Origin of the sequence: Nitrosopumilus sp. (assembly GCF_025699255.1) — an archaeon.
GTDB lineage: Archaea > Thermoproteota > Nitrososphaeria > Nitrososphaerales > Nitrosopumilaceae > Nitrosopumilus.
Window position 1 is genome coordinate 1 of record NZ_JAILWA010000011.1, and the last position, 47,172, is coordinate 47,172.

Genomic DNA, 47,172 nt, shown 5'->3' on the forward strand with positions numbered 1-47,172 from the left:
CTGGTTTTCTTTTCACTGCCTTTTTCTTTGCTACTGTCTTTTTAGCTGGTTTTCTTTTCACTGCCTTTTTCTTTGCTACTGTCTTTTTAGCTGGTTTTCTCTTTGATGGTGTTTTTGCAATATTTCTTTTCATTGCTTTTAATTCGTTTAATTCTGATTGTATTTTCTTGATTTCTGCAACCATTTCTATTCTAAATGAATCGTTACTTGTTTCTGACATGAATTGAACTGAAGGCTTTTCTATATAATTTAAGATTTATTGATGAATTATTCTACCTTGTTTTCCATTGTACTGGGAGTTGCATCTCCACTTTTTCTTTGCTCTTTCTTGTATTCTATTTTAAGCCAGATTGGTGTGATGATTGTAGTGACTGCTACCATAATTACAATTGTAGAATATACTTCTGATGTTAGAACTCCTGCTGTTACTCCTACTCCTGCAACAATCAATCCCACTTCTCCTCTTGAAATCATCCCAATGCCTACTCTCATTCCCTGAGCTTTATTTTTCAAAAAGAACATTGCAGGTAATCCACATCCGAACAACTTTGTTACAATTGCAACTACGATAATGACTCCACTTAACATCAAAATTTCTAAATTAACAGCTCTGAGATCTACTTGCGCTCCAATAATTGCAAAGAACAGTGGTGCAAAGATCAATCCTATTTTTCCAATATAATTTTCTACTTTTTCAAATACTTTGGTGGTTGACAATGCCATTCCTACTGCAAATGCCCCTACAATCGGTGATAATCCGATAGACCCAGCTAACGCCGCCGCCCCAAAAAACGACGCAGTTGCAATTCCTTCTACACTGCCTTTTGCCTTCCATAATCTTGGTGTAATTATTTTTGGAATGATGACCACTGCCACTACTAACATTATTGCAAAGAATCCTAATACTTGCAAAATTGTAATCATTACTTCTGTGATTTCAATATTATCTACGCCTCCATCTGAACCTGCGATGGATGTGACCACTGATAAGACTGCAATTGCCAAAATGTCGTCTACTACTGCCGCCCCAATGATGAGTCTAGCTTCCGGTGCTTTGATTTTACCAAATTCACTTAACACTTGAATTGAAATTGCAATACTTGTAGCTGTAAGTGCAGTAGCAATTAACATTGACTGCAATGCATCAAATCCAAACATTTGGAATACTGCGAGGCCTGCAAAGAACGGAACTACTACTCCTAAAGTCCCAACAGTAAATGATGCTTTGCCTCCTTTGAGAAATTCTTTTGGTGTCATTTCTAATCCTGCCATAAACAAAATTACAATTGCTCCCATTTCTCCTAAAATTTTAATTTCATCGCTAATGTGTAAAAGCTGTTTTCCATCAAGAATGAAAAATTGTCCTAATGCAAATGGACCTACAATCATACCTGCAAGTAATTCTCCTAACACAATTGGAAGTTTTAATCTAAGGAAAAGCTCTGCCATCAGCTTTGCTGCAAATAGAAGTATACCTACCCCTATGATTGTCTCAATAAAATGTGCCTCTGCTGCCATCTTCTCCTGATAAATACAGAAAATTCTGTCATATAAGGTGATATCGTGTGAAAAATGATTTTTTTGTTGTTAAATTAACCCCTGACTTTTTATCTTACAATTAAAACAGGAATTTTTGATCTTTGAACAACTCCGTTTGCTACACTTCCTAGAATTAATTTGTCTAATCCTGTTCTGCCGTGAGATCCCATTACAATCAAATCCATTTGGGTCTGTTTTGTAAATGAAAGAATTTTTTTCATTGGATGATCAGTAATTAATATTTTTGAAGTCATTGAAATCTTTTGTTTCTTTGCAATGGCTTCTAATTTTGATATGTCTCGTGATATTTTTTCCTTAAATTTCTGTACCTGTTTTTGATTGCTTAAAGATAGGTCTTTTCCAAAAAGACTACCGTTAATTTTTTCAATACATGTGACTAGAATTAATTTTGCTTTGTATTTTCCTGCTAAATCTAATGCTGTATTGAATGCATGTTTTGAATTAATGGAACCATCATAAGGTACTGCGATTTTCTTAATCTTCATTTTTTTCATAATGTGATCTTCTCTTTACACGAATATAGAAGTTTTTGAAAGTATGTTTTTTGTAAAATTAAATGTATTAAATCAATATTATCGTACATCTCCTGCAATATCTCCTACAATTTCTTCTAAAAGATCTTCGATGGTGATTATTCCTTCAAGCCTTTCATTATCGTCTAAAACAACTGCTAAGTGACTATCATTTTTTTTCAATTCTACAAACAAATCACTTATTTTTTCAGTAGAATAAACAAAAAATGGTTTTCTGGCAATTGTTCCAATTTTTGTTTTTGAATATTCTTTTTCAGGAATTTTTGTAATGTCCCAAATATGTAACACTCCTACAATATTATCGAGAGTTTTAGAATAAACTGGTATTCTAGAAAATTCTTTTGCTTTAATCAATGAAAACATATCTGACAGCATACTGTTGTCATCTAATGAAAAAATATCTTGTTTAGGAGTCATTACTTCTATTATTGGTTTATCGTCAAACTCTAGAGCTTTCTTTACTAATGTGTGCTCTTCTTTTTCAATAGCTTTTTCTGATAATCCTAAATCTACAACTTCCTTGATATCTTCTTCTGTGATTGGTTTTGGATAAGAATTTCCTCCAATAGATTTTAAAAATAATTTTGTCAATTTTTCTAAAAACCAAACAAATGGGTACATAACATAAGTAAACACAAGAAGAAATTTGCTAAATCGCAAAGCCATTTTTTCAGATTGTATGTGTGAATATGATTTTGGAAATATTTCTCCAAAAATCAAAATTATAAAAGTCATTATTCCTATGGCGATACCTACTCCTTGACTTCCTGCTAGTTTGATTGCGACATCTGCAGCAAGAACTGAAGAAGCTACGTTAACCAAGGTGTTTCCTAAATTAACGCTAGATGTCATGAGGCTGGGATTTGATTTGAGTTTGTAGAGTGAAGATGACCCTGGAATTTTTTTACGATAGCATCTCATGACTTTTGAGCGTCTTGTACCTACTATAGCAATCTCAAGACCACTAAAAATAGCATACATTCCTATCAGAATCACGATGGAAATTATCTCAATGATGATTAAATCCAATTAAAAATTAACATGTCCCTTAGAAGTTAAATGATTTTTAGAATTCCATTTTTGATAATAATGCATATCTGATCTTTTGAATATTTTTTTTATTGCTTGCTTATGCTACTCCTGGAGGAACAGATGCTGCAGATTCAGATGTATTTTCAAAATATTTTTTAGTTTGCTCAATTAATTTTTGATTTTCTTTGTTTATTTTCTCTAATCTCTCTTCAAATTTTTCAGTTTCCACTTTAACATTGATGATATCTGTAAGTGTTTTGATGGATTTTATTATGGCATCATCATCAGGCAACATCATTCTACAAGTGGTATATAGTATGATGCTTGGTATTTCAAAATTTTTTAATGCTGAAATAACACTTGCATCGGCACCAAGAATTGCTCCATTGGGAATTAGTGGTAGATTGTATTTGTCTAAAAGACTTTTTGAAATTTTATTAGCTGCTAAACCATATGATACTGGTTCTATTTTGTAATTTTGATCTACTTCTAATCCTCGTGGAATAATTATTTTTTTGATGTCATTGTTTTTTGCAAATTCTATTGATTTTGTTATTAGATCATATGTAGAAATAGGATTCAAAGGAATGGTGGACAAAATTGCATAAATGTTGTCTTTTTTGTATGTGCGAACTGGTCCATAGATCTCCCCTTTTTTGATTACATATGATGGTGATATTTTTGTAAACTCAAGTTCTCCTATATCCTCCATTTGTAATTGTGATACTAGATAAGAAATGGCAAAAGCTCCTACTAATTCTGCGCTCGGAAAAGCTATGATTAACACTTTTTCATCTGAATTCATGTCTGTTTATCAAATGAAAAATCAAAATAAATCACAATAACTTGATTTTCACTTATGATTTTCATTCATTAATAAAATATTTCAAAATAGAATGATATTTTTTCTATTTTGTTGGTTTGACTATTAATACTGGGCATTTTGCTTTTGTTACTACTTGAGATGCAACACTGCCAAGCACCATTTTTTTAAAACCTGATCTTCCATGAGATCCCATTATTATCAAATCCATGTTGTTGTTGTCTGCAAAAGAAAGGATGCCTTCTGAATTTGATGGATTATGAACTATTTCAACTGAAATTGGAATGTTTTCCACCATATGAGAGTTTTTAATTTCATTCAAATTTTCTTTTGCTTTGTTTTCTGATTCATCATGTACTTCTTGAGCTCGTGTCCAAGACATGTTTGATGTATCTATATCACTTCCAATCACAGTCAATAGTGTGAGTTTTGACTCAAATTTTTTTGCGATTTCTATTGCTTTTTCAAATGCAATATCTCCAAAATTTGTAAAATCATAAGGAACTAGAATATTTTTTGTCATAATGTTATGCTGTGAAGTTTATAATTAAACTAATTGAAAATTCTTATGCTTGGAGACATTTTATCTAGGCAATTTTTACAGAGTTTACAAAAACTCCTTTCTTTGAAACAATTTGTCCTATTTCTTGACTTTTGATCTTGTGTTTTTTAAAAATGGCATTTATTTTTGGTGTTTGATCTTTTGATGCAACAACACAAAAACCTACTCCCATGTTAAACGTCTTGTACATTTCTTCTGCTTTTACTCCTTGCTCTTCTATCAGTTTCATGATTGGTGGAATTTTAGGTAATGAATCAATTTCATATCCTATGTTTTTCAGGCGTAATAATTTAGTAAATGCCCCTCCTGTAATGTGTGCAAATCCATTGATTTTACATTTTTGATTAATCTCAAGAACTGGTTTTGTGTAAATTTCAGTTGGTTTTAGTAATGCCTCTCCAATAACTCCTACTCCTTTCACTTTGTCTTTTACTGAATATTTTGTTAATAGTGCCTTTCGCGCAAGTGAATATCCATTTGAATGAATCCCTGTACTGCTTGCCCCGATAATTACATCTCCTGCTTTGATTTTGTTTCCAAGAACCATTTCTTTTTTATCTAACAATCCTACGACCATTCCTGCTAAATCAAATGCAAAACCTTTTCCTTCTATCACATCTGGCATTATTGCAGTCTCTCCTCCGACAATTGGCATTGCTGATTTTTTTGCACCTGTGACCAAACCTTCTACGATTTTTTTAAAAATTGTCACATCATTTTTGTTTGCAGCAATATAATCTACAAATGAAACTGGGGTTGCTCCAATACAGATTATGTCATTAACATTCATTGCAACACAATCAATTCCTATTGTGTTGTATTTTTTCATCATGTTTGCAATTACTACTTTGGTCCCTACTCCATCAGTATGTGTAGCTAAAAGTTTTCCTCCTGGAATTTCTACAATTCCTGCATAATGACCAAAACCATGTGCCATCTTAGCTTTTTTCTGTAACTTGTGAGTCGATTCTATTAATTTTCCAATTGCCTTTTGACTCTGTTTAATTTTAGAAATATCTACACCTGCTTTTTTGTAGGTTAAAGCCATAGTTTGTTGCGTATCTGATATGAATAAAAGAATTTGCTTGCTATTTCGATCACATGTACATTCCAGCTATCTCTTCTCTATGCTCCACATATTTTTGAGATAATTCACTAAATTCTGAATGTATTCTGTCTTTCTCTTTTTGGAGATCTGATGTGTCGATTTTCATATCATAAAACCGATTTAATGCTTCAATTAAGGTAGATGCTGCTGCTGAATCCGGCGCTTCTTTGTTGGCTTTTGCTAGTAATGTTAACCCCTGAATCTCTCTTACTAGACATTCATTTAGTATCCCTCCTGGAATGCCTGTAATGAATCCTTGAGGAATCATGCTGATATTTTTGTCCGCCATAGTCCTTACCAAATCCTCTTCTGCGGCACAATATGCTTTATCATCATGCTCTGTGCTTGCTACTCCGTCAAGAATTACAATTTCTTTGGATCCTTTTTGTGCTGCCCAATCTAAAATTGATGAAACCAGAGAATACAACCCTTCCATTCTTAAAGTAATTTCACAAATTATTGCACAAACTGTCCCTTCTTTGTTTGCATAAAATCTGAACGGATGACGTAATCTTCCTCTCATGAATACTGTTGACGGTGGTAAATATTTTGATCTCATTACTGCTATTTCTTCCATGTTTAGTTCTGAAATAATATGATTAATTGACACTGGACCTACTAATCCTGCACCCACAAACCCTGCAAAAATTATCGGACTCTTCAACTCCGTCTTTTTTAATTCAAAGACTTCGGCTTCGGGAAATTCTTTTGCCACTGTTTACGTCGATTTACTCTATCTAATTATCTTTTAGTTGATCTAGTTCAACATACATAGTCGTTTTTTTGCATGAACAAATTTAGCATAACTCTTCCTTTGTCTGTAATTGTGTAAATTACATTTGCTCCTACTGCTTCCTTTTTGATAAAATTGTAATCTACACACAAGTGTAAATAATTTAAAAATGATTTTTTCATTCTGATCTTTGATTTTGAATACAAATCCGAAAATGTCATAGGATTCCCTCTTAATTGATATAATAATTTCAATAAAGACAACGTACTGTAATCCTTTGTTCTTGCTTTTACTGCATCAAGAATTTGTTCATCTCTATGTATGATAAAATCCTCAAATTGGTCTGCCACTTCTAGTGGCACATAGGTCAATCTTGCTCGCATCATACCGTATAGTACGGTACATTACCTTATTAGTCTTTAACTTGAGCTTTGTTGATCTTTTCAGCTGGTTTTTTTACACCTAATCGTGCCTAGATCGCTATTTTTAGAATTAGCTTGAATTGTTTGAATTGTGAAATTATAGTATATCATCTGATTTAAACAGCCAGCATCCAAAATTCCCTTGTGGAAATTGCAATAAGTGCCATACTGACTGTAGTTGGATTAATCATGTTGTGTTTTGGTGGAAATTGGTTAGTAAATGGTGGTGTTGCAATTGCAAAAAAATTTCGTATTAGTAATCTTGTAATTGGTATGACCATTGTTGCATATGGTACTTCCACTCCTGAACTTGCTGCAAGTGTTGCAGCTGCCGGAGAGCATAGTGCAATAATTCTTGGAAATATTATTGGAAGCAACATTGCAAATGTTGGAATGGTAATTGGTGCTGCAGCAATACTTGTCCCTCTTGCTGTAAGTAAATCTGTTTTAAAAAAAGAAATTCCTATAATGTTAGGCGTTTCAATATTTTTAATTTTACTTTCAGTTGATGGTGAGCTCTCACAATATGATGGTGTACTGTTACTATCTGGTTTGGGAATCTTTGGATATTTTACATACAAGGATGCAATAAAACAACGAGCAGAAAATAAGGATATTGTTCCTCCTAACACAAATAATGTTTATCTAAAATCTGTAGGATTAATTGGTATTGGTGTTGTTCTTTTGTATGTTGGTGCAATACTTACAGTTGATAATGCAGTAGTTTTGGCAAAAGAATTTGGCTTGTCCGAAAAAATAATTGGATTGACTGTTATTGCAATTGGAACCTCTCTTCCAGAATTAATAACATCGATTATTGCAATTAGAAAAGGTCATGCTGATATTGGTGTTGGAAATATTATTGGAAGCAACATCTACAATATCTTGATGATCATGGGTGTGGGTGCAGCTCTTGGTGGGGTGATGGTTGGAGTTGATGTTTATGTTGATTATGCTGTTATGATAATCTTTAGCTTATCACTATTGATTGCATTAAAAACTAAGATTATTGGTAAAACTATGGGGGTCTGTCTTGCAATTGGTTATGCTGCGTATCTTGTAATTACGTTTTTCAAGTAATTTGTGCCTAAATTACAAGTTAAATTGGATTTATTACAATATTTTCAGCCTTTATTGATGGGGTAATTGATGGAAGTGATGCCCATTGAATAACATTTTTCTGATTGTTTCCGATTGCTGAAATATTTTTTAACATTGTCGGTAAACTGTGAATTATTCGTACTGATTTGCCTGGTCCTGATATCTTTCCATTTTTAATAATTTTAATTCCACTTCGTGCAGTACATGAAAAATCTCCTTTGATTGGATTCACTGCATAAGTGTACCAAAGTCTCCCTACCAAAATCCCCCTTTTAGTTTCTTTAATCATTTCTTCTTGAGATTGTTCTCCTGAAATGATCTTGAGATTGTGTGGAGCTGCTATTGGAATCGGTTCTGTACTCCTTCCCATTGGTGAACCTGGACGAGATGCATTCCCTGTTGATTCTTTTTTTTCTTTGTAACTGTCAAAAAGATTTGAATATGTGTTCTTGAAAATTCCTTTCTCTATCAAATTCCTTTTAGTTGTTTTTACTCCTTCGTCATCTATTGATTTTGTTCCAATTCCTTCTGGAATGTGTGGGTCATCAACTAAACTAAATTCTTCTACTGAAATTTTTTTATTGTATTCTTTTGAAAAACAACTTTTTTTTTCAACAAATGTTTTAAAATTAAAATTATATGCTACTACAAATGCCAATAATTCCCCTACAGAATATGGCTCAAAAATTATGGAGTATTTATCTGAGTCAATTTTTTGGGGATTAATTGATTCTATACACATTATTTTAGCATCCTGTCCTATTTGCTCTGCAGAAAAATTTGATAATGTTCTTCCACTGGCATGTCCGATTCCTGATACTGGAATTTTTCCTTGTTCTGATTCGGCATTAATTATTCCTGAAATGTATGTGGCATTATTGCTGAAATCTAATCCGTTCGAATTTAATATCTCAAAGTTTTCAGATACAATGTTAAGTGATCCTGTAATCGTGTTTATTTTTTGATTATTTGCATAATCAATCATTGTTTGCGCTATATCTGTACTTTCAGAGCCTGATATGTGATCTAATTTCTTATCGAATGTTCCTTCTAATTTTGTATGTTCTGCTTTATGAGGTAATCCTTGCCAAAATTCTTTAGATTTGAGATTGGATAATGATTTAGATGCATTGTTAATTCCTTCTTCTATTTTTTCCTCATTTGTTGTTTCAAATGATGTTATTTTTTTATTGTGAATTAGTCTAATTCCAAAACTAGTGTCAAAGTTTTGTTTAACTTCTGTAATTTCAGAATCTGTGATTCTAATCGTTGTGATCTTTTTTTTCACTCTGACGATATCACATTCATCAATTCCTATTTTCTTTGAATGAGCAAGTGCCTTTTCTAAGGCTGACAAATTATTGTTTCCTTGGATTTTGATAATTAAATTTATTGATTTTTATCAATTCTACATATGAACCAAATTGTGAATCTGTAACATTATCTAATTTATCTTCGATCTCTTCTTCCCCGTCAAATTTTTTCAGAATTTTATAATGTGTATTTCTTTCGGCTGGAATTCTTCCAATTTCTTTTATCATTCTTCTAATTTCTCTTGGTTTTAATAATTGACCAAATTCAGAACCTGCAGATGTTGAAATACTTTCATTGATCAAAGTTCCACCAAAGTCATTTGCTCCCCACATCAATAACAGTTGAGACATTTTTTGTCCCTCTTTAACCCATGACATTTGTAAATTGTCAATGGAATTATTTAACATTATTCTGGAAACTGCATGTGTTAACAAAACATCATTTCCACTACCTCCTTGTCTGATCCCTTCATGTAATTCATGTTTATACATTGGAGCTTCAGTATGGATGAAATTCAGAGGAACAAATTCTGTAAATCCTCCTGTCTCTTTTTGTATTTCTCTTATTTTTGCAATATGTTTCACTCTGTCTTCAAGTGTTTCTACATGACCAAACATCATAGTTGATGTTGTGTTAATTCCAATTTTATGTGCCGTTTTGATGACTGTTTCCCAGTCTTCTACACTGATTCTTCCTGGGGAAATCTTATCTCTTAATTTTTGATCAAGAATTTCAGCTGATGTGCCAGGAAGTGTATTTACTCCCGCTTCTTTCATCTTCTTCAAAAATTCTTCAATTGAAACGTTTGAGCGCATTGCTCCGTATAAAATTTCTTCAGGTGAGAATCCATGAATGTGGATGTCTGGAATCTCTTTCTTGATGTCTCTACAAATATTTTCATACAAATTTCCTTCCATGTCTGGAGGTAATCCTGCCTGAATGCAAACTTCTGTTGCTCCTAGTTGATATGCTTCTTTTGCTCTTCGCACAATCTCTTCATTTGGAAGGAAATATCCTTCTTCTTCTCTAAAATCTCTACTAAATGCACAAAAACCACACTGTTTGATACAGACATTTGTAAAATTGATATTTCTATTTACCACATATGATACAATGTCTCCTACTCTTCTCTTCCTTAATTCATCTGCAACTAATCCTACTAAATGAAAATCAATCCCTTGTGCATTAAATAATTCTAATCCTTCATTTGCAGAAACCTCTTTTTCAGATAATGCTTTGTTTAAAATTTTGGCAACTATGGGATCTGCATTTTTGAAAAGTGAATCTATATTGATTGTCATCTCCAATATTCCTCTTTTACGAATCCTTCCTCATTTTCAATAACTGCTATCTTATCTCTTAACTCTTTACTAATAAATGAAAAGTACTCTGGATATATTGGAAATCTGCATTTTAAATCAAAACCTGCATTTTTTGAATACTTATCAACTTTATCAATTTTAGGCCAAGAAAATTCTGGATTGACAAAATCTGGAGTTAATGGAGAAATTCCTCCCCAATCATTAATTCCTACGGATAAAAAACTTTGATATGACTTTGGAGACAAATTTGGAGGAATCTGAATATTCATTTGTGGCATAATAATTCTGGAAAGTGCCACCACCAATTTGAAATATTTTTCATCTGCAGATGGGCTGTCTTTCATCTTTGTATCTTGTTTTGGTTGAAAATTTTGTAGAATTAATTCCTGAATGTTTCCATATCTATCATTAAGTTGCTTTATTGCAAATAGTGAATCAATAATTTCTTCTATTGTTTCCCCAATTCCTACAAGAATCCCTGTTGTCATTGGAATTCTTAACTTTCCAGAATTTTCCAGAATCTCTAGTCTTGCTTTTGGTCTTTTACTTGCTGCCAAATAATGTGGCATTCCTTTTTCTGTTAGTCTTTCACTTACATTTTCTAGCATTACGCCCATAGACACATTCGTTTTTTTCAATTCTTTCATTTCTTCATAGTTTAGATTTCCAGCATTTGTATGTGGGAATAATCCTGTTTCTAATGCTATTTCTGATGAATGAATAAGATATTCTGTAGTCGTTTTGAATCCGTTCTTTTTTAACCACTCTCTTGCTTCTTGATATTTTTTTTCAGGTTGTTCTCCTGTTACAAAAAGTGCTTCTACGCATCTGTATTTTTTTGCAAGTACAAGTAATTCTGAAATTTGCTGTTTTGACATTAAAGATAATTTTGTTTCTTCTGGCTCTGCTTTGTATGTGCAATAGGAACATGTATCTTTACATAAATTTACTATGTTGAAAAATGCTTTTTTGGAAAATGTCACCGAATCTTTTTTAAATTTTTTTCTTAATGTCTGTGAAACTGTAAATAATTCGTTTGGGTTTTTTACTGCTTTTTGATATATGGCATTTACATCTTGGCAAGAGATGGGTTTGTTTTCTAAAATATTATTTAAAATCTCTGAATCAAAGACAAGATTGTTCAACAGAAGAATTTCTAGTTAAGAAGTATTTATGCTTGTTCTGAATTAATTTTCATTTGGTCTCTCTTGAAGTACTAGTGTGACATCTGTTGTCCTTCCATCTCTTAAAATTTCTATAACCATTTCATCCCCAACTGATTTTGCTCTTTGGAGGTGAATTAGTATGTCGTCAATTTTTCTAACTTCTTTTCCATCTACTGCCAAAATAATATCTCCTCCTACTGGATAATTCCTGCCTTCTACTTCTATTGTTTTATCTGAACCAATTAATCCTGCATCAAATGCTGGACTATCTTCCACTACTGTGATTACTAAGAATCCTACTGCGTCTTGAAGATCTAATACTTTTGCCATGTCTGGATCAATGTCTCTTCCTGCAATTCCAATCCATGGGTGTTTGTATTCCCCCTCTTCAATCAATGTGGGAACAATTTTTGCAACTGTTTGTGACGGAATTGCAAATCCTACCCCTGTAAATTCTCCAGTAGCTGATTGAATTGCTGTGTTGATACCAACAATTTCTCCACGCATGTTAAGTAACGGTCCTCCAGAGTTTCCTGGGTTAATTGCAGCGTCTGTTTGAATAACATCTGGGATTTGATATGCTGAATCTGCAGATGGAAGCAATCTTCCTAATTGACTTACAATGCCTGAAGTCATGGAACCTGATAATCCAAATGGGTTGCCTATTGCGGCTATGCCTTCTCCTACTTTGAGATTTGAAGAATCTCCTATTGATAATGGATTCAACAAAGCTAAATCTGCACTTACTTTGATTACTGCAATGTCTGTATATTCATCTGCCCCAATTATTTCTGCATTATATGATCTACCGTCAAGAAAAGTAACTATTACTTTACTTGCATTTTTTACAACATGTGCATTTGTAATTATATGTCCTTTCTTATCAAACACAAAACCTGATCCTACTCCACCTGTAATGTCATCTGATTCCCCTCTTTGAACATTAACTCTGACTACTCCTGGTTCTGATTTTTCAAAAATTTCGATTAATGATAACTTGTTTGAAAATATTGGTGCTATTTCTTCTACTGCATTTGCTGAATTCCCATCAGTTACAGAAATTTCTGGTTTTAGTGATTCTGGTGGAGTGCTAAACAACACTGCAACAATCGCAATTACCATTATTGCCCCTATTGCCCCACCTACAAACATTCCAGATTTGTCCATGAGATTTTTTATTCTCTATTTTCTATCTAAAAGGCTTGCTATACACTGATCGAACTTTGAGAATGATCTTTCATTGAGTAACTTCTACCCCTCCAAGTTACTGCTGATGTTTTTTTGGCTTGTAGTAATCCGCTCAAAAATCCTAATACTACCACAAGACTTCCGAGTGGAGCAAAGACTGCATATGCTAATTTTAATTTTAATCCTATTTTGACTTCAATCACAGCTCCCAAGTAAATCAAAATACATGTGATTGCTGATGTAATGCATAGAATTTTTGTGGGTATTGTTTCTGTTGGTAGTATTGTTGAAATTGTAAATATTGGAAATGGGATAAATAACAAAAATACTATTGCAAAAAATATCCCTATGGCAATTTTTCCACTTTGAAGATATAGTGGAACCATTAATCGTTTTAATGCATTCCATAATGTATTCTTGTCACGAGCCCAAATGGCCTCAATAAGATGTTCTCCACGAACCATTTTCATTTTATATCCTGATTCTTTTACTTTTTTCCCTAGTGCACCATCTTCAATAATCTCGTGTTTTACCCCTTCATGCATTCCTATTTCTTGATAAATTGTTTTTTTCAAAATAAAGAAACTTCCAAAAAAATACCCTGTCTTTTTTGAAGGGTTGTTGACATTTAATGCAGAAAATCTTGTATGCAAAAATGTAGAAATCATTGGGAGTGTGATGTTTGTCCAAAAATCAAATGTTAACATTTTTGGAATTGCTGACAAAGCATCTAGACTGAATGAATTCAAGTGAGAGACAGCTAGTGTAATGACATTTTTTGCATGTTTTGTATCTGCATCTGTGAATAACAATAATTCTCCTGTTGCTTTGTTGTATCCTTCCATACATGCCCAATTTTTCCCCATCCATCCTTCTGGCTTTGGTCTTGCAGTGACTGCTATCACCTTATCATATTTCTCTGCATATTTTGAAATAATTTTTCCAGTGTTATCTTCTGATGAATCATCTATTACAATAATTTCATAATTTTTGTAATCTTGATTAACAAGAGAATCTAAACATTTTTCAATAAATTCTTCTTCATTTCTTGCTGGAAGGATTATTGAGACTTTGGGATTTATTTTTGATGTATTTTCAAATCTATCTAAGTATGGTGTTAATCTAAAAGAATCTATCATTGATTTTATTAGAAATATCCATGCTCCACAAATTCCAATTAAAATTGCAGTTAGACTATAATTAAAAATATCTGCTAGTAAATCCATGAAGTTTATCTCTCGATTTCTTCTTTGATACTTTGCATGGCCTGTTCAGTTCCGCTTTTGATATGTTTCTTAATCATTCCAGTAAACATGCTCATAATTCCAGTTAATTTGATATCCCAAAATGTAGTAAGTTTTGTCTTTTCTCCATTTTCTGATAAAGATATGATTTTTTCTCCGTCAATAATTCCTTTTGTGAATGTGGCGTGAATTTTTTCTTTTGGATAAATTTTAACTTCCTGCAAACATTTTTGATCTCTAAAAGCAATTGTTACCTCTCTATTGACTGTGTTTCCTTCTTTGGAAATATTCCTGACTTCTTTGGTTCCCTTCCAAAATTTTGGTTCATTGTCAATATCTGAAATTGTATTCCATACTTTGTCTAATGGCGCATTAATTTCTACTTGCACTTCAATAATTGCCATATTCTACGAATATCTAGTCCGCATTAAATATATTAGATTCCAACTGTATTTGAAATAGACTGTGATGGGTAACATGCCTAAAATCCGGAACACTAACTCCAGTTCCAATGGCGTTTGCCATTCTTCCGTCACAGTCACTTAAAATTTGAAAGAAAATGAAACCGACAAAATACATGCCAAAAATTGAAACATTAGATGGTGCGGGTTTTTGGAAAAATGCATATGCACACCAACGAGGAAAATTATTAAAAAAAGTTAATGTCCCTGATGATCAAATAATTGAACTAGTTAACAAAAAGTATATGGAGATTCCTGCTGCATTAAGATATGAAATTGAAACTAGTGGTATTAACAAAAAAGATTTACAATGACATTCGAAATTCATTTTAACGGGAAAAATTAAGATTCAACATGTCTACTGTATCTTATGATGATTTTGCAAAGTTAGACATTAGAGTTGCAAAAATAATTGAAACTGAACCAATAGAAGGAAAATCTAGAATCATTAAAGGTAAAATTGATTTAGGAAATAATGATCAACGTGAAGTAATCATTGGGGGTGCACAATATTTTCAACCAGAAGAAATTGTTGGTAAAACTGTAATTGTTCTTGCAAATCTCGAACCCAAGAAAATGGCAGGTGTTGAATCAAATGCAATGCTTTTAGCTGCTGATGTTGACGACAAACCCTTTTGGTTAACTGTAACTGGTGACGTCCCTTTGGGAAGCCCCATTAAATAACATCTATAAAATTAAAAATTAATGAAAATAGGTTGTTGATTTATGATTTAGTCATAAATCATTAATTTTTTCTCTTCTAGTAATGCATGTAAGTTATTCACAGAACGATATACGTCTGGTTCTTGTTTAGCTCCAGTACAGACAAGTTTTCCTGATGAGAACAACAAAATCACTGTCTTAGGATCAAGCATTCTATGAATGAGACCTGGAAATTGCTCTGGTTCGTACATGCTTCTTGGAAGGGTTCTTGCAGCTTGTTCCAAATGGATTTTTCCACCTAGATTAATTGATGCAACAATGTTCTGAATTGTTACTACTGCGTCTTTTTTTACTTTAATTCCTCCTTTTCGAAGTTTTTGTACAACCGTTTTTACTGCTTTTCTGGCCATTTCTTCAGATTTTGAACCAGTACATACCATTTTTCCTGATGTGAAAATCAAAGTTGCTGTCTTTGGAGTTTTTAATCTGAAAACTAGACCTGGAAATTGATCCGGATGATATTCTACATCTGGAAATGTTCTAGTAATTTCATTCAAATCCATCTTCTGCATTACGTCTGCTGAAGCTACAACATTTTCTACACTTACGATAGGTTTTGTTTGTGGCATATTCGGCTTTTTTTGTATTTGAACTATAATAAAAGCACTCGCCATTATTTACTCTCAAAAACACATTTTTTCTCGAGTGGACAGGTTTGATCTCTAAAATTAGGACGAATGCTTTAATTTGGTTCTGAGAGATCTTGATTCTAGTGAATTTTACTAATTTTGATTTTGATCAACTGTTCTCTATGGGTGATGATTCTAATCCATTAATGATGCTGGTTTGGATACTTCCTATAATCCTCTTTGTATTTTATGGACAACACATTCAACTCTTTGTTACTTCTAGAGAAATTAAAAAAGGATTAAAAAAATTAGATGGATTTAGAGATGAGTCAAGAAATGAGTTAATACATTATGTAAAAAATAATTTAAAACCAAAAGATGATCCAATTAACAAAATTGATACATTTCTAGAATATTTTACAATCATGCCTGTGGATATGGATCCTAATGGCATTGTTGAGAAAGTACGACACACTGTAAGATCTAGAGAAGATTATACTCGAAATCATGTAAAGTCTCTATCTCCTGAAATGAGTGATGTAGAATTAACCAAAGTTCAAACGCTGCTTGAAATTGCATCTTCATTACAAATGATTTACAAAATTATTAATCACATGTTTTTAACTGCCAAAAAACAAAACAACTATCCTTTGATTTTACCTTTACAAATGATTCTTCCTTTTATAATGGAACAAGCAGAAGCAATGAAAGAAGCAATTCCTGCATTTAAAATGAGTCAACCTGTGGGAGATGGAATTGGTCCAATGATTGTTGGGAAAATGATGTTGGATTCTAAAAAAGAAACAGTTGCATTAGAAACAACTCTTTCAAAAACTGATTTTGAAAATAGAACTTTGTATCTTTTAAAAGCTGAAGGTCCTGGTTCTACTGTTGGAAGACCTGCAGACGGATTGGAAAAAATTGTTACAGAAAATAAAATTGATGTAATAATAATGATTGATGCTGCATTAAAAATGGAGGGTGAAGATTCTGCATCTATTGCTCAAGGATTTGGTGCTGCTATTGGTGGTATCGGAACAGAAAGATTTCAAATTGAAGAAATTGCTACAGAGAGAAAAATCCCAATTTTTTCTATAGTTATCAAACAATCTGTCAAAGAAGCTATTACTTTGATGACTAAAGAAATCGCTGATACTGCTGAAGATGTGCGACTACAAGTCTATGAAATGATTCGTGAAAATACTACTGATGGACAATCTATAGTAATTATTGGAGTAGGTAATACCTCGGGAGTTCCACAATGATCTTCTCAAAGAAAAAAATTACTACAGAGTATACTGTAGAACAATGTACAAAATGTGGAACCATTACAAAACGAAAATTCCATCAAGGTGATATTCTATTTACAGAAATATCTCACTGTCATTCATGTGATGGATTAACAAGAATTGAAAAAATCTTTGGTGAAACTGTAGAGCAATAAATCCAATCTTATTTTGTTTTGTATTTCACATTACACGTGGGGCAAAACCATGATGCTTCTTCACCTTGTTCTTTGAACATAAAACCTCCGCATTTGGGACAAGGACTCACTTCTTCACTCAAATATTTTAACTCCTAAAATTTTCATGTTGCTTTTGTAGTGACGGTGACCCCGTTCTCATTTGGAATAAATGTGTGCTCAGCTTGTGCGACTCTTTGTTCATTTACTTCAATTAGAACCGGATATGCCTGTACTGCTTTTTTCTTTACAAGAAAATCTAAAAGTTCCTTGGCTTCTTTTACTTCCCATTCTTTTGTAAGCCATCTGAGTGCAAATGGCAGCATGTTGCAATTCTCCCAAATAAAATCTAATAATTTATCAGCTTCGACATTTTTTGTTTTCTTTCGGGAATTTAACGCAAAGATGTTCTTTATTTTCCCATTTCTTACAAATCCTCCACCTTGTTCAGTTGTAACAAACGGTTCACATGCATATGCTGAATTTTCTGAAAGTGAAAATCCACCAATAGACCAAATATTTGGGATTGATTTTCCTGCATGTATTGTATATTGTTCTAATGAATGACCACTAAGATTTGCAATTGGTTTGTATCCCATTTGTTTAATTGTTGTTTCAATGGTTCTTCCAATGTCACTTGCTTTTACTCCTACCTTGATCATTGCCATTGCATTTCCTAATGCTTCTTCTACAGCTTGCACTAATCCATCATATTGTGCATCATAACATACCGTCACTGCAGTATCTGCAATGTATCCATCGATCTGTGCTCCCAGATCAATTTTAACCAAATCTGTATCTTTGATGGTGATTGGATCATTTGGTTCTGCAGTATAATGAGCTGCAATTTCATTTATGCTGGCATTTACTGGAAATGCACATTTTGCCCCTCTTTTTTTAATTTCATTTTCTACTTCTTCACAAATTTCAAAAACTGTCTTTCCTATCCAGTCTTTTATTCTAACCATTTCTCTAACTTCAGCTGCAATTTTTCCAGCTTTGATGTATTGCTCTGTCTGCACAACTTCGATCTTGATTTTGCCTTTAAAATGATTATCTGTGAAGCTTAAATTGGGCAATTATTTGGATTTGTTGGGATTGTGGTCTAGCTTGGTATGATTCTGCGTTTGGGACGCAGAGGTCGGGAATTCAAATTTCCCCAATCCCACCATCATTATCTTATTATCAAATCATCTCATAATCTAGATGCCGAGCGATGAGGAAGAGTTAGAGTATTGACTTTAAAATGAAGTAAACTAATTGACTGAGCTTCGGCATGTTTTTATGAATAATGCTATTCTTTTGGGATATTGAAATTTGAAAGACGAGATATAGTTTTAATCCTTGGAATTTTTCTTGTTGTGCTTGGAATTACTCAATATGTTCCATTTCACTATTCTGCATTGATTGGAATCTTATTGTATTTTGGAATTAAATTGTATGTTGAAAAGCGACATCAGTCTATTACTAATTCCATTGGAGATGGTTTGTGTATTGACTGTGGTTCCAGAATAATTGCCAACAAATGCTCAAAATGTGACTATTCTCAAGAATAACTCCTACGCATGCCTTAAAACTAAAAAATAGTGTTAAATTTTGATGGTTTTAAGATATCTGACTTTAACAACAAGCTCAACTTTTCCTCAATCCCATTCTAAAATGAGTCTATTAGGCAACAAAATTAGGTGCAATCGATGAATCGTAATATTCCAATTATATTTTCTGTACTTCTTTTTGCTGGAATATTGGCTCCTGCATATGCACAGACCTCTGATCATGTTGTAATTAATGAAGTTGACATAAATCCTCCTGGTGATGATTCTAAAACTATTTCTGAATGGATTGAACTTTACAATCCTACTGATTCTGATGTTGATATAGGTGGATGGAAAATTGCGTCTACTACTGTTCTTAAAAAAACAATGATAATATCATCTGGTACCATAATCAAACCTGGACAATATCTGACATACTCATATCAAAGTTTGTGGTTTACTGATTCAAATGAATCTGTTGAATTAAGAGATGGAAATAATATTGTTGTTGATAAGACTCCAAATTTCAGCGATATTCAAAATGATTTTACTTCTTGGCAGAGACTATATGATGGATATGATTCTGACAGTTTTGGTGATTGGAAATTTGTTACTTCTACTGCTGGCTCATCCAATGGAAAATTAATTCAAACAAAAGATTCAGACACTGTTACAGTTTCTATTTCTTCAGACAAATCATCTTATTTGTTTGGTGAAGTGGCAGTTATTTCTGGAAGTGTGTCTGAAGAAGTTTTTCAATTCAAACCTTTTTTCCAACCTGAAAAGATTGCAATTACTATCTCTGGTCCAAATTTTAACAAAGTAGTTACAATGTATCCAGATCTAAAATTAAATTATAAAACTACCCTTAGTCTACATCAAGTTTTAGGAATTAACGAAGGAAATTATGAAGCAGTTGTTAGTTATGGCGGTTCAACCTCTAGTACAACTTTTTCTGTTGGAAATAAAATATTGGAACAAGAAAATAAAGAAGAATCTGATATTAGTATTCTTACAAACAAGTCACAATACCTTCCGGGAGAAAATGTTTCAATATCTGGATTTGCATCTGAAATAATTCCATTTGAAGGTATGTCATTTACAGTTACTGATGCTAATGGAAAAATTGTTGCAAACGGTAATCTTTTCCCCACCAATGGCAAATTTTCAACTTCGATATATCTTACAACCGTGTCTCCTAATTATGGAGTTTATGAAATCAAAGCCACTTATTTTGACAAATCTGCATCCTCTACTTTTGAAGTAATCCAAGATGTCAAAGAAGACGTTCCTATCTCGTTGTGGACTGACAAAACTGCATATGGTTTAGGCGAGGTTGTCACTATTAGTGGAAGACTAAATGATGTATGGATTAGCAATTTAGATTTGGAAATTGTACAAACTAAACAATCTTCTCTCAGCACTTCAGGTAATTCTGGATTTAAAATCCTAGATAGTGTGAAAATAGAGGGTAACGGCTCGTTTACCTACTCTTTTAAAATTCCTGATAATTCTATTAGATTAGGTGATTACAAAATCACCGTATCCAAAGATATTGGCTCTGCAACAATTATCGCACATGCAGTAAAGGATCCAGAAAACTTCATCCCTTCTAATGATCCTCTGACAATTCAGACTGATGCCGGAATCTATGAATTTTCAGATAAAATTACTATTAGCGGTTTTGTAAAGGACCCTTTTAGTAATTCAAGTTATGGTACTGGCACTCCAGTAAAGGTTTCAATTTCTCATGAGGATGGTTCTCCTTTACAGATTGTTGATTTACAAGAAACAAAAAGACTGGGTGGCGGTGGTGTGATTAATTATGATTTTACTGCCATTCCTGAAACATCTGGAAGATATTCTGTCCAAGTTGATGCTACCAAAAATATCTTTGATGTTGGAAACTATGTGGTGAAGGCACAATATTTGTCACACACTATCACTACTACTTTCTCAATTGTTGATTCTTTGGATTTAGAGGATGGTGCAATTCTTTCTATTGACAAGGATGTATATGGTTTAGGTGAAACTGTTCATCTTACTGGAATATTGCCTCCGACAGGTGACCATTCTGTATCTATTTCTGTTACAAAACCTGATGGTACTAGATCACAATCTGGAGCAACTGTAGAGAATCAACGTTTTTCATGGGAATGGAAAGTTCCTTCTTTTGAGAAACCCCCAATATTGAAAAACGCGGATGGTAGAGATACTCGAATATCTAATTATGGTATTTACAAAATCAAAGTGTCTATACCTTCTGAAACCATGAATATTTTCTTCAAAGTTTCCAAAGATCCTGACAATGACACATTGTCTATGACTCCTCTTTTCGTATCCACTGAAAAATCTCTCTATAAAGCTGGTGAGAAATTAAAAGTAATTGGTAATGTAATTCAAAGAAATCAAGGTGAAGAAGGCTTAGTAGTAAAAGATAGAGTACAATTAAGAATTCTGGATGGTACTTTCCCCTACAAATTAATTCATGAAGCAAATGTGTATCCAAACCAAGGTGGTGAATTTTCAAGCTTGTTTGAATTGCCTGCTACCGTTTTTGATGAAGGTGAATACACTGTTCGTGCAAATTATGGATCAACTCAAACTGAATCCATATTCAGCGTTGCAAATGATTTTGTATTTGGTGTTCAGGATGATTTAGCCTTGTTACTAAATATTGATAAATCTGAATACTATCCTGGTGATACTGTAATTATCTCTGGAAAACCAAACAAGTTAATTTATTTGGAAAAATTTGATGTAGGCGTAATCAAAAAAGGTGAATCTGAAATAAACTGTGGCTCATTCATCTGTGGTAAAAATATTGGACCTGTAAAGACAATTCGCCCTGGTCCTTCTGGTGCATTTACTCATGAATATGTTATTCCAAACAAATCTACATCAATTGGTACATACGAAGTAACAGTTGATGCTGATTTTGATACTGGTTCTGTAAAGTTTGTTGTCTTAGAAAAACCATCTGCTCCAAAATTAGATACGATAATTCAAAAAGAAAACAGGATTGCTGAAAAAACTATCCCTATCTTCACTCAAGAAAAAACTGTAGATGATGTAACTATTGCTCCTAGAGTATTATCTGGCTCATTGATTACTCCTACTAGGGGAGATGAATCTAATGTTGATCTTAAAGTAACTACTGTTACAGGAACTTGCATAATTGGACCAGATGCAGAATGCCTCGTAAGAGAATCTACAAGAAAACCTGGCCAGATTTATGATGTTGTTGAAGTTGATGGAATAAATCTTAATGTTAGGTATAGTGGACCTGATGTTCGTTTAGAAAAATTCAGTATTTTGCCTGAAACTTCAGGAGCCTTCTTGCCTGATGCTAATTGGAATGTTGAGGTACTCAAAGATGAACAGGTTTCACGATTTTACTACAAAGTTACATACAAAACATTAGAGTAAATTCAAAATACTCTGAATCTGACTATTTATTGAAATGAAATTACAAGTCTTAATGTTTTACCAAGATGATCCAAAAAAATGCACTGCTGCTAAAATAGTAAAATTCGGTCTTGCCAAAAATATTAAAAAAATTGGTTCTAAAGGATTGGTTTTGGATCCTTTTTCTGAAAAAACATTATTGCCCAAAGACAAATCTATTGTGAATTCTATAATTGGTATAGATTGTTCTTGGAATCTTGCAGATCAGGCATTTTCTAAAAAATTTGCAGGAATCAAAAGAAAACTTCCTCCATTACTTGCAGGAAATCCTGTAAATTATTCTAAATTAAATAAATTAACTACTGTTGAGGCATTAGCAGCATCATTATTCATTTTGGGTTCAAAAGAACAATCATTAGAATTGCTAAACAAATTCAAATGGGGCCATACTTTTTATGAACTAAACCAAAATCTTTTAGAGGAATATTCTAAATCTGAGAATGAATCTGATATTGTAACTGTTTTAAAAGACTATGGGCTAGTCTGATATTTTTTCTTGAGATACAACACAATCCCTATGATTATTGGAATTAAAATTATCCATGTCAAATATTGCACTTCATTTGTAGAATATTCTATATTTTCATTATCTGTAATTGGTAATTCTGGATTGTTTTCTGTGACAAAAAATGTTTTTTCATAAAAATCTGGTTTTAAGATTGATTTTGAAATTGCAAATATTTTGATGTTATTTGCACCTATGCCTAATTTTTTTGAATTTTCAGGCGATATGTTGATGATTGCTTTGTCATCTAGAATTTTTTGTTCTTCTGATGCAATTTTCTCTCCGTGATTGTTTGTGATGAAATACAGCAATTCATCAGAATTTTTAGTTTCAATTGATATGGTTATTTCTTTCCCACGTTGGATTGCATTATCCATGAATATTTTTTCAATTGATGGGAATGGCGTATTTTCAAATTTACTCCATTCGCCTTTTTTGAATGGATATGTGCTGTCTTCAAAAGATGTAACTTTGATTGTTCTTGATTCTGGAGAATATGACTCTAAATAAAATGGCCCGTTGCTAATAACTGCGTGTTTTTTTGTTTGAATCCATTTAATTGATGCGTCGTATCTTTTGTCATAATAGTCCTGGCTTGAGTTGCCTTCTTTTAATGCTCTAGGTATGTAGTTTTTTTGTTTAAATTCTTCCAAATAATTTTTGAGCATGTTTGCATCTTTTGGAATAATTAATGACAACCAGTTTACATTTTTGTTTGTAGCTCCAGATCTTGAAAATGATGCTTTTCCATCTATTACTGAATTTTCCATAGCTGCCGTAATTTCCCAAGGTACTGTACTCCATAATACTGCCCATTCAGCAATTTCTCCTTCATCAAAATGCCAATAATCCACATATACTTCGATTGTATCTTCATCAATCGGATTTATTCCTCTAATGGTCTGAATACTCTGGGCTGCTCGTGGAGTAAATTCTGTATCAAAAGTCTGGTCTGTTTGATCAGTCTGTGTTCCCCATTCTATTGTAAAATATAATGAATGCAAAATATCATTCATATCCATTTTGACTCCGTTATGCCAATTGCTGAATTTAAAATCAAATGTAACTTTACTGATTGCTTGAGAATTCTCACTTACATTGTCCCATTTTTGTAAATTTGGATTCCAGATTACAGCTTCTTTTGGTATGTTGATTTTATCTGTTGGTCCTTTTGTTTCTACATTCCATGTGGTTCTGACAGGAAATGTTTCTCCTGTGAATGGATGCTTAAACGTAGCAGGATCTGAAATTATTCCCCATATTTGCCTGCTATAACTATCTGTTAATCCCATAATTGGATTCCATGCACCTTGATAGATTTGTTTCACTCCGATAACTAATTCATCGTGTTCACTTTTTGCATTTATTGGTGTAAATCTACTTGGAATCCCAGCTCCGAAATCATTAACCACTCCGTTGATTTTTTCATTTACTATGTACTGATCAATCTTACTTGCCAAAAATATTCTAACTGATTCTGTAATTCCTTCTGCGATTGCATCTTGGATTAGTTTTGTTCTTTGTTCTGCTGTTTCAAAATCTCCTGTATAGATTCTTTGAGTTAATTTATCTAATTTTTCATTTTTGTAATTCCAGTAACTTGGATCATTGAATCCTGGCATATTTGAAAACCATGGAGAATACATTTGACCTAATCCTACTGAATCATACTTGACAAACGCTGAACGATTCCATCCTTCTGTGTATAAACTCCATTTAAGATCTGAAGGATTGGAGCCATATACTACGACAAATGCTTTGTTCAAATCTCCAAAATCTTTCTTAATTGTAAATCCTATCTTTTCTAATTCTGCTGATAACACTTCTCCAATTGATTTTCTTACTGGATCGTCACTTCTAATAAAAATTGTAATTTCAATTGGAGCGTCATCTATTTCCCATTTTCCATTATTCTTGCTTGCTCCCTTTTTGTAAAGTATTTCTGAAATGATTTCTTCTGCAAGACTAGGGTTGTATTTGAAATCATATGCTTCTAGTTGTTCCACTACCGTAAGAAATTCTGGATCTGATGGACTATAGTAAGAGACAATCGGTGAACCGTACCCTCCCATCAATTCATTCACAATTAATTTTCTGTCAACCAGATAATTCAGAGCAAATCTTATTTCTTTCTCAGAAAAAGGATTAAATTTTTCTGATTCTGCCGGATTTACCAAAATACTATATGATCCTCCTGTGGAATCAAACACTTGCAATTCTCCTCTTTCTTTGCTATTTTCTAATCTGTCTGGAGAAATTGTATAATAGTAAATATCCAAATTTCCATTTTTAACTTCTTCAAGTGCTGTATTTTCATCTAGGTATTGTATGAATTTCACTGAATCAAAAAATGTATTTTTATCTGCAAATGATTCATTGTGAATTACTGTTATAATTGAAACCGCTAGTATTATCACTAGCATTTTTTTCATGTTTTTTCTTTTGGCCTCAAGTTATAAAACCTATATCATAATAACTTGATGTTATTATCTCCTAAAACCTATATTCTAACATGAGTCAAAATTTTCAAATGAAAATTCATCCAAAAATGGTTGTTGGATTGCAAGGAATTATTCCAGGAGGGGTGTCCGTCAAAGATTTTTCTGCAGTTACTAAGATAGACTCTGACGATTCTAAAATTATTTTAGATGAATTCATTAAAAATGGAATTGGAAATAGAGAAGATCTTTTTTATTATTTTGAAGATGGGGATAAATTAAAAATTGCAGTTGCTTTACTTGAAAAAGGGTTTCCGATAGATGAAGTTTCTGTTGGATTAGATTGGCGTGATTTTGAAGGCTTGACTGGCGAAATTTTATCTGAAAAAAATTTTGCAGTAATAAAAAACATGATGTTGACCAAGCCTAGAATGGAAATTGATGTTGTGGGAATCAGACTTGGCATTGCAATTTTAATTGATTGTAAGCATTGGAAACGTTATAGCCCATCTTCATTATCTGCCGCTGTAAAAAAGCAGGTAGAAAGAACAAAACAATATGTCTCAAAAACTCCTGGTGCTATGGCTGTGCCTGTAATAGTTACACTGTATCAAGACAAAATTGATTTTATTGATAATGTTCCAATCGTACCTATTTTTCAATTTGCTTCATTTATTGATGAATTTTATGGAAATATTGATCAGATGAAGACTATAGGAACAGACTAGTGATAAAAAATATCACTCCTCCAACCACAAATCCTTTGGTGATTTTTAATGAATTGTCTAATGCTTTAGAATAATCTTCATAGATTCCTTGGCCCATCACTTTTACATTTGCTTCATTTTCTAAAATCTCAAATTTTGATGTCAAAATATTTGTCTCTGCATTTTTTGCAATTTCAAAGAACCATTTTGCAAGTTTGTCTGCACTGGTGATTAATCCTAATTGATAGTAACCATTTCTATTCCTAGCTTTTACAGGAGCGTAATGTGTGTCTGATGTACAAATTTCTAACAAATGATAATCTTTTTTTGCAAATATGTCTATGATTTTCTCTCTTACTCCATTTTCCATATTGTTGGCATCTGCCCATCCAAGAAAATATTTTTTATCATTTAGCTTTAAACAAATTATTCCTAATCCTCCCATCCCTAAATCCTCAGTCCATACATCCATCTCATCTGTGTTGGCATATCCTAATTCAATTGGATGGCTTTCTTTTGTAATGAGAGTGTCAAGACATGATTTTGCTGCTTTTAGCATATCTTCACCATCTTCTTTTGAAATTTCTTCACCCATTGCATTATGGCAATCAACTATCATTGTTCTGCCATAATTTCTATTATTTGCATATTGAACAATGTCTGTTTTCATATAACTTGGAATATCTTCCATGCCGTGTGGTGACAATGACAAAAACAATAACGGGTTATTGCCAAACAGTAATCCTGTCACTCTAGCTTTGTTAATTTGAACTGTTACTGGTTCAGTACACTTTACTCCTTCTTCTTTGACTTTGCTGTTTTCCAAATTTTTAATATATTTTTCAACTTCGTTTCTTGAAGGAAGATTCAATGCATGGTCTGATATGCTGTGCATAACCATTGCTGAATTTGATAGATTTTTGTAAATTAGATATGGAATATTACTTCCTCCCACTGGATGATATGGGCCTGGATGTATCTCTGGTAAGACCATCCTGAATTCTTTCTGTCCATTATTTGCTACAAATTTAATTTGTGCTGTAGATACTTTAGTCTCACTTGAGCGTTGTTCCATTAATTCTTCTGCGTCTTCAAAATCATTGCCTTGAGATGCTAAATATGCCTGAATTGTTTTATGTGTGCTCTCCATAGCCGGCCTTCCAGCTCTATCTGTGAGAACTGACCATACACTTGCTATGATCATAAACGATATTCCATATCCTAAACCCATTGGTTCACTTAATATTGAAATCCACTTTTCTTGTGGAATCAATACCATGTACATTGCCAATGGTTGAATTAAACAAATGGCCCATGCTTTTTTGAGGCTTACTCCAAGCGTGGTTGTATAAATTCCAATTCTAAAACTTGCAAACAACAATAATCCAAATACGATAAAAAACAATTCAATGTTTTTTGATAAAACTATGCTGGATAGAATTCCCATCAACAAAGTAACAGTCCATAACATATTTCCAAAAAGTGATGAATGCAAAGATTTTGAATATTCTTTTTTCTTTGTAAATCGCGTATCTAACAACTGTGTTATTACGAGAACCCCTAAAACCAATGGCAGTCTATACCAATTTTCTTCAAATCCCTGTTCACTTAGATATCCAAAATATGTGGCAAGCACTGTGACACTGGCAACAACTAGTGATATGACTAATGAAAAGTAATGTGATGATGGATTGATTAGTGTTAGAGAGAATCTGTTGTGTATATTTGAAACATCGTCTGGAGCTTTTTCCATTGTTTTTTCACGGAGCTAGAAATAAATCGATTACCCATGATACAGCAATCAAGCTAATTGGAATTGACACTACTATTTTTGGATCCATTTTGAATCCTTTTGTCTCATCTTCAAAGAATCTCATGAGACCTCCACTAGATGCTGGAAGAGGTGCTGATTTCTTATTACTGCTCATTATAACTCGACAACACGGATTTTAACATAAAAACTTTATTGTTTTCCTTTAGTCTTATCTATTGTTTCTAATAGTGAATTGATCGTTTTTAGAATACTTTGCTGTTTTTCATGATCTTTCTCCTTTTCTAATTCTTCTGAAAGCAATTCTAGTTTCTTCTCCAAGGTTTTCTCCAACGTGCTTGATTCTGATGATGAATTTGATTTTGGAATCTCTTTTTTTTCTGGCTGTCTGCCGCATTTAATGCATAATGCTTGTCCTTCTTTCAATACTCTTACGCCCTTACAATATGGACATGGCTCGCTGAGAAGTGTTGCTCCTTTTAGTAGCATTTCTGCGGCTTTTTTTGTTAGATCTTCTGACACTACTTTTCATTAATTTCCTATCTAAAAATTACTTTGTTTTCTATTTTTCTCCAATTCAAACAAGGCTTAATAGTGTGGATAATTGAATTGTTTTCGAACGAATGGCAGTAATTTGTAATACTTGTGGTCTTCCAGAAGATTTGTGTGCTTGTGGTGAGCTTGCCAAAGATAGTACTAAAATTATTATTCGATTAGAAACTAGACGATTCAAGAAAAAAGGAACTATGATTGAAGGTTTGGATCCTAAATTAAATAATTTAGAAACGGTTGCAAAAGAACTCAAAAATAAATATGCATGTGGTGGAACTGCCAAAGAAGGCTATATCTTCTTACAAGGTGATCATAGAGATACAATTAAAGACACTTTGATCAATCTTGGATTTGCTGAAGATACTATAGAACTCCACTAGTGTGAATATTGCAAAATTCAAATAAAATTATTCAATCTATTGGAATTCCTTTCACTGCTTTACTTTCAGTAATCTTTGGTTTGTTGCTTGTATCTTTTCCCATTGGAATCTATGTTGTTTTTGAAACTGATGTTGGTGGAGATATCAATTATGAATTCCCACTAACTCATCTTAGTTTGTTTGAAAATACTGATCTTTATCAGTCTTCAATTGATGTTAGTGTCGGTGATGCTTTTACTCTTTTGTGGGTTTTTTATCTGGCACTGTTTACCCTTGCCATTTTAGGCCCACGACATGATTTTTTCAAAATTCTTACTCCTATCATATCTTTTGGAAAATACGATACTTATGCAAATTATATGATTGGAGTCACAAAATGGTTTTCAATTTTAATTTTAATTTCTGCTGTAATTAACTTTGTACAAGAAGGATTTGGAATGGAAATTGTTCCTCCATTGGTAGATAATGATCTAATTCAATTTTTTTATGTCACTCTTGCTCCTTTGATTGAAGAATTTAGTTTTAGGTTGATTTTAGTTGGAATACCTCTTTTTGCTCTTTATTCAAGCAAATCTTCTGCAAAATATTTTGTAAGATGTTTATGGAATCCTTCTATTTTGAATATTGATGATTCAAAAAAGGCTCTTCTTTTGATCCTCTTTGTAGGTATTCTTTTTGGTTTTTCTCATATTGCCTTTAGCGATTCTTGGAGTAGTGGTAAATTTGCACAGGCTGCTGCAAGTGGCATAATTTTAGGTTGGGTGTATCTTAGATATGGATTCGTGGCTTCACTCTTAATCCACTGGGCAACAAACTACTTTGTTTTTTCATATGTGAATTTCATTTCACAAATCAACATGATTTCAATTGATGAGGCATTTTCACATTCTTTAATGTCTACTTTGGAAATTTTGATTTTAGTTGCAGGTGTTTTTTCTATTTGTATTTTGTTTGTAAATAGATTTAATTCTAAAAGAGAATCCGACTTAGAGGTTTAGAGCTACTTTCAAACCTTTGTACCTGTTTCTAATTGTAACTTCTGTTACTCCTGCAGCTTCTGCAACATCTCTCTGTGTTTTATTTTCACCATTTGTAACACATGCCACATACAGTGCTGCTGCTGCCAATCCCATAGGATCTTTTCCAGCTGAAATTTTTTGCTCTTCTGCAGTTTGCAAAATTTTAGTTGCTTTTCTTTTTGTTTTTTCAGAAAGGCCCGCCTTACTTGCAATTCTTGAAATACATTTCACAGGATCAACAACCGGCATTTTCAAATTCAATTCTCTTAATAACAATCTATAACATCTTGCAATGTCTTTGCGTTTTATGTTGCTTGCTTGTCCTATGTCTTTCAGTGTTCTTGGGGTTTCTGTATCTCTACATGCTGCATATAATGCAGATGCAATTAATGCTGAAATAGAACGGCCTCTGACAAGTCCTTTTTCAAGCGCTTTTCGATAAATGTAAGCTGCTTTTTCAATTACTGAATCCCCTACTGCAAGTTTGTCTTTGAGTCTGTCTAATTCACTAAATGCTTGTCTAAAGTTTCTGTCTACTGGCTCATGAACTTGGCTTCTGCTGTCCCAAGTTCTTAGTCTTTCAATGGTACTTTTCATTGCAGCAGTTAATGGCTTACCTGTTGCGTCTCTGTTTTGTGGGTTGATTACTGTGGCTAATCCCATATCATGCATGGCAAGAGATGTTGGCACCCCTGCTCTGCTTTTGTTTTCGCCCTCATTAGAAAAAGACCTCCATTCTGGTCCTGATTCTTCCACTTTGTCTGTAATCACAAATCCACATTTGCCACAAAAATTCTCTCCTGTATTGGCATCTGTGACTAGTGTGCCTTTGCCACATCTGGGACATTTGTCTTTTGGATTAGTTGTTTTCACCATTTTTTTCAAAACCTTTTATGATAATATTTAACATTTTCTAATTCATTCCTTATAAGTTTGTCTGTGATTTCGTACCTAAAATGGTAATTTTTTTATGTTTTGAGCTAATCGCTACTCTGATTCTAATATTTTTTTAATTCTTTCAGAAATTTCTGGTTTTTCGTTTTGTTCTAATAGGAATTTTAGATCCTCTGAATTATCCACATCCAACATTATTCTTTTCACAAAAACCATTGCTACATTGAGTGTGTGCTCTTTTGCAGTGTTCATATGAATTTTGTAACTGTCTTCATCATAGTGAGTTTTCATCAAATCCACTGGCATTCTGACAAGTGCATTGGTCCCGTCAAATCTTCTTGAGGGAACAATAATTGCAAAATTTGGATGCATCTTATAATTTAACATAAAATCGATATCTTGTGTTTTGATGAATGGGATATCTTGTGGAAATACTATGGATGCATCAAATTTGTTATCAAGTAAATATCTGTCAGCTAACGCAACTGCACTATTGACACTTTCTTCTTTTTCATCAATAATTGTAATGGTGTTAAATTTTTCCCCTATCTCAATTGCCTGCTCTTCTTTTGTAACCATAATGGTTTTTTCAATTTGAGGTGATATTGATAACGTGTGTAAAATTTCTTCTAACATTACTTTGCATAATTCTTCAACTTGATGCTGTGATAAATCTAAACGTGTTTTTGCTTTTGAAAAAGTCTTTACAGGAATGATTGCAGCTGTTTTCAAATTATACGTGTACTTGTTTTAAAATGAAATTTGCTAATGCGTCTTCAGCAAGTTTATTTTTCATGGTGATTTTTGTTTCAAAAACTTTCATGTCCAAACTTTGAATTTTTTTAACTAACATTCTATCTTTTGTATCTACAATTATGTTTGAACATACATCAGAATACATCTTTGCTAATCCATATGCATTTGATTCTATTCCTGCTGCTTGCATGTATTTTGCAGCTGGTCCACTTATTGCATTATCTCCTATTAGAGGACTAATTGCAACAACTTTTTTCTTAATCTTGGATAGTTCTTTTCTGATTCCTTTGATTTGTAACATTGGTCCGATTGATGTTAAAGGGTTTCCTGGTGCCAAAATTACCAAATCTGCATCATGAATTGCATTAACTGCTTCTGGGTTTGGACGAGCTTTATCTGCTCCGATATATTGAATTCCTTCAACAGGATCCTTTCCTCTATGTTTTACCCAATATTCTTGTAAATGCAATTCTCCTTTATCTGTAGTAATTCTTGTTTCAATACTGTTGTCTGTAACTGGAATAATGTTTGCACTAACTGCAAATTTTTCACACATCCATTTTGTAATATCACTAAGATTCTTTCCGTTTTTCAACATATTTGTCCTAATCAGATGAGTTGCTGCATCTCTGTCTCCAACTCTGAACCATGTTTCTTCTCCAAAAACCTCCATTTGACGTAAAAAGTTGAATGTATCTTTCTTCATTCCCCATCCTCTTTCTTGATCAAGTAGATCTGCTAATCCGTATACAATTGTATCAATATCTGGGCAAACATAAAGTCCGTATAACCAATAATTGTCTCCTACATTGCTAATCACATTTACTTTTGATTCTTGGGATACTAGTCCTCTTACTAGTTTCACCGATCCTGTTCCTCCTGCTAAGACTGTAATCATACCATATTCCTCTAAAACTGTAAAACCTGACTTTGTCACTCAATATTACTTTTTCAAAAATTACCGATCTAGTAATTTAGGATAAGTTTATTACCTTTATTTCATGGATTTTACTCGTGTCTCGGGCTGTAATTATGTCTGTTTTGTTAGCAACTCTTATCGTTGTAGGTACTAGTACTCCTGCTTGGGCTGCTCAATTAGATGCAAGAATTAATCCTAATAGCGATACATCTCCGTTTAAGATGAATTACCAAAAAACCATTTTCATTGAATATCCAAACGGTGGTGCATTGTTTGACGAACTCCATGAAAAGACTTGGACATTTGCTGGCACTGCAGATTCTTCAAATCCTGGTGTTCAAAATTTAATGAAAAAATTAAATGAAAATATTGCAGATAATGGAAGTCAAGCTAGAATTTCAGATCTTAATGTTTTATACGATATTCATCTTAAAGGTAGAAATATCAATTCTTCAATAGATTACAAAATTATCCTAACTGGTACATTAAGTGAATATGTAATTACTAAAGATCAAGTTAGAACTTTAGTTGACTTGGGTTGGAGAGGCCTTTCTACAAATGCTGAAATTGTAGTTGACGGTGTTGATATTAACCATCCAATTAACTTACTTGAAGAGGAAGAACCTTTCCTTTATGAAATTATTGCAGGTACTGAAGCTGAAGAGATTCTAAGTAAAAACATGATTAATGCTGATTTTATTTTACAACAACCTTTGACTAACTGGCACTTTTTGTTTGATCCAACCGGTATCAATGTGGATGCTGGAACTTTTGGACTAGATGAAGAAATTGCAGGATTTGTGGTTTCTTCATGGACTATGGGTGAAAGTAGTATCAGAGAAGGCCGTCAAGTTGAGCGAGTGTTTGAAGCAGAAATTAATTCAGATCAACTATATGTTATTCGTAGTGTGCAATCCTCTGATCAAGCTAACTTGTCAACCATAGGTTTTGGTGCTTTAGATATTTTAGATGGTGTTGAAATTGCTGGTGTGACCCCAACTCCTCCTGAAGATTATATGACAACTTCTACTGGTGATTTCCCAGTAATGATAGTTTACGGCATGGCTGGATTAGCAGCTGTTGCAGGTATTGCATTTTTCTTTGTAAGTAATAGATCTCTCAAAAATGAGAAACAAGGCCAACAAGGTATTGACCCAAGTCGATTGGTTGGTTACCAAACAAGTGCTTCTTCTGGTGGTTATCAAACCAACAGAGGTGAAGCTCAACTCAAAGATGATTCTGATTATCAGCAAACTCGAAGTGTTTATGAGAACACTGCTCCTCAGGAGACAACTACCCCACCACCAACTGCAGCTAATCGTGAAGAAGCAGCATGTGGTTGTGCAGCTTCTGCTGAAATGGGCTCTGAATGTGATTGTGCTATGCAAGGCTCTTGCCTTTGTGATGCCTCATGTGGTTGTTCTGCAGATATCTGTAAAGAACAAGTTAATTCCATGAGTTAATCCAGTACTGTTTCTATTTTTAGAATATTTCCACATTTGGGATTATTGATTAGATTTAATCCCAAAGTCAAAAAATTATTTTTGATTATGAAAAAATAGTAGATAATTCAATAAATTGTATGTCTGAAAGATTGACTATAATGCTGAATAGTGATATTGCCAAAAAGCTTAGGGCACTTCAAGCAAAAAAAATCAAAGAATCTTCTTCAACTGTTAGCTTCTCAAGAATTGTAAATGAAGTCTTGGAAAAAGGATTAAAATAATTTTTTACTCTGTTTTAGAAATTTCTGATTTGTGAATTGTCCTAATGTGCCTTTTTAAGTGGCCTTCTCCTGCAATATTTTTCTTACAGTGTGGGCATTGAATTCTTTTTACCATGCGTACATTCATACTTTTTATGAATTTCATATATGAATCATTGTTAAAGTAAAAATATGTGTGCTGGGAGTAACCCTCCTTCTGTTTTCACGATATTTCGCTTTGCAGCCTACCTGAACATAGTACAGGAACTATGAGTTCTGTTTGGCTTTGCTCCATGTGGGTCGTCTGTTTCATTCCTTTTATGGAAACCTCAGGTTTTGCCATCATTGTGCGCCATATTGGATTCTTTTCTGCATCGTTGCCAATCATCTCTGATTATCTATCTCCAGATCACATTTCCTGTTTGGAGGGAGGAGTTTCCTCTGCCGTAGCAGCATGTCGTGCTCCAGCTCACACAGTAATTGTTACTTGTTATTAGATTTGAATATTACTTTGCAGGTTTTGTGCCTATAATGAATAATGTTCCGTATTCTCTTTTCCATTTTTTCTTACTGTTTAAATCTTTGATATGTTTTGTTTTCACATCAAATCCTGCATTTTTAAAAAAACTCTTCCATTCCTTTTTTGGATGAAGGTGCATCTGAATTTTCATTATTCCTTTCCATCTTGCTGTTGCTTTGTTGTCTGTGTAAAAGTCTGTACCGCAAAAAAATTGCCCTCCTGGTTTTAACAATTTGTAAATTTTGTCTAGTGCTACTTCTATAGAGTTTGCATAATACAGTGATTCCATTGAAAAAATAAAATCAAATTTTCCTTTGTATTGCATTGATTCAATATCTGTGTGTATGAATTCTTCTTTTTTGTTTTCTATTTTTTTCTTTGATTGAGTTATCATTTTTTTACTTTTGTCTATTCCAATTGCTTTTCTGCATTGCTTTTCTTTTGCAATTTTTCTTACTACCCATCCGTTTCCACAACCTACATCTAGAAATGTAAATGGTTTTTCAAATGATATTGTATTTAGAAATTTTATGACATTTTTTCCATGTTCTTCCTCCATTAATTCAGCCCTTCCATTTTGAGCCCATTTGTCAAAAGTTTCTCTTACTTTGTCCATGCTTTGAATGCTCTTCTTAATCGTGCTCTTTTTCTTACTGATCATTATGATGAACAATTTCTTCGTGTTTCTTATATTTGATTTTTAATTATTTTTTTTGAACAGAATTGCCTGATGAATCGTGTAGAAATTGTGGTGGAAAACTATCAGAGTATACCAAATGCTCTGAGTGTTTTAAATCAAATAGCATGATTTGTAATGATTGCGAAAAATGTACTGAGGTGCAATTTCATTCATTTTGTATGTCTTATCAGATCTATACTGTACCGACAATTGAGTCCGGCAATTATCCTGAGATGGTTGTCATGGCTTGAATTAAATAAATTCAATAGTTTTTGCATATCATAGCTGCTCAAGTTTTAAGTACTATGAGCCTCGATTTGGATCCTTGTGAGTCGAATTCCTGTAGTGCTAAGCCTGTTTGTAATTCTTTTAATGCCTGTATATGCCTCTGCACAAACTCCTGACAGAATAACTATTTTGGAGGACTTTGGTAATTATGACCGTGGAGAACCATTATTTGTCTATGGACAAATTGCAAACATTGTAGATGATTCTTTCCTAATCATGCAAATTATTAATCCTCAAGGAGACTTGTGCCAAATTCAGCAACTAATTCCTTTACCTAACGGTGCATTCATCACTGATGTAATCCCTCTAGAAGGAAGAATTTGTGGGCTAGATGGCGAATATGAAATCAGATTATTTTATGGAGATTATTCTACATTTACAACCTTTGACGTATCTTCTGATTCCTTTTCCAAACTGACTGAAGACGATCTGCTTTTGTCAGCTAAAAATCTGTTGTCTTTACAAGGTTCTGTGATTAGTGATTTGTTTGATGTCCCTTCCCCTGTTTCTAATCAAACCTCAAATAATTTATCTGAATTGGAATCTGAATATGTTTCACTTTTGAATGAATTTTTTGTAGATGATTTAATTGTTGAAATCAATCCATTAATTAGACCTGCAATTTCTTCATCATTAGATTCTGTACAACAATTATTAGATGATGATGAAATTTCATTTGAAATTGCGCAATCTATTGATGAAACAATCTTTGCATCTGTTTTTTATTATGAAATTGGAGATAAATCAAAAGCAATTGATTTACTGACTGATGTATTTGTAGATATACGAAATGTAAATCCAGAAAAACTTTCTAATCAACGAACTCCTACTTTTGATGAACTAGAAGAAACTCTGTTAAATTTAATGAAAAAATCTGATACGGTTATGAGTAAATCTGTAAAAAGTGAGGTTGCATTCATTTTTGCAAGAGGTACTGCTCCTGTATTCTCTGATGAAATTGGCGAATTAATTGATCTCCTCTCAAAATCTCGTTACTTGGATGTTATATCCAGAAAACAAAGTGACCTTTACAGGTTAGTTCAAAATGACTGGGAATCTCTAAAACCTTCATTGATGGGCAAAGAATCCATTGATGAACTTATTGCATCTTTAACACAGGTTACAGAACTACATCAAGCTGCAATTCTATTACGCGAACTTGATTCTGTTGACCGTTTCATTTCCTCTGATTCTGAAGAAAACAGTGATCTGGCAAATTTGATTCAGCCTGATTGGAATGCTTTGGAAAGAGATTTGGCATTGGCCTCTTCAGTTGAAGATATTTTGGAATCTGAATCAAAAATCACTCAAATGGCACAAGTCATTGATATTTCATCTAGAATTAGTAAAACTGTTGAAATTTCTCAAGTGAGTGGGGTTGATTCTAATCTTGTAAATGACTGGAAATTGCTTTTAGAACAAGTTGAAACTGCTGACTCTGTTGAGGAGATTTTGCTCATTGTTTCAGAATTTGATAACTCTATGACGGAATTACGTGAAAAACGAAATCCTTTGAATGTTTTAGAATTCCAATACAAAACAATGAAAGAAAAAGCTGAATTACAAGCTGATTACCAAAATCTATTTTTGATTGACAATGCTTTGAAAATCATAGATACTGCCAAGCAAATGGAATCTGGAAATCCTTCTATAACTAGAATTGATAGAATTGAAGTTTTGTTAAGTTGGGCAAGTGAAACGTCTTCTAAAATACAAGATGATTTGGATTCATACAACAAGGATGCATACAAAGTTCGCGCTAGCGATATTTTACAACGTGCAAAATCTCTCGAAAATCTAGTTGAATTAAGTTTGACTAAAAACCGATTCTTGCCAAATTATATTGAATTTACTGAAACCTTTAATGAAAAAATTGATAATGTGCGAGATCTGGTGATCAAAAATGATCTTGATCAAGCTGATGAATTAGTTCGTGAATTATTTGAAGAATGGAGTTTGGTTTCCAAAGCATACACTGATGATCCTTACGGTTCTGATGTTGGATATACTGGTGATGAAATCAAAAGAATTGAATTCCGTAAAAAACTTGATATGTTCTCAACCATGGTTTCAACATTTTACAATGCAGGATTCTCAGATTATGTTGATGAATATAATCAAAAAATGGCAGATGCTGATAAAATGATTAGACTGGCAAACTTCGTTGATGTTGAATCCAAGATTTCAGAAATTGGCAACTATCTAAGCGAGCATTTAGTACTGGATAATGAAAGTATCATTTATGAAATTTCTTTTGACGTTGAAAAAGATATTTGGATAATTAATGGAGCTACTGAAAAATCTGTTTTCGATAGGCGTGAAAATCTCTATGTGACTGTTTACAACATGGATGGCACCAAGCACAGTAGTCTTGAATTTACTGATACTAAACAAGGTAATTTTTTCACTCAGTGGATTGCCCCTGCTGATCCTGGTCTTTACATTGTAATGCTTCAATACAAAGACTCCAAGGCTTCACAGATTGTGCATATTGAAGAAGAATTTGATTATGAATACACTACATCTGATTTGAATATGGTTGAACTGGCTCGCGAATTTGAAGAATTGGAGTCATTTGCAGAAGCATTTGGAGGTGAAGGTTTCTCTGAAAATCCTCGATTTGCATCAGTCATCAATGAAATTGAATTTGCATTCAAAGATAAAGATGCTAAAGATGTAGATGAAAATCTCAAAGAATTAAAAACACTCATTGAAAGATACCTTCCAATTCGATCTCGTGTGGCTGTAGTTGAAGCCATCTATGATGATGATAAATTGATTGTATCAGGTGCTGTTCAAAAAACTATTGCCTTTAGAGAAGACTTGTTTGTAGATGTATATGATCAAAGAGGCACTTTGATTGAGGAAATTGCATTAAAGGATAATTCGTCTGGTTTATTTTCTGAAACTGTCTCTCGTTCCTTTGAACCAGGTGTTTATGTGACACAACTACAGTATCATGATGTTGTAGTTACTGATTTCTTTAATGTCCGATAGTCATTTTTTACCTTTTACCAAATTAAATAATTGTCTTACTGCAAGTTTTGGATGATGCGTTGCTAATTTTATCATGTTTGATAATCCAAATTCTGCTTTTATAAAGTCGATAAATTCTTCAGGTTTCAATTCTTTAATTATGTCTAATTCTTTATCCCATTCTTCATCTGTTAGTCCTATCCATCTATCCTGAACCTTTCCTGCAGAATTAATTTTTGATTCTATCTCTTTTCTCCAGTTTTCTTCATAAGGATAAAGTGCTTCTTCTTTGGTATTTCCTGATTTTATTGCATCTGCAACTACTTTACCTGCAACCCTTCCAAATTTTATGGCATATCTGATTCCTTCTAAAACAAGTGGATTTGCTTGTCCTGCTGAATCTCCTACTAAAATTAAATTATTGAAAACTGTTTTTCTAGATAATCCATCATTTGGAATTAATCCATAATGAAATTCAACTTCTGTTATTTTTCCTAATTTTTTTATCGGTCCTAATTTTTTTTCCATTATCTCTTTCAGTCTTTGTGTAGGATCTACATTTGATTCTGGTTTCCCAATCCCTACTCCAATTCTTACAATTTTATTTCCTAAAGGAAATATCCATGCATATCCTGCAGGTGAATATTTCTGCCCTACCATTAACCACCATGTGTCTTCTTCTACATTTTCAACTCTGACTTCATATTCTGCACCTGCCCCAAACCTTTCCCATTGAGGTGCCAATCCCATTGCTTTGCAAATTGTTGAAGGAAATCCTGTTGCGTCAATTACTGTTTTGGCATGAAATGTGGTTTCTCCGTTGGGACCTATCCCCGTCACTCCTGCGATATCTCCATTTTCATCTTTTATTACATTTTTGATATTCGTTTTTACAAAAATATCTGCTCCGTGTTTTTTTGCTTCACCAGCTAACCATCGATATGTTTTCCTAACATCTAAAACTGCTGCTCTTGGCACCTTATCGCTTATTGTAACTTCGTTATTTGGAGAGCAAAATGAAAATTTTTTAATTGGATTAAAACAATCATCTGGAATTCCAAATTCTTTGATATTTTGAATCCATGTGACCCCGCTGGTTCTAACTGTCTCTGCTATTGATTCTTCTTTTTCAAGTAAAGCTACTTTGATGCCCTTTTTTGCTGCGGCAAATGCTGCTGACGAACCCGCTGGCCCTCCTCCTACTACTACTAAGTCATAATCATATTCTTCAGACAATTAATTCCAATCATAATTACCTAGGATATAATTTTGAGGTGTTTTTGATTATTTTTTTAAAACTGGGGTGCCTGTTGAATCATTTTCTCTTTCTGAATCAAAAGTTTCCATATGTGCTGGATCTCTGTGCATATAACTGTGGACTTTTCCTTCTTCTTTTCTACAGAATTTTGAATGGATTGTCTCTTCAATTTTTAATGTTGTTTCATTCTCATGAAATAATCTTTTTCCGCAGTCAGGACATGTGAATTCCGGCATAATTTCCGTCTGTATCAAATCTATTTAGATGTTTCATGTGTGCAAAGAATTGATTATTCTTAACCTAAGCTTTAGATTACTATTCTTTCATGTGTTGTTTGTGGAAGACTCTGAACTTGCATCCTTTTTCATATGGTCTGCAATTACTGGGATTGTAATGCTTGTAACTGGAGTTAGTTATCGTGCATATTCAAAAAAACGTCTTTCCTAGATTGTTTAGAATTATCTTATCCTTCAGATGCTGATTTACCGCCATCTACATTCAAAATGGTTCCTGTAACCCAGTTTGCTTCATCTGAAGCTAAGTACAATGCAGCATTTGCAACATCTTCTGGTTCGCCCACTCTGGCTAGAGGCAATCTTTCTTCTAGTACTTTTCTTGCTTGTGGATCATCAAGATATGGTTTTATCATTCCTGAATTAATGATTCCTGGATTGACACAGTTACATCTGATGTTTCTTCTTGCATATTCTACAGCGATTGATTTTGTAAACATCGAAATTGCGGCTTTTGTAGATGAGTATACTGCTAAATGAACTCTTGGAATTGCTCTTTCGCTTGAAATTGAACCTATGTTTACAATTGAACCACTTTTAACATCTGACATTTTTGATAACGCTGCTTTTGTCATATGGAACACTCCTAACAAGTTAATGTCAATCAATTTTTTTATTTCAGAATCTTTCATTTCGTGAAAGTGTACAGGATCGTTAATTGCTCCTGCATTATTTATCACAATATCTATTTTACCATACGTATCCATAATCTGGTTAACAGCTTGTAGGACTTGAGATTCATCGGTAAGATCACATGATACCGATGCTGTTAATTCCTCATTTCCTATCTCTTTTCTAGTGGCCTCCAACTGTTCTAAATTTCTTGCAACTAGGATGACTTTTGCCCCTTCTTCTGCAAATCTTTTTGCAATACCTTTCCCAATGTCACTTGATGCTCCAGTAACAATGGCTACTTTTTCATTTAATCGCATGATTGTCTAATGTTCTCATAACTTATAGAATTTTTGTTGAAATCTATTCGTGATTTTGGTTTGCTCTATTCATTATTTTTTCTAATATATTCAATAATTCCTGTATAGTCTAACTCTCCTAGGCCTGCTTTAATCGCATTTTCGTATATTTCTTCAGCTTTACTAATCATGGGCAATTCGATTCCTAGATTTTTTGCAGTATTGGTTATTGTAGAAATATCTTTTTTCAAATTGGCTAATGTGAAAGTTGGTTCATATTTTCCTTCGATCATTTTGAATGCCTTTTTTTCACTCATTCCTGTTTTAAAATAAGTGGAGTTTAAAATTTCAAGAAAAATTTTTGGATCCACATTTGCTTTTTTCACTAGCGTTATTCCTTCAGATAATGCTAATGCAAGCATGGTAATCTGTAAATTCATTGCTAATTTTACAGAATGAGCAATTCCACTTTCTCCCAGATAAAACACCTTGTTTGCAATAGTGTTTAGTATTGATTCACATTCGTCGAAGATTTTTTTATCTCCTGATGCCATCATGACCAAATCTCCTGAAATTGCAACATTTGGACCTCCCATAACTGGGATGTCTAATTTACTAATGTTAAATTCTAGAAATTTTTTGGAAATATTTTTTGATTCTGTTGGATCTATTGTACTCATATCTGCCACAATTAATTTCTCGTGGTTTTCTTCTATGATTCCATCATTGCCAAATGCAATTTGTTTTACCGCCTCTGCATCTTTTACTATGATGATAACTAATTCTGAACTTTCTGCAACTTCTTTTGGTGATGATGCTATTATAGCTCCCTTTTCTCTTAATTCCTTGGTCTTTTCTGTTGTTCTATTATATGCTGTAATCTCAAATCCTGAGTTTAACAAATGCATTGCTACTGCGTTACCTAGCATTCCTAATCCTATGATTCCAATTTTTTTCATTGATGTTTTTCTCCTACTGTTGAATTAATGACGTTCTTCATTTTGAATCTCCCAATGTTTATTTCCAAATCTAGACGCAACAAATTCTAATTGTCCTATTGTTTTATCTCCTTTTTTGACTTTGGCAAAATCAAATTTTTTCATTTTGAAAATCTTCTCTTTAGGCTTGTATCCCCCTTCTATGACTTTGATTTTGAATCTCTTACTTGCTTTGATAATTAATTTTCTTGCACTTTGAACATTTCCAATCCATGAAAACATTTCAAAATCTCCGAAATTTTCAGTAGTGACACTATATCCATATAATCTGGCCTCCAGTTTAATTGATTGTGATTTAGCTTGTTCGTTTAACCATTTGACAACTTCCTCTCCGTGCCCTTTTTCAATACCGAATGTTTCTGAATCACTCATTTAGTTTATCTGACATTTTTAATCAATAATAATCATTTTCTATCATTGTTAAACTAAAATATTGAATTAATCATGAGATTTTATGCTCACAATAGATTGCAGAGATGTGATTTCCATAAAGAATGATTTACTAGTTTATGTTGCTGATCAAGTTGCTGCTATTCCTACCTTGAAAAATAATCAGTTTACTTTATCTTCTTTGGATGATGATGAAATTATTGATACTGGCAAAGTTATTTCTGCGATAAAAGAATATTTGGATTCTATTGATGAGGGAAAAAACTTTGCTGTCATTTCTAATAATGGTGTAATTAACATCACCTCTGTATCTGGTAGAGTGATCGAGAAGACTTCTTCTGAAACTGAACACCAAATGTTTTCATGTACTCATTGTGGTTTTGTAACTCAATATCAAGTTGAATTAAATGTCCATATGAGAATTCATTATCTTTAATTTCTTTTTAATTTTTGAAACAACCAATTTCTTTTAGTTATTGGCATTTCTGATGCCAATGAAAAATTATAATGTGAAAATCTATTTTGATATTCTGAAATAAAATTATTTGCAGCTTTTGAAGTTTGAAAATTTGTTCTAATTCCATCTACTTGGATTTGATTGCCAAAGACATCATGAATTATCACTTTGTACTGATTTGTAACTACAAAACATCTGGTACAATACCAAATCCCTCCAAATATGATAACAAAAAATCCTGTCAATATTCGATCTAGGATTTTTCTCATGATTTGATTTTCAACAGGATCTTTATAAGCACTAATCACCAAAATTGTTTGTGAAAAAATCCTCAGAGAACCACACTACAAAGGTCTATTGTGAAAAATGTGATCTTGTTCTTGAATCTCGTGAAAAATTTGAAAAACATCTTGATGGCCATTCTTCCAGTGTTACTTGTGAGGTATGTCCTATTGATACTGCCATTGCAAAATTTGTTAATTTATTCAAAAGGAAATCTTCCCATAATTTGGAATAAGTTTTTTTAACCAAATCTTACTGGATTGAATATTGAATAAAAAAGGTGTAGTTGTAGGCATAATTGTTATTGCAATTGTTGTCGGTGTGGCTGCATCTCTATCTACATCTTCTTCTGAGACTGTTAATTTGGATATGACTCGAACACATGGTACAATTTCCACTGCAATGGGTTCTCCTATCTTGGGAGACCCTTCTGCTCCTATCACCATTGTTGAATTTGGTGATTATCAATGTCATCAATGCTACAATTGGTTTCATAATACAAAACCCTCTATCTATCAAGATTACATTGAAACTGGAAAAGCTAATTTAGTTTTTGTTGATTTGGCTTTTTTAGGACGTGATTCTCCAAAAGCAGCTCAAGCATCATATTGTGCAGAAGATCAAGGAATGTATTGGGAATATCATGATATTCTTTACAATTCACAAGAATCAAAAATTGACGGCGGATGGGCTAATAATGAACGACTAAAAGCATTTGCATTCAGTTTGGGACTTGACATGGAATTATTTGATAGCTGTCTTGATTCTGGAAAATATTCTCAACGGGTACAATATAATATTCAGCAGGCAAGAGATCATGGGGTCCGTGGTACTCCTGGATTCTTTATTGTAGGTCCAGATGGACAACAACAACTTGGAGGTGCGCAACCATATTCTGTGTTCAAACAAGTATTGGATTCTATGGTCTAAATGAACTCTGTATTTAGTTTAGTGTTTTCTAATCCAAAATACTCTGTTATTGCAATTTCTATTTTTTTATCAATGCTGATAGGATTGTTGATATTATCTGAATATATTTTTCTTGAACCTTATGTTGTTAGCCATATCCCTTCTGGAACTGAATTTGGTTTTGTCCTAATTGTTATAATTTCTGTTCTGTCTGCATTGGTTCTTCCAATGAATATATTTCGCATAAATATTCTCAAAAAATCAAAACAAAAAATGAGTGGCGGACTTTTTGGTTCAATTGTTGGAGCTGCTGCTGGTGCATGCAGTTGTGGGCCTATTGGATTTGCGGTAATCTCTACATTTGGATCAGTGGGAGCTACTGCTACAGCATTTCTTACTAACTATGAAATTCCAATCAGAATTATTGCGATAGGCATTCTCATGATCACTTATTTCACCACCACAAAATCTCTAAAAATTGAATGTAAATTCGATCCAAATTCTTGATGGATTAGAAATTACCAATTAGGCAAATTTTTACAACCTTGAAATGTATCTTTCAGTCTAATCAAACATTATCGTGACATTCATCTATGTTCCAATCAGGCCCAGTAGGAGAGATCCTGAAGCTGACGAAATTGAAGATGCTGAGGATTAGCATCTGTCCCAAATTTCTATTGTGATCTGATGAATTTTAAAAAATACAAAGTCGAGATATTTATTTGCCTTTTTTAGATTTATCATGATGCAGAATTGGAATTTGATATTTGGAATTCTCATCATTTCCAGTCCAATTCTCTTTGCAATGATTGCATTTCCTGATTCTATAGCTTGGAGTTGGAATGAGGGAAGAGGTGGGTATTTTTTTGCTCTAATCTTTATTATAGCTGAATTAATTGGTCTAAAAATTGTAATTTCCAAGAAAAGATTACTTTCTGTAATTCCACTGGCTCTTGTAACAATTGCCTATTTACTTTCTCTTGAATATGGTCTAAGAGAATACATTATTTCATCTGCAGAGATGTATGATGTACAATTAATTTATTCATGGACATGGATGTGGGACTTTGTTGTTATGGCAATTTTTGTTATTGCTGCACTAACAATATTTTTTGGAAAACGATGGATACGAATTGCTCCAGCTGGCCCTATATTTCTGACCGGAACTGCAATCATCCTTTCATTAGATGCCTTCTTCCCATATGACACACTTGGTCCTTTACAATATGTTGTTCCTTACTTTGTTCAAGCTAATGTGTGGATAATCACAGTACTTGATCTTGGAACTGCAGTTGCACGTGATAATGTAATGTTCTTGCGTGGTGAACACGGTTCTATGGCTTTACAAGTATTTTGGCCATCAGCTGGTGTTCATAGTATAATCATTTTTTCCTTAGTGATTGGGGCATTCATGTTAAAACTTAACATACCTCGAGCCAGAAAATCTATCTATTTTGTATTGGGAATAATTGGTACTATCACTGTTAATTTAATTCGAATTTTTTCATTGTCATGGTATGCTCTTAAAGTGACCACTGATCCTGTTGCATGGGAAGAATATCACAAAATTGCAGGAGAGATAATGTTTCTACCCTGGTTATTTGCATTCATTTTGGTAGTAATTCTTATCGAATCTAGACGACTAAAAAAATCTGAAAAAGTTTCTAAAAATAAGAAGTGATGTCACTTTGCCCTTGAATTTCTGAAAGTTCTGATACTTTTACTCCTAATCTTCTAATTGTGCTTGTTTGATTTTCTAAAGCCTCTTTAAGTAGCTGTTCTGCAGTTTTTTTCAATTTTTCAATACTTGATGTAGGGCTTTTCAACATTTTTGATTTTGATTTGTTTGATAAATCTGATTGAACAAAATGTATCCCAACTGATTTGAACATTTGGTTATTTTTTATTACTATGTTGTGGACTTCTTTGCATAATTCTAAAATATTTTCAGATAAAAACTCATAATTTTTTGAATCTTCTTTCAACGTGACAATTTTACTATATTGAATTCTTGCTTCACGTTTTTTTACAGGTTCATTATCTATGCCTCTGGCAGCATTGTATATGTAAGTCCCTGTTTTTCTTCCAAAGTTTTTATTCAAAGTAAAAATATCTAATTTTTTCAAATCACTAATTGTTTCTAATTTCATTTCTAAAAATTTGGTTTCTGTTTTTTTTCCAATACCTGGAATTGTTCTAATTTTTAATGGCTCTAAAAACTCCTCTACTTTTTCAGGCAAAACCAACGTCAATCCATCTGGTTTTTGAAAATCTGATGCAATTTTTGAAATTAATTTGTTAGGTGAAATTCCTATGGAGCAACTAAGTTTTATTTTATCTCTGATTGTATTTTTGATTTGTTGAGCTAGATGACTTGCGTTTTTAAAATCCCCACTAACTCTTTGAGTTACATCCAGATACGCTTCATCTCTTCCCACATATTCAAAAATATTTGCACTGTCACTCATTACTTTCATTGCTTTCTCTGACATGTCTGAATAGAAATCAAAATCCACAGGTAAGAAGACTGCATCTTTTCTTTCTTCTAACCTTTTTTTTGCAAATGAAATTGGAATTCCTGATTTTACTCCATATTTCCTTGCTGTATAATTTGCTGTAGCAATTGCACCGCTATCTCCTCCTCTGTCTGAAAAAACACAAACACATACTGGTTTTGATTTTAATTCTGGGGATCTAGTTTCTTCACACTGGGCATAAAAATAATCAAAATCTATGTGGAAAACTACTCTTGTTTCCAATAACTCTGTATTCTATTTTGATTATTACTATATTGTGTATTCATCTAAATATTGACACGAGAATGTATTTTTATGGAATATCCTGTATCTGCAGATGAAAATGGAGTAAATCTCAAACCTGAAAAAATGGAAAAGGAAAAGCTCTATCATTGTATTTTTAAAAATAAAGTGATGTTACTTTTCAAAGATTCTCAGGATGTTCTAAATTGCTACGAAATTGAAGAAGCAGATTTAGTTGAACAAATTAAGAAAATTGACAATGATGACGATCTTGAAAAATTATTTGAAGATTATTTGAAAGGAAATACCTGAAAAATTAAATAAAAGCGAGAGAGCAATTTGTTATAATAGGAATTTAAAATTGAGCAACAACAAAAAATCTAAAGACGCAGAAGACATCTTATCAGAATTTGATTCTAGAAATAAACCTGAACCAACACCAGAACCTGAACCAACACCAGAACCTGAACCAACACCAGA

52 protein-coding genes, 1 tRNA gene and 1 other RNA gene are annotated in these 47,172 nt (G+C 33.1%); 21 read left to right on the forward strand and 33 right to left on the reverse strand.

Annotated elements, in window-relative coordinates; genetic code table 11:
- The 9 genes from K5781_RS08630 to K5781_RS08670 form a co-directional block, all read right to left on the reverse strand.
- The coding region (locus tag K5781_RS08630; protein WP_297442941.1) for a hypothetical protein at positions 1–220 on the reverse strand (220 nt) is incomplete at its 3' end.
- 47 nt (positions 221–267) lie between these two features.
- Positions 268–1,518 (reverse strand): cation:proton antiporter, encoded by a 1,251-nt coding sequence (locus K5781_RS08635; protein WP_297442944.1) that lies wholly within the window; start codon positions 1,516–1,518, stop codon positions 268–270.
- Between the two features lie 89 nt (positions 1,519–1,607).
- A complete protein-coding gene (locus tag K5781_RS08640; protein ID WP_297442947.1) occupies positions 1,608–2,054 on the reverse strand; it encodes a universal stress protein in 447 nt (148 codons plus the stop codon).
- Between the two features lie 78 nt (positions 2,055–2,132).
- The gene (locus K5781_RS08645) at positions 2,133–3,089 is read right to left on the reverse strand and encodes a hemolysin family protein (protein ID WP_297442950.1); all 957 of its coding nucleotides are present in this window, start codon (positions 3,087–3,089) and stop codon (positions 2,133–2,135) included.
- A gap of 133 nt (positions 3,090–3,222) precedes the next feature.
- A complete protein-coding gene (locus K5781_RS08650) occupies positions 3,223–3,930 on the reverse strand; it encodes a PAC2 family protein (RefSeq protein ID WP_297442953.1) in 708 nt (235 codons plus the stop codon).
- 103 nt (positions 3,931–4,033) lie between these two features.
- Positions 4,034–4,471 (reverse strand): universal stress protein, encoded by a 438-nt coding sequence (locus K5781_RS08655; protein ID WP_297442956.1) that lies wholly within the window; start codon positions 4,469–4,471, stop codon positions 4,034–4,036.
- Positions 4,472–4,535: 64 nt separating this feature from the next.
- On the reverse strand, positions 4,536–5,558 hold the full coding sequence (gene purM, locus K5781_RS08660; protein WP_297442959.1) for a phosphoribosylformylglycinamidine cyclo-ligase: 1,023 nt from the start codon (positions 5,556–5,558) through the stop codon (positions 4,536–4,538).
- Positions 5,559–5,607: 49 nt separating this feature from the next.
- Complete coding sequence (locus K5781_RS08665) at positions 5,608–6,333, reverse strand: PAC2 family protein (RefSeq protein ID WP_297442962.1); 726 nt, start codon at positions 6,331–6,333, stop codon at positions 5,608–5,610.
- 47 nt (positions 6,334–6,380) lie between these two features.
- Positions 6,381–6,737, reverse strand: coding sequence for a hypothetical protein (locus K5781_RS08670; protein WP_297442965.1), 357 nt, complete (start codon positions 6,735–6,737; stop codon positions 6,381–6,383).
- A gap of 180 nt (positions 6,738–6,917) precedes the next feature.
- On the opposite strand from K5781_RS08670, the gene K5781_RS08675 reads away from it, so the two are divergent.
- Entirely contained in the window at positions 6,918–7,853 is a 936-nt protein-coding gene (locus K5781_RS08675) for a calcium/sodium antiporter (RefSeq protein WP_297442968.1), read from the forward strand.
- A 19-nt stretch (positions 7,854–7,872) separates the two neighbouring features.
- On the opposite strand, the gene K5781_RS08680 is transcribed toward K5781_RS08675, so the two are convergent.
- From K5781_RS08680 to K5781_RS08705, 6 genes are read right to left on the reverse strand one after another with little or no spacing between them, the layout of a single operon-like run.
- Positions 7,873–9,231, reverse strand: a complete 1,359-nt coding sequence (locus K5781_RS08680) for a TldD/PmbA family protein (RefSeq protein WP_297442971.1) — start codon at positions 9,229–9,231, stop codon at positions 7,873–7,875.
- 1 nt (position 9,232) lies between these two features.
- Positions 9,233–10,489 carry a 5-amino-6-(D-ribitylamino)uracil--L-tyrosine 4-hydroxyphenyl transferase CofH gene (cofH, locus tag K5781_RS08685; protein WP_297442975.1) on the reverse strand — a complete coding sequence of 419 codons (1,257 nt, stop codon included), beginning with the start codon at positions 10,487–10,489 and terminating at the stop codon, positions 9,233–9,235.
- Positions 10,486–11,655 (reverse strand): 7,8-didemethyl-8-hydroxy-5-deazariboflavin synthase subunit CofG, encoded by a 1,170-nt coding sequence (gene cofG, locus K5781_RS08690; protein WP_297442978.1) that lies wholly within the window; start codon positions 11,653–11,655, stop codon positions 10,486–10,488. The genes cofH and cofG overlap by 4 nt, the downstream gene beginning before the upstream one ends.
- A 42-nt stretch (positions 11,656–11,697) precedes the next feature.
- Positions 11,698–12,843, reverse strand: a complete 1,146-nt coding sequence (locus tag K5781_RS08695) for a trypsin-like peptidase domain-containing protein (RefSeq protein ID WP_297442981.1) — start codon at positions 12,841–12,843, stop codon at positions 11,698–11,700.
- A gap of 38 nt (positions 12,844–12,881) precedes the next feature.
- Positions 12,882–14,090 (reverse strand): glycosyltransferase, encoded by a 1,209-nt coding sequence (locus K5781_RS08700; protein WP_297442983.1) that lies wholly within the window; start codon positions 14,088–14,090, stop codon positions 12,882–12,884.
- Between the two features lie 5 nt (positions 14,091–14,095).
- Positions 14,096–14,512: an SRPBCC family protein gene (locus K5781_RS08705; RefSeq protein ID WP_297442986.1), complete on the reverse strand. Its 417-nt coding sequence runs from the start codon at positions 14,510–14,512 to the stop codon at positions 14,096–14,098.
- Positions 14,513–14,667: 155 nt separating this feature from the next.
- On the opposite strand from K5781_RS08705, the gene K5781_RS08710 reads away from it, so the two are divergent.
- Both K5781_RS08710 and K5781_RS08715 read left to right on the forward strand, forming a co-directional pair.
- Entirely contained in the window at positions 14,668–14,883 is a 216-nt protein-coding gene (locus K5781_RS08710) for a hypothetical protein (protein WP_297442989.1), read from the forward strand.
- 40 nt (positions 14,884–14,923) lie between these two features.
- Positions 14,924–15,253, forward strand: a complete 330-nt coding sequence (locus tag K5781_RS08715; RefSeq protein WP_297442992.1) for a tRNA-binding protein — start codon at positions 14,924–14,926, stop codon at positions 15,251–15,253.
- Positions 15,254–15,300: 47 nt separating this feature from the next.
- Here the strand turns inward: K5781_RS08715 and K5781_RS08720 are convergent, their stop codons facing one another.
- A complete protein-coding gene (locus K5781_RS08720) occupies positions 15,301–15,861 on the reverse strand; it encodes a TATA-box-binding protein (RefSeq protein WP_014964804.1) in 561 nt (186 codons plus the stop codon).
- A 143-nt stretch (positions 15,862–16,004) separates the two neighbouring features.
- Here K5781_RS08720 and K5781_RS08725 point away from each other — a divergent pair, with 143 nt between their 5' ends.
- Both K5781_RS08725 and K5781_RS08730 read left to right on the forward strand, forming a co-directional pair.
- Positions 16,005–17,126 (forward strand): DUF1512 domain-containing protein, encoded by a 1,122-nt coding sequence (locus K5781_RS08725; protein ID WP_297442997.1) that lies wholly within the window; start codon positions 16,005–16,007, stop codon positions 17,124–17,126.
- The gene (locus K5781_RS08730) at positions 17,123–17,305 is read left to right on the forward strand and encodes a hypothetical protein (protein ID WP_297443000.1); all 183 of its coding nucleotides are present in this window, start codon (positions 17,123–17,125) and stop codon (positions 17,303–17,305) included. The genes K5781_RS08725 and K5781_RS08730 overlap by 4 nt, the downstream gene beginning before the upstream one ends.
- A gap of 143 nt (positions 17,306–17,448) precedes the next feature.
- Here K5781_RS08730 and map read toward each other — a convergent pair whose 3' ends face one another.
- On the reverse strand, positions 17,449–18,345 hold the full coding sequence (map, locus tag K5781_RS08735; protein ID WP_297443003.1) for a type II methionyl aminopeptidase: 897 nt from the start codon (positions 18,343–18,345) through the stop codon (positions 17,449–17,451).
- A 72-nt stretch (positions 18,346–18,417) separates the two neighbouring features.
- On the opposite strand from map, the gene K5781_RS08740 reads away from it, so the two are divergent.
- The 4 genes from K5781_RS08740 to K5781_RS08755 all read left to right on the forward strand — a co-directional run bounded on the left by K5781_RS08740 (position 18,418) and on the right by K5781_RS08755 (position 22,813).
- Positions 18,418–18,494 (forward strand) — tRNA-Pro (locus K5781_RS08740).
- Between the two features lie 139 nt (positions 18,495–18,633).
- Entirely contained in the window at positions 18,634–18,879 is a 246-nt protein-coding gene (locus K5781_RS08745) for a hypothetical protein (protein WP_297443007.1), read from the forward strand.
- Positions 18,880–19,017: 138 nt separating this feature from the next.
- The gene (locus K5781_RS08750) at positions 19,018–22,287 is read left to right on the forward strand and encodes a lamin tail domain-containing protein (protein ID WP_297443010.1); all 3,270 of its coding nucleotides are present in this window, start codon (positions 19,018–19,020) and stop codon (positions 22,285–22,287) included.
- 34 nt (positions 22,288–22,321) lie between these two features.
- Positions 22,322–22,813 carry a DUF367 family protein gene (locus tag K5781_RS08755; RefSeq protein ID WP_297443013.1) on the forward strand — a complete coding sequence of 164 codons (492 nt, stop codon included), beginning with the start codon at positions 22,322–22,324 and terminating at the stop codon, positions 22,811–22,813.
- On the opposite strand, the gene K5781_RS08760 is transcribed toward K5781_RS08755, so the two are convergent.
- The gene (locus tag K5781_RS08760) at positions 22,798–25,263 is read right to left on the reverse strand and encodes an ABC transporter substrate-binding protein (RefSeq protein ID WP_297443016.1); all 2,466 of its coding nucleotides are present in this window, start codon (positions 25,261–25,263) and stop codon (positions 22,798–22,800) included. The genes K5781_RS08755 and K5781_RS08760 overlap by 16 nt on opposite strands.
- Before the next feature lie 80 nt (positions 25,264–25,343).
- Between K5781_RS08760 and K5781_RS08765 the strand changes: the two genes are divergently transcribed.
- Entirely contained in the window at positions 25,344–25,997 is a 654-nt protein-coding gene (locus K5781_RS08765; protein ID WP_297443019.1) for a hypothetical protein, read from the forward strand.
- On the opposite strand, the gene K5781_RS08770 is transcribed toward K5781_RS08765, so the two are convergent.
- The 3 genes from K5781_RS08770 to K5781_RS08780 are packed head-to-tail and all read right to left on the reverse strand — an operon-like array spanning position 25,981 to position 28,269.
- Positions 25,981–27,729, reverse strand: coding sequence for a DUF2070 family protein (locus K5781_RS08770; protein ID WP_297443023.1), 1,749 nt, complete (start codon positions 27,727–27,729; stop codon positions 25,981–25,983). The two genes, K5781_RS08765 and K5781_RS08770, sit on opposite strands and share 17 nt — an antisense overlap.
- A gap of 7 nt (positions 27,730–27,736) precedes the next feature.
- Complete coding sequence (locus K5781_RS08775; protein ID WP_297443026.1) at positions 27,737–27,904, reverse strand: preprotein translocase subunit Sec61beta; 168 nt, start codon at positions 27,902–27,904, stop codon at positions 27,737–27,739.
- 35 nt (positions 27,905–27,939) lie between these two features.
- A complete protein-coding gene (locus K5781_RS08780; RefSeq protein ID WP_297443028.1) occupies positions 27,940–28,269 on the reverse strand; it encodes an autoantigen p27 domain-containing protein in 330 nt (109 codons plus the stop codon).
- A 101-nt stretch (positions 28,270–28,370) separates the two neighbouring features.
- Between K5781_RS08780 and yciH the strand changes: the two genes are divergently transcribed.
- The gene (gene yciH, locus K5781_RS08785) at positions 28,371–28,679 is read left to right on the forward strand and encodes a stress response translation initiation inhibitor YciH (RefSeq protein WP_014964819.1); all 309 of its coding nucleotides are present in this window, start codon (positions 28,371–28,373) and stop codon (positions 28,677–28,679) included.
- An 8-nt stretch (positions 28,680–28,687) separates the two neighbouring features.
- Entirely contained in the window at positions 28,688–29,677 is a 990-nt protein-coding gene (locus K5781_RS08790) for a CPBP family intramembrane glutamic endopeptidase (RefSeq protein ID WP_297443032.1), read from the forward strand.
- Here K5781_RS08790 and K5781_RS08795 read toward each other — a convergent pair.
- From K5781_RS08795 to cofD, 3 genes are all read right to left on the reverse strand, one after another.
- Positions 29,666–30,574: a TFIIB-type zinc ribbon-containing protein gene (locus tag K5781_RS08795; protein WP_014964821.1), complete on the reverse strand. Its 909-nt coding sequence runs from the start codon at positions 30,572–30,574 to the stop codon at positions 29,666–29,668. The genes K5781_RS08790 and K5781_RS08795 overlap by 12 nt on opposite strands.
- A 111-nt stretch (positions 30,575–30,685) precedes the next feature.
- Entirely contained in the window at positions 30,686–31,324 is a 639-nt protein-coding gene (gene cofC, locus K5781_RS08800) for a 2-phospho-L-lactate guanylyltransferase (protein ID WP_297443039.1), read from the reverse strand.
- Between the two features lies 1 nt (position 31,325).
- Positions 31,326–32,246 carry a 2-phospho-L-lactate transferase gene (gene cofD, locus K5781_RS08805; protein ID WP_297443041.1) on the reverse strand — a complete coding sequence of 307 codons (921 nt, stop codon included), beginning with the start codon at positions 32,244–32,246 and terminating at the stop codon, positions 31,326–31,328.
- 116 nt (positions 32,247–32,362) lie between these two features.
- Between cofD and K5781_RS08810 the strand changes: the two genes are divergently transcribed.
- A complete protein-coding gene (locus K5781_RS08810; RefSeq protein ID WP_297443044.1) occupies positions 32,363–33,730 on the forward strand; it encodes a hypothetical protein in 1,368 nt (455 codons plus the stop codon).
- Positions 33,731–33,849: 119 nt separating this feature from the next.
- A complete protein-coding gene (locus K5781_RS08815; protein ID WP_179360222.1) occupies positions 33,850–33,993 on the forward strand; it encodes a hypothetical protein in 144 nt (47 codons plus the stop codon).
- A gap of 173 nt (positions 33,994–34,166) precedes the next feature.
- On the opposite strand, the gene rnpB is transcribed toward K5781_RS08815, so the two are convergent.
- Both rnpB and K5781_RS08825 read right to left on the reverse strand, forming a co-directional pair.
- Positions 34,167–34,445: RNase P RNA component (gene rnpB / locus K5781_RS08820), an RNA gene on the reverse strand.
- Between the two features lie 33 nt (positions 34,446–34,478).
- Positions 34,479–35,108, reverse strand: a complete 630-nt coding sequence (locus tag K5781_RS08825) for a class I SAM-dependent methyltransferase (protein WP_297443050.1) — start codon at positions 35,106–35,108, stop codon at positions 34,479–34,481.
- Positions 35,109–35,498: 390 nt separating this feature from the next.
- Here K5781_RS08825 and K5781_RS08830 point away from each other — a divergent pair, with 390 nt between their 5' ends.
- Positions 35,499–38,456: a hypothetical protein gene (locus K5781_RS08830; protein WP_297443053.1), complete on the forward strand. Its 2,958-nt coding sequence runs from the start codon at positions 35,499–35,501 to the stop codon at positions 38,454–38,456.
- Here K5781_RS08830 and K5781_RS08835 read toward each other — a convergent pair whose 3' ends face one another.
- The 5 genes from K5781_RS08835 to K5781_RS08855 form a co-directional block, all read right to left on the reverse strand.
- On the reverse strand, positions 38,457–39,671 hold the full coding sequence (locus K5781_RS08835) for an NAD(P)/FAD-dependent oxidoreductase (protein ID WP_297443056.1): 1,215 nt from the start codon (positions 39,669–39,671) through the stop codon (positions 38,457–38,459).
- Between the two features lie 48 nt (positions 39,672–39,719).
- The gene (locus K5781_RS08840; RefSeq protein WP_297443059.1) at positions 39,720–39,929 is read right to left on the reverse strand and encodes a hypothetical protein; all 210 of its coding nucleotides are present in this window, start codon (positions 39,927–39,929) and stop codon (positions 39,720–39,722) included.
- A gap of 227 nt (positions 39,930–40,156) precedes the next feature.
- On the reverse strand, positions 40,157–40,918 hold the full coding sequence (locus K5781_RS08845) for an SDR family oxidoreductase (RefSeq protein ID WP_297443062.1): 762 nt from the start codon (positions 40,916–40,918) through the stop codon (positions 40,157–40,159).
- A gap of 65 nt (positions 40,919–40,983) precedes the next feature.
- On the reverse strand, positions 40,984–41,856 hold the full coding sequence (locus K5781_RS08850; protein WP_297443065.1) for an NAD(P)-dependent oxidoreductase: 873 nt from the start codon (positions 41,854–41,856) through the stop codon (positions 40,984–40,986).
- A 24-nt stretch (positions 41,857–41,880) separates the two neighbouring features.
- On the reverse strand, positions 41,881–42,267 hold the full coding sequence (locus tag K5781_RS08855; RefSeq protein WP_297443068.1) for a hypothetical protein: 387 nt from the start codon (positions 42,265–42,267) through the stop codon (positions 41,881–41,883).
- Positions 42,268–42,349: 82 nt separating this feature from the next.
- Between K5781_RS08855 and K5781_RS08860 the strand changes: the two genes are divergently transcribed.
- Positions 42,350–42,721, forward strand: a complete 372-nt coding sequence (locus tag K5781_RS08860) for a C2H2-type zinc finger protein (protein WP_297443071.1) — start codon at positions 42,350–42,352, stop codon at positions 42,719–42,721.
- On the opposite strand, the gene K5781_RS08865 is transcribed toward K5781_RS08860, so the two are convergent.
- On the reverse strand, positions 42,718–43,011 hold the full coding sequence (locus K5781_RS08865) for a hypothetical protein (RefSeq protein ID WP_297443073.1): 294 nt from the start codon (positions 43,009–43,011) through the stop codon (positions 42,718–42,720). The two genes, K5781_RS08860 and K5781_RS08865, sit on opposite strands and share 4 nt — an antisense overlap.
- 50 nt (positions 43,012–43,061) lie before the next feature.
- Between K5781_RS08865 and K5781_RS08870 the strand changes: the two genes are divergently transcribed.
- From K5781_RS08870 to artG, 4 genes are all read left to right on the forward strand, one after another.
- Complete coding sequence (locus K5781_RS08870; RefSeq protein ID WP_297443077.1) at positions 43,062–43,259, forward strand: hypothetical protein; 198 nt, start codon at positions 43,062–43,064, stop codon at positions 43,257–43,259.
- A gap of 32 nt (positions 43,260–43,291) precedes the next feature.
- Positions 43,292–43,954, forward strand: a complete 663-nt coding sequence (locus tag K5781_RS08875) for a DsbA family protein (protein WP_297443081.1) — start codon at positions 43,292–43,294, stop codon at positions 43,952–43,954.
- Complete coding sequence (locus tag K5781_RS08880) at positions 43,955–44,440, forward strand: hypothetical protein (RefSeq protein WP_297443084.1); 486 nt, start codon at positions 43,955–43,957, stop codon at positions 44,438–44,440.
- A gap of 238 nt (positions 44,441–44,678) precedes the next feature.
- Positions 44,679–45,614, forward strand: coding sequence for a thaumarchaeosortase (gene artG, locus K5781_RS08885; protein ID WP_366848199.1), 936 nt, complete (start codon positions 44,679–44,681; stop codon positions 45,612–45,614).
- On the opposite strand, the gene dinB is transcribed toward artG, so the two are convergent.
- Complete coding sequence (gene dinB / locus K5781_RS08890) at positions 45,598–46,692, reverse strand: DNA polymerase IV (RefSeq protein WP_297443089.1); 1,095 nt, start codon at positions 46,690–46,692, stop codon at positions 45,598–45,600. The genes artG and dinB overlap by 17 nt on opposite strands.
- A 72-nt stretch (positions 46,693–46,764) precedes the next feature.
- Here dinB and K5781_RS08895 point away from each other — a divergent pair, with 72 nt between their 5' ends.
- Complete coding sequence (locus K5781_RS08895) at positions 46,765–47,004, forward strand: hypothetical protein (protein WP_297443092.1); 240 nt, start codon at positions 46,765–46,767, stop codon at positions 47,002–47,004.
- Positions 47,005–47,172: the final 168 nt, after the last annotated feature.

Coding starts and splice junctions, on each gene's coding strand:
- K5781_RS08635 (WP_297442944.1), bottom strand. CDS start 1,518: ATGGCAGCAGAGGCACATTTTATTGAGACAATCATAGGGGTAGGTATA.
- K5781_RS08640 (WP_297442947.1), bottom strand. CDS start 2,054: ATGAAAAAAATGAAGATTAAGAAAATCGCAGTACCTTATGATGGTTCC.
- K5781_RS08650 (WP_297442953.1), bottom strand. CDS start 3,930: ATGAATTCAGATGAAAAAGTGTTAATCATAGCTTTTCCGAGCGCAGAA.
- K5781_RS08655 (WP_297442956.1), bottom strand. CDS start 4,471: ATGACAAAAAATATTCTAGTTCCTTATGATTTTACAAATTTTGGAGAT.
- purM (WP_297442959.1), bottom strand. CDS start 5,558: ATGGCTTTAACCTACAAAAAAGCAGGTGTAGATATTTCTAAAATTAAA.
- K5781_RS08670 (WP_297442965.1), bottom strand. CDS start 6,737: ATGATGCGAGCAAGATTGACCTATGTGCCACTAGAAGTGGCAGACCAA.
- cofH (WP_297442975.1), bottom strand. CDS start 10,489: ATGACAATCAATATAGATTCACTTTTCAAAAATGCAGATCCCATAGTT.
- K5781_RS08695 (WP_297442981.1), bottom strand. CDS start 12,843: ATGGACAAATCTGGAATGTTTGTAGGTGGGGCAATAGGGGCAATAATG.
- K5781_RS08700 (WP_297442983.1), bottom strand. CDS start 14,090: ATGGATTTACTAGCAGATATTTTTAATTATAGTCTAACTGCAATTTTA.
- K5781_RS08705 (WP_297442986.1), bottom strand. CDS start 14,512: ATGGCAATTATTGAAGTGCAAGTAGAAATTAATGCGCCATTAGACAAA.
- K5781_RS08710 (WP_297442989.1), top strand. CDS start 14,668: ATGAAACCGACAAAATACATGCCAAAAATTGAAACATTAGATGGTGCG.
- K5781_RS08715 (WP_297442992.1), top strand. CDS start 14,924: ATGTCTACTGTATCTTATGATGATTTTGCAAAGTTAGACATTAGAGTT.
- K5781_RS08720 (WP_014964804.1), bottom strand. CDS start 15,861: ATGCCACAAACAAAACCTATCGTAAGTGTAGAAAATGTTGTAGCTTCA.
- K5781_RS08730 (WP_297443000.1), top strand. CDS start 17,123: ATGATCTTCTCAAAGAAAAAAATTACTACAGAGTATACTGTAGAACAA.
- K5781_RS08750 (WP_297443010.1), top strand. CDS start 19,018: ATGAATCGTAATATTCCAATTATATTTTCTGTACTTCTTTTTGCTGGA.
- K5781_RS08755 (WP_297443013.1), top strand. CDS start 22,322: ATGAAATTACAAGTCTTAATGTTTTACCAAGATGATCCAAAAAAATGC.
- K5781_RS08760 (WP_297443016.1), bottom strand. CDS start 25,263: ATGAAAAAAATGCTAGTGATAATACTAGCGGTTTCAATTATAACAGTA.
- K5781_RS08765 (WP_297443019.1), top strand. CDS start 25,344: ATGAGTCAAAATTTTCAAATGAAAATTCATCCAAAAATGGTTGTTGGA.
- K5781_RS08770 (WP_297443023.1), bottom strand. CDS start 27,729: ATGGAAAAAGCTCCAGACGATGTTTCAAATATACACAACAGATTCTCT.
- K5781_RS08775 (WP_297443026.1), bottom strand. CDS start 27,904: ATGAGCAGTAATAAGAAATCAGCACCTCTTCCAGCATCTAGTGGAGGT.
- yciH (WP_014964819.1), top strand. CDS start 28,371: ATGGCAGTAATTTGTAATACTTGTGGTCTTCCAGAAGATTTGTGTGCT.
- K5781_RS08795 (WP_014964821.1), bottom strand. CDS start 30,574: ATGGTGAAAACAACTAATCCAAAAGACAAATGTCCCAGATGTGGCAAA.
- cofD (WP_297443041.1), bottom strand. CDS start 32,246: ATGATTACAGTCTTAGCAGGAGGAACAGGATCGGTGAAACTAGTAAGA.
- K5781_RS08815 (WP_179360222.1), top strand. CDS start 33,850: ATGTCTGAAAGATTGACTATAATGCTGAATAGTGATATTGCCAAAAAG.
- K5781_RS08825 (WP_297443050.1), bottom strand. CDS start 35,108: ATGGACAAAGTAAGAGAAACTTTTGACAAATGGGCTCAAAATGGAAGG.
- K5781_RS08840 (WP_297443059.1), bottom strand. CDS start 39,929: ATGCCGGAATTCACATGTCCTGACTGCGGAAAAAGATTATTTCATGAG.
- K5781_RS08845 (WP_297443062.1), bottom strand. CDS start 40,918: ATGCGATTAAATGAAAAAGTAGCCATTGTTACTGGAGCATCAAGTGAC.
- K5781_RS08850 (WP_297443065.1), bottom strand. CDS start 41,856: ATGAAAAAAATTGGAATCATAGGATTAGGAATGCTAGGTAACGCAGTA.
- K5781_RS08855 (WP_297443068.1), bottom strand. CDS start 42,267: ATGAGTGATTCAGAAACATTCGGTATTGAAAAAGGGCACGGAGAGGAA.
- K5781_RS08860 (WP_297443071.1), top strand. CDS start 42,350: ATGCTCACAATAGATTGCAGAGATGTGATTTCCATAAAGAATGATTTA.
- K5781_RS08865 (WP_297443073.1), bottom strand. CDS start 43,011: ATGAGAAAAATCCTAGATCGAATATTGACAGGATTTTTTGTTATCATA.
- K5781_RS08880 (WP_297443084.1), top strand. CDS start 43,955: ATGAACTCTGTATTTAGTTTAGTGTTTTCTAATCCAAAATACTCTGTT.
- artG (WP_366848199.1), top strand. CDS start 44,679: ATGCAGAATTGGAATTTGATATTTGGAATTCTCATCATTTCCAGTCCA.
- K5781_RS08895 (WP_297443092.1), top strand. CDS start 46,765: ATGGAATATCCTGTATCTGCAGATGAAAATGGAGTAAATCTCAAACCT.